The sequence below is a fragment of the uncultured Sphingomonas sp. genome, from assembly GCF_937871615.1.
Classification (GTDB): domain Bacteria; phylum Pseudomonadota; class Alphaproteobacteria; order Sphingomonadales; family Sphingomonadaceae; genus Sphingomonas.
Genome location: NZ_CALMPA010000041.1, coordinates 1 through 57,671, shown reverse-complemented (window position 1 = coordinate 57,671; position 57,671 = coordinate 1). Strand labels below are relative to the sequence as shown.

Annotated in this window: 49 protein-coding genes and 2 pseudogenes (1 of these 51 running past the window's edge); 32 read left to right on the top strand and 19 right to left on the bottom strand. The window is 62.7% G+C overall.

Annotation, left to right across the window (positions count from 1 at the left end; translation table 11 throughout):
* The 16 genes from Q0316_RS11325 to Q0316_RS11250 all read left to right on the top strand — a co-directional run.
* Positions 1-348: the 3' end of a TrbI/VirB10 family protein gene (locus tag Q0316_RS11325; RefSeq protein ID WP_298672403.1), read on the top strand. 993 nt of this gene lie to the left of the window's left edge; 348 of the gene's 1,341 nt are visible here — the last part of the coding sequence; its start codon lies off the left edge, out of view; the stop codon is at positions 346-348.
* Positions 335-1,213 carry a DsbC family protein gene (locus Q0316_RS11320; protein ID WP_298672401.1) on the top strand — a complete coding sequence of 293 codons (879 nt, stop codon included), beginning with the start codon at positions 335-337 and terminating at the stop codon, positions 1,211-1,213. Before Q0316_RS11325 ends, Q0316_RS11320 begins: the two co-directional genes overlap by 14 nt.
* 44 nt (positions 1,214-1,257) lie before the next feature.
* Complete coding sequence (locus Q0316_RS11315; protein WP_298672399.1) at positions 1,258-2,175, top strand: TraV family lipoprotein; 918 nt, start codon at positions 1,258-1,260, stop codon at positions 2,173-2,175.
* Between the two features lies 1 nt (position 2,176).
* Positions 2,177-4,768 (top strand): type IV secretion system protein TraC, encoded by a 2,592-nt coding sequence (traC, locus tag Q0316_RS11310; protein WP_298672396.1) that lies wholly within the window; start codon positions 2,177-2,179, stop codon positions 4,766-4,768.
* A 5-nt stretch (positions 4,769-4,773) separates the two neighbouring features.
* Positions 4,774-5,133: a hypothetical protein gene (locus Q0316_RS11305; protein WP_298672419.1), complete on the top strand. Its 360-nt coding sequence runs from the start codon at positions 4,774-4,776 to the stop codon at positions 5,131-5,133.
* Positions 5,126-5,803: a type-F conjugative transfer system protein TrbI gene (locus Q0316_RS11300; RefSeq protein WP_298672393.1), complete on the top strand. Its 678-nt coding sequence runs from the start codon at positions 5,126-5,128 to the stop codon at positions 5,801-5,803. Before Q0316_RS11305 ends, Q0316_RS11300 begins: the two co-directional genes overlap by 8 nt.
* A complete protein-coding gene (locus Q0316_RS11295; protein WP_298672390.1) occupies positions 5,784-6,320 on the top strand; it encodes a S26 family signal peptidase in 537 nt (178 codons plus the stop codon). The genes Q0316_RS11300 and Q0316_RS11295 overlap by 20 nt, the downstream gene beginning before the upstream one ends.
* Positions 6,317-6,973 carry a type-F conjugative transfer system protein TraW gene (traW, locus tag Q0316_RS11290; protein WP_298672388.1) on the top strand — a complete coding sequence of 219 codons (657 nt, stop codon included), beginning with the start codon at positions 6,317-6,319 and terminating at the stop codon, positions 6,971-6,973. Before Q0316_RS11295 ends, traW begins: the two co-directional genes overlap by 4 nt.
* Positions 6,973-7,242 carry a hypothetical protein gene (locus tag Q0316_RS11285; RefSeq protein ID WP_298672385.1) on the top strand — a complete coding sequence of 90 codons (270 nt, stop codon included), beginning with the start codon at positions 6,973-6,975 and terminating at the stop codon, positions 7,240-7,242. Before traW ends, Q0316_RS11285 begins: the two co-directional genes overlap by 1 nt.
* Positions 7,242-8,261 carry a conjugal transfer pilus assembly protein TraU gene (gene traU, locus Q0316_RS11280; protein ID WP_298672416.1) on the top strand — a complete coding sequence of 340 codons (1,020 nt, stop codon included), beginning with the start codon at positions 7,242-7,244 and terminating at the stop codon, positions 8,259-8,261. Before Q0316_RS11285 ends, traU begins: the two co-directional genes overlap by 1 nt.
* A gap of 11 nt (positions 8,262-8,272) precedes the next feature.
* The gene (gene trbC / locus Q0316_RS11275) at positions 8,273-9,019 is read left to right on the top strand and encodes a type-F conjugative transfer system pilin assembly protein TrbC (protein WP_298672384.1); all 747 of its coding nucleotides are present in this window, start codon (positions 8,273-8,275) and stop codon (positions 9,017-9,019) included.
* Positions 9,016-10,881: a conjugal transfer protein TraN gene (locus tag Q0316_RS11270; protein ID WP_298672381.1), complete on the top strand. Its 1,866-nt coding sequence runs from the start codon at positions 9,016-9,018 to the stop codon at positions 10,879-10,881. Before trbC ends, Q0316_RS11270 begins: the two co-directional genes overlap by 4 nt.
* 65 nt (positions 10,882-10,946) lie before the next feature.
* The gene (locus tag Q0316_RS11265) at positions 10,947-11,177 is read left to right on the top strand and encodes a hypothetical protein (RefSeq protein ID WP_298672379.1); all 231 of its coding nucleotides are present in this window, start codon (positions 10,947-10,949) and stop codon (positions 11,175-11,177) included.
* A 1-nt stretch (position 11,178) separates the two neighbouring features.
* The gene (locus Q0316_RS11260; RefSeq protein WP_298672413.1) at positions 11,179-11,997 is read left to right on the top strand and encodes a conjugal transfer protein TraF; all 819 of its coding nucleotides are present in this window, start codon (positions 11,179-11,181) and stop codon (positions 11,995-11,997) included.
* Positions 11,997-13,451, top strand: a complete 1,455-nt coding sequence (locus tag Q0316_RS11255; RefSeq protein WP_298672376.1) for a conjugal transfer protein TraH — start codon at positions 11,997-11,999, stop codon at positions 13,449-13,451. Before Q0316_RS11260 ends, Q0316_RS11255 begins: the two co-directional genes overlap by 1 nt.
* Positions 13,452-13,468: 17 nt before the next feature.
* Positions 13,469-16,294, top strand: a complete 2,826-nt coding sequence (locus Q0316_RS11250) for a conjugal transfer protein TraG N-terminal domain-containing protein (protein ID WP_298672373.1) — start codon at positions 13,469-13,471, stop codon at positions 16,292-16,294.
* A gap of 8 nt (positions 16,295-16,302) precedes the next feature.
* Here the strand turns inward: Q0316_RS11250 and Q0316_RS11245 are convergent, their stop codons facing one another.
* Positions 16,303-16,503, bottom strand: coding sequence for a hypothetical protein (locus Q0316_RS11245; protein WP_298672371.1), 201 nt, complete (start codon positions 16,501-16,503; stop codon positions 16,303-16,305).
* 172 nt (positions 16,504-16,675) lie between these two features.
* Between Q0316_RS11245 and Q0316_RS11240 the strand changes: the two genes are divergently transcribed.
* Positions 16,676-16,894: a hypothetical protein gene (locus Q0316_RS11240; protein ID WP_298672368.1), complete on the top strand. Its 219-nt coding sequence runs from the start codon at positions 16,676-16,678 to the stop codon at positions 16,892-16,894.
* Here the strand turns inward: Q0316_RS11240 and Q0316_RS11235 are convergent.
* The gene (locus Q0316_RS11235; RefSeq protein ID WP_298672366.1) at positions 16,880-17,413 is read right to left on the bottom strand and encodes a hypothetical protein; all 534 of its coding nucleotides are present in this window, start codon (positions 17,411-17,413) and stop codon (positions 16,880-16,882) included. The two genes, Q0316_RS11240 and Q0316_RS11235, sit on opposite strands and share 15 nt — an antisense overlap.
* Positions 17,414-17,587: 174 nt before the next feature.
* Here Q0316_RS11235 and Q0316_RS11230 point away from each other — a divergent pair, with 174 nt between their 5' ends.
* The 5 genes from Q0316_RS11230 to Q0316_RS11210 all read left to right on the top strand — a co-directional run bounded on the left by Q0316_RS11230 (position 17,588) and on the right by Q0316_RS11210 (position 26,599).
* The gene (locus tag Q0316_RS11230) at positions 17,588-18,319 is read left to right on the top strand and encodes a damage-inducible mutagenesis protein (protein ID WP_298672363.1); all 732 of its coding nucleotides are present in this window, start codon (positions 17,588-17,590) and stop codon (positions 18,317-18,319) included.
* Complete coding sequence (locus Q0316_RS11225) at positions 18,240-19,796, top strand: DUF6504 family protein (protein ID WP_298672360.1); 1,557 nt, start codon at positions 18,240-18,242, stop codon at positions 19,794-19,796. The genes Q0316_RS11230 and Q0316_RS11225 overlap by 80 nt, the downstream gene beginning before the upstream one ends.
* Positions 19,793-23,062, top strand: coding sequence for an error-prone DNA polymerase (locus Q0316_RS11220; RefSeq protein ID WP_298672357.1), 3,270 nt, complete (start codon positions 19,793-19,795; stop codon positions 23,060-23,062). Before Q0316_RS11225 ends, Q0316_RS11220 begins: the two co-directional genes overlap by 4 nt.
* A 376-nt stretch (positions 23,063-23,438) precedes the next feature.
* Positions 23,439-25,484, top strand: coding sequence for a hypothetical protein (locus tag Q0316_RS11215; protein ID WP_298672354.1), 2,046 nt, complete (start codon positions 23,439-23,441; stop codon positions 25,482-25,484).
* A 17-nt stretch (positions 25,485-25,501) separates the two neighbouring features.
* Complete coding sequence (locus Q0316_RS11210; RefSeq protein ID WP_298672351.1) at positions 25,502-26,599, top strand: DUF4238 domain-containing protein; 1,098 nt, start codon at positions 25,502-25,504, stop codon at positions 26,597-26,599.
* A gap of 78 nt (positions 26,600-26,677) precedes the next feature.
* Here Q0316_RS11210 and Q0316_RS11205 read toward each other — a convergent pair whose 3' ends face one another.
* The 4 genes from Q0316_RS11205 to Q0316_RS11190 form a co-directional block, all read right to left on the bottom strand.
* Positions 26,678-26,839, bottom strand: a complete 162-nt coding sequence (locus Q0316_RS11205) for a hypothetical protein (RefSeq protein WP_298672349.1) — start codon at positions 26,837-26,839, stop codon at positions 26,678-26,680.
* Between the two features lie 72 nt (positions 26,840-26,911).
* Positions 26,912-27,175: a GNAT family N-acetyltransferase gene (locus Q0316_RS11200; protein ID WP_298672346.1), complete on the bottom strand. Its 264-nt coding sequence runs from the start codon at positions 27,173-27,175 to the stop codon at positions 26,912-26,914.
* 79 nt (positions 27,176-27,254) lie between these two features.
* Positions 27,255-28,658: a HEPN domain-containing protein gene (locus Q0316_RS11195; protein WP_298672343.1), complete on the bottom strand. Its 1,404-nt coding sequence runs from the start codon at positions 28,656-28,658 to the stop codon at positions 27,255-27,257.
* On the bottom strand, positions 28,655-29,191 hold the full coding sequence (locus tag Q0316_RS11190) for a hypothetical protein (RefSeq protein ID WP_298672340.1): 537 nt from the start codon (positions 29,189-29,191) through the stop codon (positions 28,655-28,657). Before Q0316_RS11190 ends, Q0316_RS11195 begins: the two co-directional genes overlap by 4 nt.
* Before the next feature lie 128 nt (positions 29,192-29,319).
* Between Q0316_RS11190 and Q0316_RS11185 the strand changes: the two genes are divergently transcribed.
* Together Q0316_RS11185 and Q0316_RS11180 are read left to right on the top strand one after the other, a co-directional pair.
* On the top strand, positions 29,320-30,234 hold the full coding sequence (locus tag Q0316_RS11185) for a hypothetical protein (RefSeq protein ID WP_298672337.1): 915 nt from the start codon (positions 29,320-29,322) through the stop codon (positions 30,232-30,234).
* 52 nt (positions 30,235-30,286) lie between these two features.
* Positions 30,287-31,063, top strand: a complete 777-nt coding sequence (locus Q0316_RS11180) for a hypothetical protein (RefSeq protein ID WP_298672335.1) — start codon at positions 30,287-30,289, stop codon at positions 31,061-31,063.
* 4 nt (positions 31,064-31,067) lie between these two features.
* Here Q0316_RS11180 and Q0316_RS11175 read toward each other — a convergent pair whose 3' ends face one another.
* Positions 31,068-31,685: an SOS response-associated peptidase gene (locus Q0316_RS11175; protein WP_298672332.1), complete on the bottom strand. Its 618-nt coding sequence runs from the start codon at positions 31,683-31,685 to the stop codon at positions 31,068-31,070.
* Positions 31,686-31,829: 144 nt separating this feature from the next.
* Here Q0316_RS11175 and Q0316_RS11170 point away from each other — a divergent pair, with 144 nt between their 5' ends.
* A complete protein-coding gene (locus Q0316_RS11170; RefSeq protein ID WP_298672329.1) occupies positions 31,830-32,264 on the top strand; it encodes an SOS response-associated peptidase family protein in 435 nt (144 codons plus the stop codon).
* Here Q0316_RS11170 and Q0316_RS11165 read toward each other — a convergent pair.
* The 9 genes from Q0316_RS11165 to Q0316_RS11125 form a co-directional block, all read right to left on the bottom strand.
* Positions 32,261-33,883 carry a hypothetical protein gene (locus Q0316_RS11165; RefSeq protein ID WP_298672327.1) on the bottom strand — a complete coding sequence of 541 codons (1,623 nt, stop codon included), beginning with the start codon at positions 33,881-33,883 and terminating at the stop codon, positions 32,261-32,263. The genes Q0316_RS11170 and Q0316_RS11165 overlap by 4 nt on opposite strands.
* Positions 33,884-33,896: 13 nt before the next feature.
* A complete protein-coding gene (locus Q0316_RS11160; protein WP_298672325.1) occupies positions 33,897-35,555 on the bottom strand; it encodes a hypothetical protein in 1,659 nt (552 codons plus the stop codon).
* Between the two features lie 177 nt (positions 35,556-35,732).
* On the bottom strand, positions 35,733-36,371 hold the full coding sequence (locus Q0316_RS11155) for a hypothetical protein (protein WP_298672324.1): 639 nt from the start codon (positions 36,369-36,371) through the stop codon (positions 35,733-35,735).
* A 45-nt stretch (positions 36,372-36,416) separates the two neighbouring features.
* Positions 36,417-36,617 (bottom strand): hypothetical protein, encoded by a 201-nt coding sequence (locus tag Q0316_RS11150; protein ID WP_298672322.1) that lies wholly within the window; start codon positions 36,615-36,617, stop codon positions 36,417-36,419.
* A gap of 46 nt (positions 36,618-36,663) precedes the next feature.
* Positions 36,664-39,723, bottom strand: a complete 3,060-nt coding sequence (gene mobF / locus Q0316_RS11145) for a MobF family relaxase (protein ID WP_298672319.1) — start codon at positions 39,721-39,723, stop codon at positions 36,664-36,666.
* A gap of 3 nt (positions 39,724-39,726) precedes the next feature.
* A complete protein-coding gene (locus tag Q0316_RS11140) occupies positions 39,727-42,021 on the bottom strand; it encodes a type IV secretion system DNA-binding domain-containing protein (RefSeq protein ID WP_298672316.1) in 2,295 nt (764 codons plus the stop codon).
* Complete coding sequence (locus Q0316_RS11135) at positions 42,011-42,301, bottom strand: hypothetical protein (protein ID WP_298672313.1); 291 nt, start codon at positions 42,299-42,301, stop codon at positions 42,011-42,013. The genes Q0316_RS11140 and Q0316_RS11135 overlap by 11 nt, the downstream gene beginning before the upstream one ends.
* Before the next feature lie 219 nt (positions 42,302-42,520).
* A complete protein-coding gene (locus Q0316_RS11130; RefSeq protein WP_298672310.1) occupies positions 42,521-42,742 on the bottom strand; it encodes a hypothetical protein in 222 nt (73 codons plus the stop codon).
* Between the two features lie 135 nt (positions 42,743-42,877).
* Positions 42,878-43,246, bottom strand: a complete 369-nt coding sequence (locus Q0316_RS11125; protein WP_298672307.1) for a single-stranded DNA-binding protein — start codon at positions 43,244-43,246, stop codon at positions 42,878-42,880.
* 329 nt (positions 43,247-43,575) lie between these two features.
* Between Q0316_RS11125 and hsdR the strand changes: the two genes are divergently transcribed.
* Positions 43,576-45,939: an EcoAI/FtnUII family type I restriction enzme subunit R gene (gene hsdR, locus Q0316_RS11120; RefSeq protein ID WP_367179691.1), complete on the top strand. Its 2,364-nt coding sequence runs from the start codon at positions 43,576-43,578 to the stop codon at positions 45,937-45,939.
* 18 nt (positions 45,940-45,957) lie between these two features.
* Positions 45,958-47,520 (top strand): class I SAM-dependent DNA methyltransferase, encoded by a 1,563-nt coding sequence (locus Q0316_RS11115; RefSeq protein WP_298672304.1) that lies wholly within the window; start codon positions 45,958-45,960, stop codon positions 47,518-47,520.
* 860 nt (positions 47,521-48,380) lie between these two features.
* Here the strand turns inward: Q0316_RS11115 and Q0316_RS11105 are convergent.
* Positions 48,381-51,347, bottom strand: coding sequence for a Tn3 family transposase (locus tag Q0316_RS11105; protein ID WP_298672301.1), 2,967 nt, complete (start codon positions 51,345-51,347; stop codon positions 48,381-48,383).
* A gap of 15 nt (positions 51,348-51,362) precedes the next feature.
* On the bottom strand, positions 51,363-51,968 hold the full coding sequence (locus tag Q0316_RS11100; RefSeq protein WP_298672300.1) for a recombinase family protein: 606 nt from the start codon (positions 51,966-51,968) through the stop codon (positions 51,363-51,365).
* A 409-nt stretch (positions 51,969-52,377) separates the two neighbouring features.
* Between Q0316_RS11100 and Q0316_RS11095 the strand changes: the two genes are divergently transcribed.
* The 4 genes and pseudogenes from Q0316_RS11095 to Q0316_RS11080 all read left to right on the top strand — a co-directional run.
* On the top strand, positions 52,378-53,610 hold the full coding sequence (locus Q0316_RS11095; protein WP_298672410.1) for a DUF3363 domain-containing protein: 1,233 nt from the start codon (positions 52,378-52,380) through the stop codon (positions 53,608-53,610).
* A 218-nt stretch (positions 53,611-53,828) separates the two neighbouring features.
* Positions 53,829-55,043 carry a chloramphenicol/florfenicol efflux MFS transporter FloR gene (gene floR / locus Q0316_RS11090; protein WP_298672298.1) on the top strand — a complete coding sequence of 405 codons (1,215 nt, stop codon included), beginning with the start codon at positions 53,829-53,831 and terminating at the stop codon, positions 55,041-55,043.
* 28 nt (positions 55,044-55,071) lie between these two features.
* Positions 55,072-55,370 (top strand): annotated as a pseudogene (locus Q0316_RS11085) (LysR family transcriptional regulator); the annotation flags it as partial.
* Between the two features lie 139 nt (positions 55,371-55,509).
* Positions 55,510-55,614: pseudogene (locus Q0316_RS11080) on the top strand (DUF3363 domain-containing protein); the annotation flags it as partial.
* Here the strand turns inward: Q0316_RS11080 and tetR are convergent.
* Positions 55,611-56,237 carry a tetracycline resistance transcriptional repressor TetR gene (gene tetR / locus Q0316_RS11075; RefSeq protein WP_125836496.1) on the bottom strand — a complete coding sequence of 209 codons (627 nt, stop codon included), beginning with the start codon at positions 56,235-56,237 and terminating at the stop codon, positions 55,611-55,613. The pseudogene Q0316_RS11080 and the gene tetR sit on opposite strands and share 4 nt — an antisense overlap.
* A 104-nt stretch (positions 56,238-56,341) precedes the next feature.
* Between tetR and tet(G) the strand changes: the two genes are divergently transcribed.
* Complete coding sequence (gene tet(G), locus Q0316_RS11070) at positions 56,342-57,517, top strand: tetracycline efflux MFS transporter Tet(G) (RefSeq protein ID WP_298672294.1); 1,176 nt, start codon at positions 56,342-56,344, stop codon at positions 57,515-57,517.
* The last annotated feature ends 154 nt before the right edge of the window (positions 57,518-57,671 follow it).

Below are 57,671 nucleotides of genomic sequence, written 5' to 3'. Positions count from 1 at the left end.
GCGTTCGGCGGCAAGACCGGCGTGCGCGGCCGTGTGGTCAGCCGCGAAGGATCACTCGCCATGCAGGCCTTCCTGGCCGGGCTGGTGAGCGGTGGCGGCAATGCCCTCAACACGGCGTTCAATCAGCCGCTCGCAAGCATCAGCACCGACGGGGAGGGGGGCACCAACCGTACCCCTAACTTCGGCAGCGTCGGCTTGCGTGCGCTCGGTGGCGGCGCCGCGGAATCGGGCAAGGACGTCTCGAAATATCTGATCGAGCGGGCCGAGCAGTACCAACCCGTGATCGAGATGCCGACCGGCATCGACGTCGAAATCGTCTTTCTGGAGGGTGTCTATGTCCGCAATTGATCGTTTGCGAAAGCTGCGTGCGTTCGCTCGTCCCGCGCCGATCGTGGCGGCCGCCGCCGCGCTCAGCGTCGCGGGCATTGCCCTTGCGGCCGACGTCGCCGGCAAGGACGAAACCAAGGTCAGCCTCCTCCTCAAGACACGGCTTCCCAAAACGCCGCTGACCAAGCTCGACTGCGAGAAGATCGAGGGATTGTGCGAGGTCACATCCGGGGCGAACCTCTTCTACGTCAATCGCGGCGCCCGATATCTGATCATCGGCCGGGTCTACGATATGGAGACCCGCCAGGATCTGACAGCGGCGCGGCTGCTCGAAATCAATCCGGACATGCTGGTGGGCGGCGCTGCCAAGGCGAACGCGGCGGCGACCGATGACGGCGACCAGGCTGATGTCACCGCGCCCGCGCGCGGTGTCGGCAAGACGAGCGTGCCAGTACGCCCGGCCGCGCTCAACCTGTCGGGCCTTCCCACCGAGGGCGCCATAGTCTGGGGCAATCGGGCCGCGAAGCAGAGCGTCACCATCTTCACGGACTTCCGCTGCGGCTACTGCAGGGCGCTCACGAACGTGCTGCGGGGCATGGATGTGAAGGTCGTCGAGCGGCCGATCTCGGTGCTCGGAAGCCGGGACATCGCCGACCGAGTCTATTGCTCGAAGAACCAGGAGCAGGCGCTCCATGCCGCCTATGCCGGCGAGCCCTTCAAGGCACCCGCGTCCTGTGACACCAAGGGCCTAGACGCGAATGAGCGATTTGCCCGCGAACACGGCCTCAATGCAACGCCGATTATCGTGCGCGGGGATGGCGCTGTTCTCGAAGGCTATCGGCCGAAGGAGTTTCTCGAGGCCTGGCTGCGGGGGGCCCAATCATGAAGGGGGCATTCCGTAGCACCCTGGCGTTGCGGGGCTCGTGCGCGATGGCAGCGCTGGCGGCGCTCTCCGGCTGCGCGACCTTCGGCAGCAACGTGAAGGGAAGTTTCTCCTGCACGGCGCCGGACGGCATCTGCGCGCCGTCCTCCTCGATCGACGATCGCGCACTGGCGATGATCGCCGGTGAGGGCGCAATCAGTGAGCCGTCGCCCGCACGCGACAGCAGGGTCCGCGGCACGGCGCCCAGGTCGTCCCGCGTTGCTTCGATGGGACAGGGGGCATCGACGTCGCAGATCGATGCCCGGCGGACACAAGAGCGCGTCCTGCGCATCGTATTCCAGCCCTACATCGATGAGCGCGGTCGTCTTCATGAAGTGACGGCGGTTCACGCCGTCGTCCAAAGCGGCGAATGGCAGCAGCAGCTCCTTGCCAACGCCAGCGCAATTCCTGATCGCAATGCGATGGCGCTGGTCGCGACACCTAGCTCGCTGGCCGATGCCGTCGATCGCGCCGAATTGGCCGACCGTGCGGCCGGCGGCGTTGATCCCAATCTTCCTGATCCAGCGGTTGTGGCGGCGGCTCGTGCCCGCTCAACCGACCCGGTCAAGGCAATCCAGGACGATGTTGCGGCCCGCCTAGCCCCCAGGACGGGTCTCAATCCGGCGCAACCGGCTGCCGAAGCCTCCAAACGACGTGCGGAAACCCGCAGCGTTGACGGAGCGGCGCCGGTGGCGCCGGCCACAGAGGCGAAGTCTGCGGCGCCGATCGGTTTGCCGAGCACCGCCGTGGGCGCCGACGCGGCCGCGCGCGTGAAGGCGTCCCCGGAATATAGGTCGCGCGCGGCCCAGGCGGAAAGCGACGCGAAGGCGGCGGCACTCACGGGCACGGTTCCAGCACAGGACGGCAAAGCGCAATCCACGGTGCGCGCGGCGAGTTTTCCGGCCGCAATTCCGGAGGAAAACTGACATGGCGCGCGGTTTCCTCGACGAGATGCTGTCTGGCATCTTTGGCGACAGCAAGCGGCCGGACGCCCAACGGCCGGATTTCGCCATTCCGATGCTGGCGCACTGGCTTCCCTATCGCAGCTACGATCCGAAGACGGGGATCTTCTACAACAGCGCTTCGCGCGGGTTCGTCATTGAGGCCGCGCCGCTGGTGGGTGCTGACGAGCGCACGGGCGAAATTCTGGCGCAGTTCCTTTCCGAGGGCATTCCGGCGCCGGGTTGCCTTCAGATCCATCAATGGATGTCGCCGCGCATCGGTGAGCAGCTCTCGAAATGGTATCTGCCGCGCTACTCGGCGAGGGGCGTCTATGAGCGGATGGCCAAGCACCGGGTGGATTTCCTGACCGACGGCGTCTGGGAATCCCTGTCGGCAGATGCGCCCTTCTGCCTGCGCCATCACCGCGTTGCCATCTCCTATTCCACCCCGGATTCCTCCTCGATCACGATCGAGCAGATCGTCTCATTGATGGATGGCCTGATCTCCGCGCTCCAGTCGGTCAACGTGTCCGCGCGCAAAATGGATCCCGTCGCCCTGATCGGTTGGATCGACGACATCACGTCGCCGACGACCGCCGCTGGTGACGATGCGGTCAGCTACAATCCGCTCGATCCGATCGCTGACCAGGCGATCCGCCGCGACATCGAACTGCACATCGAGCCCGATCGGATGTTGCTGCGAACCGAGCGTTTCCGTCCGACCGGCAAAACACTCAAAGGGGCCCCGGAGATCGGGGAGATTTACCCCGACGTGTTCGACGTGCGTTCCTTTTCGGTGCGCAATCTCCCCACGCGCTGGGCACCGTGGGACGTCACGCGGCTGATCGGCGACATCTTCACGGACAAGCTGCGCATGCCGTGCCCGGTGTCGACCAATCTGTGCATCGAGTTTCCCGATCCGCAGGCGTCGACCAACAAGGCCAGCTACAAGTTCATGCGCACCACCAGCCTGGCCGATTCTAAGTCGTCCCGGTTCCTGCCGCAGCTGCGCGAACAGTCGCAGGAATGGCGGCACGTCAATGAAGAGATCCGGCAGGGCCGCAAGCTCGTGCGGGTGTTCTTCAGCGTCACGTCCTTTTCGCCGAAGGGCCAGGGCGACAGCAATGAGCGCGTGCTGAAGTCGGTCTATCGTGCTGCGGGCTGGGATCTTCTCGATGACCGCTACCTGCAGGTCATGGGCCTCCTGTGCGCGATGCCCATGACGATGGCCAATGGCCTGTCGAAGGACCTCGAGCGCATGAAGCGGATGCGCACCCTGCTCACGACGACGGCCGCGAACCTCGCGCCGCTGCAGGGCGAGTATCTCGGCGGGAGCATACCGCATCTCCTGCTGATCGGCCGCCGGGGGCAGCCATTCTTTTGGAGTCCGTTCGAGAATGCCGCCGGCAATCACAATGTAGCGGTCTTCGGCAAATCGGGCTCGGGCAAGTCGGTCGCATTGCAGGAGCTGTGCGGTTCGCTCTGCGGGGCCGGGGCCCGCGTGGTCGTGATCGATGACGGTCGCTCGTTCGAACATTCGGCCAAGCTCCAGGGCGGCGCTTTTGTCGAATTCACGATGAGCTCGGGCTTCTGCCTCAACCCGTTCTCGATGATCGACGAGGCCCAGGCCGCCGAGGATGAGGACTATCTCCTCGACTGCATGGCGATGCTCAAGGCCATCATCAACCAGATGTCGCGGCACATAAACCTGCTCGACGATACCGAGCGCGGGCTGATCGATGGCGCCGTCAACCAGGTCTGGGAGGCTCACGGCAGCCGTGGTTCGATCGATCTCGTCATCGAGGCGCTCGAGGCGACCGGAAATGGGCTGGCCGCGAACCTTGCGATCGCCATGCGACCCTTCTCGTCCGGCGGCACCTACGGCCGCTTCTTCCAGGGCGAGGTTTCGTTCGAGTTGTCCGCCCAGCTCACGGTCTTCGAGCTCTCCGACCTGTCGGCCCGAGAGGAACTGCGCAGCGTCGTCCTGACGGCAATCATGTTCATGTCGCAGCAAATGATGCGCAAGCTCGACCGCTCGATCCCCAAGGCGCTCCTGCTCGACGAGGCGTGGCAGATGCTGCGCGGCGGGGCGATGGCGGACTTCATCGAGACCTACGCGCGCACCTGCCGGAAATACGGTGCGTCGCTGGTTACGGCGACCCAGTCGCTGAACGATTATTACAAGTCGGCGGGCTCGGTCGCAGCGCTGGAGAATTCGGACTGGTTCGTGATCCTCCAGCAAAAGCCGGAGACCATCGCGGATTTCAAGAAGCACGATCGCTTCGAGATGGATGACTATACCGATGCGCTGCTGCGGTCCCTGAAGCGTAACGGCTTCGAATATTCGGATATCATGATCAAAGGGCCCGACACGCTGGCGGTCGGCCGCCTGGTGCTCGATCCCTATTCGGCGGCGCTGTTCTCCTCGAGCCCGAAGACCTTCGCGGCGATCGACGCATTGATCGCTGAAGGTCTCAGCATGGACGAAGCGATCGAGCGCATCGCCTTTCCCAACAATCCCGAAAAGTGGGTCAGCAACCTCGTCCCATCGGATGAGGTCGCGATCGCTGCGGAGTGACAGATATGGCGACGCATTCAACCCAACGGACCAATCGCCGCCGCGCCAGGCTCACGCGGCGCGAATGGCAGAACGTGCTGTACTTCGCGCTCCACGGTCTTGGCTTTGTCGCGTCGACCCTGCTCATCACCTGGGGCCTGTTCTTTCTTTTCTTCCTCGCGATCGGCGGCTTCTCGTTCGATGGTTTGGTCCATCAGCTGAACAATTTCACGACCCGTTACATCGCCGCCGATCCGGCGCGGGCCGGTGCCTTCCTCAACATGTTCGCCATCGCGCACATGATCCTTTCCACCGCCGTCGTAGCTCTTCGCGCCAACCGCATCCTGCCTCCGCGCGCAGAGGAGGGAGCCCCCCGTCATGGCTGAACAACCCCAACTCGACCTTCCCATTCCCCCTTCCGCGCCAGAGACCCGAGCGGCGAAGCGCAGGGTAGGGTTTGGCGGCCTCACGCGCACCCAGATGCTGTTCCTGCTGCTGCTGATCGCGGCGGTTGTCTGGGGCATGTGGGTGACCCGATCGCTGACCCAGTCGAAACAGGACAATATCGTTTCGGCGCGGCTGTCGGCTCTGGTCGGCGATTATGTCGAGGCCCAGCGCTTTTCTGGCTCGCCGCCGGAACGCGTGCGAGCCGAGATGCAGGCGTTCATGGCGTCGCTCGAAAAGGAATTGCAGCGCCGGAGCCAAGGCGGCCAGATCGTCCTCGTCGGCGAGGCCGTCCTTACCAAGAACGTGCCGGACATTACCGACAGTCTGAAGAAGGCCGTATTCGCCTCTGGCGTGCCAGAACCCAAGCGCCTTTCCGTCGAGGAATTGCAGCGACTGCAGGAGCTTTCGGCCGCGCAGTCCGCGTTGGCCGCCTCGCGTTCCGCGCCGCAGCCAGTGCAGGGCGCCACCATCGATCCCATGGCTGGCGTGGCCGGCGGTTACGGACCCGCAGCGGCAGGACAGGCGGGGACTGTGCAGCCGGCGCCGGCGCAAATGCCTGGAGCGTCCGTTTCCACCTTCGGAGGCCCTGATGGCAACGGTGGCCAATAAGGTCGCGGCCCAGCCCTGGCGGCCGCGCAAGCGTCTCTGGGGGACGTTGGCGCTGGCCGTCATTGGGACCCTGGGGTTCAGCGCGATAAGCGCATGGCAAGATTGCCACATCATCCTGATCAACACGACGGACTCGCTGCCGAATTGGGCGTTTTTCATCGAGCGCCACAAGCTCCCGACGCGCGGGAGCTATGTTTTCTTCGATCCACCTGCGGGTGCTCTGCTGCGTCGCCATTTCGGGACGAAACCGCGGATGTTCGGAAAGATCGTCTATGGCATGCCTGGCGACATCATCAGCCATGTCGGCCGCACGGTCGCGGTGAATGGCCGCGCGGTCGCGGAGATGAAGCCGCTTACACGCCTCGGCGAGCCGTTGACCCCGGGCCTCACCGGCCGGGTGCCGGACGGCTGCTATTTTGCGGCAACGCCCCACAAGGACGGCTTCGATAGTCGCTACGCCGAAATCGGCTTCGTCTGCGCGCGCCAGATCATTGGGACAGGGGAGCCAATCCTATGAGGATGCTTGTCACGGGCTGCGTTTGCGCAGTCACGGCGCTTGGTTCCGCGCTCGTCTTGGGTCCGATGCGTTCGGAGGCGAAGGACTACGGCCAGGCGGCCCAAACATTCCCGGTGATTGAGCCGGATCTCCTTTCGACGATTGAGAGCCGTCTGCGCCGAGCCGAGGCCAGCGGCGAGCTCGCGCGCACGAATGAGATGTTCGCCAAGCGTGTAGAGGCGAAGGTTCGTCGCCCTGATCCGGTTGCGGGAATCACGCCGGCACGGGCTGCTCGCACATGGGATTTCGATCCGTCGGTCACGATGGAGCGCGATATCCGCGATCAGAAAGGGAACCTGATCGCCGCCGCCGGCCAGCGCATCAATCCGCTCGACTTTGTCGCGATCCGGCAGGACCTCGTCTTCATCGACGGCGACGATCCTGAGCAAATGGCCTGGGCGATAGCGCGCTATACCGATCTCAAGGCCAAGATCATCCTCGTCAGAGGCTCGCCTGTCGAACAGATGACCGCGAAAAAGCGGCGCTTCTACTTCGATCAGGCCGGAAAGCTTACGTCTCGGTTCGGTATCGAACACACGCCGGCGGTTGTGTCTCAGGCGGGCAAGGTGATGCGCGTCTCCGAGGTCGTCCTGAAGACCGGAGGGCCGGGCTGATGCCGCTTTGGCTGGACATGCTCCGCACCCCGATGGCGGCGCCAGAAAACCGTGCGCTCCGGCGCCTTCGCCTGATCTGGCAGGCGCTTTGCCTGTCGCTCGGTGCCAGCATTTTGAGCCTGCATCCCTTGCAACGCCAGTTCGGCCGAACGGCCGCCGCTGCGATCGCGGTGCTGCTGGTAGCGGTCGTCGCGACGACGGCGCTCTACCTGGTGCGCAAGCAGCGCGCGGACACGGCGTTTCTCGATGCAATCGGAGAGGAGCTATGATGCGTTCCGCTCGATCGGCCCTGCGCCTTCTTCTCGTCGCGATCGCCGCTTTCGTTCTCGCGCCAAGCGCACAGGCGGCAGGACCGACGTGTCACGGCAAATTCGTGAACCCCATCACCGATGTATGTTGGTCCTGCCTGTTCCCATTGTCGGTGGGCGGTCTCAAGATTTGGCCAAGCGGTCGCCCGGATACCGCGAATCCCGCGTCGCCGATTTGCCTGTGCGGGAGCCCCATTCCTCGCATCGGCATCTCCGTCGGCTTTTGGGAGCCGGCCCGCCTCGCGGACGTGACGATGAAGCCTTGGTGCTTTCCCAACCTCGGCGGCATCCGCATCGCACCGGGGTTCGATATTGGCCAGGGCTATTTGACGGGCCCGTCGATGGTTGGGGGACGATCCCAGAGCACGGCCAAATGGCACGTCCACTGGTACGTTTATCCGGTGCTCTACTGGATGGAGATCCTCACCGATTTCGTCTGCTTCGAGCAGGCGAGCTTCGACATCGCCTACATGACCGAGATCGATCCACTCTGGCAGGATGACTCGCTGACGGCGTTGATCAATCCTGAGGCGATCGTTTTCGCGAACCCTATCGCACAGGTGGCCTGCGCAGGCGATTGCATTGCAGGCACCGTCCACCTTCCGCTCGATCCGCTGTTCTGGTGCGCGGGCTGTCAGGGCAGCATGTATCCGCTGAACGGAAACGTGCCGTCCTCGATCGGCCATGTCCAATCCTCGCGGCTCGCGCTGTCGCGCTTCGCCTACAAGATGCACCGCGAGGCTCTTGCCTGGGGAACGATGGGGTCGGCGGGTCTTTGCAAGAAGTATCTCATGCCGATCATGCGGAAGCAGCAATACCGCTTCCAGATGGTCAATCCGATCCCGACCGTCAGCGGTCGCTTCGCCTGCTCCGCGATCGGGGCATCCACCATGCCGCCTGATGCTGGCCGTGCCTATCCCGCCGGGGGCGAGGACATGGGCTACCTGATCTGGCGCAAGCGCAACTGCTGCGTGCTCTAGGAGGGCTCTCGATGCGCGTTTATCTTTGGGCTTCCGCTGCACTCCTCGGGATCGCCGGCATATCTGCTGTGCTCGCGCAAAGCGTCGACGGGATCGACGTGCAGGCGATCAAGAAGCGTTCGGCAGAGCTCCAGGCCGATGCTGAGGCCTTCGTCAATCAGGTGAAGGATAGGGGCGACGCATTCCGAGAGGATGCCGCCAAGGCTGGCGATGCGGGCATGGCCAATATGCAGCGGGTCGCGAAGAGTGATTTGCCCAAAGGGCCGGCGGGTCCTGTCGATTTCGATGAGATCGTTGCAGGCGCCGCATCGAATGCCACGACGGGTAAGGGCGATGCGCCACAGTTCATCGTCTTCGCCAGCCTCTCGATGCCGCCGCGGTCGCTCAAGACCTTGATTGGCGACACCGCCAAAGCCGGCGGCGTCGTGGTTTTCCGGGGCTTTCCGAACAATTCGATGAAGGAGTTTGCCACTGCCCTCGGCAAGATCGTCGATCGGCAGGACGACTTTGCCAATGTCGGCATCGATCCGCGCCTCTTTCGCGCATTCAATGTCCAGGCCGTGCCGACCTACGTCGCGGTTTCTTCCGACTTCGATCTCTGCGCAGGATTCTCCTGCCAGACCAAGGTTCCTCCCTATGACCGCATGGTCGGCAACGTGTCGGTCCAGTACGCGCTCGAACAGTTCGCAAAAGAGCATGGGCCGGGTGCGCGTGTCGCCGCGGTCGGCCTTTCCAACATGCGCAAGGCCAATCCGTGAGGTCGATCCTCGCCTTTGCTGCGGTGCTTGCTGCACTGGCGGGCGTACCGCCAGCGCTCGGCCAGACGACCATCGAGGAGGCGCGGCAGCAGGGTAAGGCATTTGGGACGGAGAAGCGCAGCGATACGACGCTGGTGCCCTCCAGCGAGGCGCAGGCGGCGGCTGTGCCAGGCTATTCCGGCACCAATCTCCCCGAAGGGTCCTATTTTGACGATCCTGAACGATTGGAATCAGCCGCCCAATCCTCGAAATCCTCCAACGAACAATATCGCATCACCACAGATGCCGATCGTAGCCGTGCGACCTTCAGCAATTCGGAGGTCCTCGCGACCACGACGCGGGCCACGTCGATCGAGAATGATCCGTCGGCATATCTCGCCGGCGAGCAATATACTGGCAGCGGCGGTTCCTGCGTGCCATTGCCCCCCGCGACCGGCGGCGCTGGCTATTACGAAGCGAGCTGCAATGCAGGCAGCAAGGTCACGCCTGAAGCCCGCACCTGTGCCGTCACTCTCGATGTGCGCGCCGAGAAGCGGACGATCTACACCTATTATACCGGCAGATTGAGCTTTCTTCCGACAGACGGGGGACCTTATCCGGCCCGCGCCGCCTTCGACGACGAGATCGCGTCCGGTGTCTGCTGGGAAAGTCGGCCGATCGACTATTGCGGAAACATGGGCGCCTACGGCTACACGGCGGCGCCGAACTGCAGCAGCCTTGGGCATACCGCCGTGGAGGTCAAATGTACGGCGGAAGCGCAGGGCATCACGCCCGGCGAATATCACCCAGGCTATGTGATCTCGACGGGAAATTACTGGCTCACGAAGCAGGAGGAGTCCGCGGTGCCGGTGATCACCCGGAACGAGGGTCTCTGCGCGGCGAATGCTGCCGATGCCAATTGCACGCTCGAAAGCGAGGTCTGCACGTCGAGCGACCCGGTCACGAGGATCATCGATGGCGTGTCCGTGACTCAACCCTGCTGGGCCTGGCAGCGCACCTATCAATGCAATCGCGTCTCGGCGGCCAATGATTGCGGTGAGCTCGAGGCGAACGGAAGCTGCACCTATCTTCGCACCGAATGCCTCGACGACGATGGCAGCGGCGGGCCGTGCAAGGTCGAGAACCGCGTCTATCAATGCCCGACACCATCGGGTGGAACCACCGACGCGCCGCAATACATCTGCGGCAACGACATATATTGTATCAACGGCGACTGCGAACCGATCGTCCGCGAAGCGTCGACCGAGTTCAAGGATGCGCTCGTCGCACTCCATTCGATCGATCAGGCCGGCAAGGAGTTCGACGAGAACAATTTCACGGTCTTCAAGGGCAATCGTGAGAGCTGCCACAAGCCCGTCTTCGGCCTCATCAACTGCTGCGCGGGCAAGACGTCGGGCCTTCTGACGGTCGGCGCAGGCGCTGCGGCCCTGGCTGGCGGTCCTGCCGCTATTGCGGCGCTCGCCACGCCCTTCCTCACCCTTTTCGCCTGTTCGCAGGATGAGATGAAGCTCGACATCAAGGACCGCATGGGCCTGTGCCATAATCTCGGGACCTACTGTTCGTCGAAGATCCTGGGCATCTGCACCACGAAGCGGACCGCCTATTGCTGCTTCGAAAGCAAGCTCAGCCGCGTGCTTCAGGAGCAGGGCCGGCCCCAGTTGGGCAAGGGATGGGGTTCGCCCAAAAACGAGCAGTGCGCCGGATTTACTGTCGAGGAATTTGCCCGGCTCGATCTGTCGGTCATGAATTTCACGGAGGTCTACGCGGACTTCATGGACGCGGCCAAGTTGCCCGACGAAGTCCAGACCATGACGGACATCCAGTCCAAAATTCAATCCTACTACGATCTCCATGGCAAGTGACGGGGTCCTGATGGCCCCCGCCTTGCGGGAAGGCGCTGTAGGCTCCGGAAACAGGGAGACGAACCATGCCGCTGCCGCTTCTTGAGTTGCCCGTCATCGCGACCGCGCTCCTGCTGCATCCTTCAGAGACACCACCGTCGCGGCCGATGCAATGCGCTTCCCGGCATCCAGCCACGATCGCGGATTGCTGCGTCCACTTCCGCGATGGTGAGGTGAACGTCGATCGGGCCAGCAGGGTGCCGCAACAGCTCCCTGCACAGGAGAGTGAGGGGAGGGCGAACCATGCGGCGCTGTGACATGTGCGCAATTCTGGCGGCGCTGGCGCTGGCGGCGACGATCGGCACGCCACCTGTCGCTGCTCAGGATGTCCCGTCAGCCCGGAATGAGGCGATCGACCAGGACAGGCCGGATGATTTCTACTGCGGCGAGCGAAGGTTGGGGCAGTGGTTCTATTGCGCAAAGCCGAAGCCGGCGGACAATGCCAAACCTGCCACGCCGATCGAGGAAGAGCGCGCCTCAGATCGTATCGCCGCGATCACCAGGCAGCTCGATGAGTTGAAGGCTAAGGCGATCCTCGAACCGACCGAAGCCAACGTCATCAACTACATCCGCTTCCAACGCGAGCAGCTCGATCGCGCATCGACCTTCTCCGATACCTGGCAGCGTGCGCTGTGGCAGAACCCGGATCTCGACTACACGCTGCAACGCCCGGTCTCGACGGTGGGCAAACGTCTCTGGCTGGACAATCGCAAGGCTGATCGGGACACCGTCCTGACAAGCCTCGGCCAGCGTTATGGGTTGTTTTATTTCTACGCCCAAAGCTGCGGCGCCTGCGAGGTGTTCGCGCCCATCCTGCGGTCGGTGACCGACAGTCACCGGATGACGGTGATGGCCGTGTCCATGGACGGCGGCCCGAGCAAGGACTTTCCGAACTATGTCGTCGACTCCGGGCAGCGCGCGCGGATGGGCGTGCCCGGCAACGAGACGCCGGCGCTGGTTCTGTTCGACACACAGACCAAGCGGACCATTCCGGTTGGCTATGGCGTGCTCAGTGCCGACGAAATCATGGACCGCATTTTCATGCTGACCAACACGAAGGTCGGGAGCGATTACTGATGGCACAGGCAAGGAATGGCGCGCTGCGCCGGAAGCTCGGCACCGCCATGGCGCTAGTTGCAGCCTCCCATTTTGCGTTCGTTGGCGTCGCGCGCGCCGATGTTGCGTCCCAGATGAACGGCTTCTTCAACGACGCCGGCGGCGCGGCAAACGTCACCGGGCCGACCGCGTTCGAGGGCCAGTCGGCCGGCTATTATTCGCTCGGGAACGTCTGGACGCGCTTCCCGCAGAAGAGCGTTTCGCCGTTCAACCTGCAGCTTCCCAGCGCCCGGGCCGGTTGCGGCGGTATCGATCTGTTCGCCGGCAGTTTCTCATTCATCAATGCCTCTGAAATCGTGGCGATGCTGAAGGCGACTGCCAACAACGCACTGGGCTTCGCCTTCAAGCTCGCGATCGACTCCGTGTCGCCGGAGATCGGCAAGGTGATGGATGAGTTCAGCCAGAAGGCTCAGCTGCTCAACCAGATGAACATCTCGAGCTGTGAGACAGCGCAGGCGCTGGTCGGCGGGATCTGGCCACAGATGGAAACGACTCGGTCGACCATTTGCGAAGCGGTGGGCAACAGCCAGGGGGTCTTTTCCGACTGGGCCGCGTCGCGGCAGGGCTGCAACAACGGCAACCGCCGTGACAGCACGATCGCGGGCAACACGGATGCCAACATGAAGGATCAGCTCGTCGGCGAGCCGCACAACTACACCTGGGAGGCACTGAAGAAGTCCGCGAAGTTCGGTGCGTTCGACCAGTCATTCTCGGAATATATCATGACCCTGGTCGGCACCGTGGTGACGACGCCATCGTCTGATCCGAGCGTTGGCGGGAAGGTGGTGATGTTCGGCCCCGCGGAGGAAGCCGTTGTCACCGCGCTTCTCGACGGGACGGCGGGAGCGCCCGCCGTGAAGATGCTGAAGTGCAACGACACCGATTGCTATGATGTCGGCGAGCAGACCTTGTCGGTGCCCGCATCCTCCGCGTTGCGGCCACGGATTGCCAGCATGATCCGCTCGATGAGCAGCAAGATCCGCACAGATACCGCGCTCGACGCTTCGGAAAAGCAGCTCCTCAATCTCGCGACCGTCCCGCTTTACAAGATCCTCTCGGTCCAGGCCTATGCGCACTATGCGCTGACCGATGGCGAGATCGAGACGCTGTCCGAGATCGTCGCGGTCGACCTGCTGGCTGCGATGCTGGACAACATGCTCGACCGGGTCGAGCAAGCGCAGACCCACTATCAGACCTTCGACCAGGCGACCGCGACCCAGTGGAAACAGCAGATCGCCGCCACGCGGCAAAAATTCTCGCAGCGTGACGTCAAGCTGTCGAACAAGCTGCAGGTGACGATGCAGATCATCGATCGCAGCATCATGCTCGAGTCCACGCTCCAGAATTCGATGACACCGGGCATGGCCTCCGCGCTCAATTTCTCGCGCGGGTTGAACGCACAAGGGCTGAACTAGGGAAGGGGGCCGGCGCCATGCTCGAGGTCTTCACGGTCGGGGGCGGGGAGTATCTCGTCAACACGTTCAATGCCGTCGCTGCCTGGTCCGGGGGAGGGGGATATCGCTCGCTCCTCCGCGTCGTGATGGTGATGGGCCTCATCTACTCGCTGCTCGTCGTCGCGTTCACGATGAACTTCCGCGTCTGGATGAACTGGTTTCTGCAGTCGACCGCCATCTATCTCTGCCTCATGGTTCCGACCATCGATGTGAAGGTCACCGACCGGATCAATCCGTCCTTGGCACCGGCGACTGTCGCGAACGTGCCGCTTGGGCTGGGCGTGCTCGCGAGCTTCACCACGCAGATCGGTGACTGGCTGACGCGGACGGCCGAGACCGTTTTCGTGATGCCGAGCGAGCTCAATTATTCGACCAATGGCATGGTCTATGGCGCGCGTCTGTTCGACGCGACCCGCAATTTCGTCATCCGCGACGCCGAGTTTTCGACCAACCTCGAAGAGCATTTCAAGAAATGCGTATTCGGCGACGTGATGCTCTACCGGAAGTCGCTGACAGTGCTGGCGCGATCGAAGGATCTCTGGGCAGAGATCGGGCCCGGCTCGGAAGCCCGGTCACAGGAATGGCTTGAACGACAGGGTGACGGCACGGTCACCAGCGCGATCGTCACCTGCCGTCAGGCCTACGACATGCTCAATGCCCGGTGGGCGCCGATGATCGAGGCGAATACGCCGTTTTGGGGTAAGGAGCTTTATCCCAAGCTCAGCAATGCGCTGGCGGCCGATAAGCTGAAGCACGATCTGCCGATCGCCAACGCTGCCTTCACCGGCTCGGGCAGCAACTACAGCGATTCCATGCGGCAGAACACGGCGATCAACGCGTTCATGCAAGCTCGCAACAGCATGGCGGGAGGATCGGGCGCCGCGACGATCGACACCTTCGCGCAGACGCGCGCCGACATCCAGGCGCGCAACACCTATAACTCGATCGCGCAGCAGGCGATGGCCTGGGTGCCGATCCTCAACATCGTGCTGACCGTAGTCTTTTTCGCGATGTTCCCGGTGATTTTCCCATTGTTCCTGATGCCGCAGACGGGTCTGGGGACCCTCAAGGGCTATGCGATGGGCTTCTTCTACCTTGCTGCATGGGGTCCACTCTACGTCATCCTTCACATGATCTGCATGACGAGAGCCGAGGCGGCTGCTGCCGGCGTCGCGCCCGGCGGGATCACTTTGGGCACCTATGCGGGCATCGGTGCCGTGAACGGGGAGACGGCGACGATCGCCGGCTTCATGTTGATGAGCATCCCGTTCCTGGCCGCCGGCCTTGCGCGGGGCGCTATGTCGATCGCGGGGCAGGCGACTTCGATGCTCGCGCCCGCGCAGAACGCGGCAGAAGCCGCCGCGCTGGAGCAAACCACGGGGAATTATTCCTATGGCAATGTGAGCTGGGCAAATGCGACGTCGAACATGCGCCAGAGCGACCAGTGGTCCGTGGCGCCGAGTTTCATGGGAGGCGCGACAAGCGTGGGCTGGCGCCAGGACAATGGCGCCGTCGTGTCGGGTTTCGGCAATGGGCAGGATGTCATCGACATGTCGGGTGCAATTTCGCGCCTTGGCTTCACACCAACGATGAACAGCGGCACCGTTGCCGAATGGCGCGAAATGTCCAGCGCTGCCCATCGCCAGGCGGAGGCCTGGGAGAATGCGGCGCAGGACATTTTGACCAGCACGCATACGAACCGCAGCGCCTTCGGCGTCTCGTCCGAACGGTCGAGGGGCTTTGAGTCCGGGAGCGGCTCGTCGGCCAATACCAATGTCGAAAAGTTCGACCGTGTCACCGGATCGAGTTCTCAGGGCCTAGAGGAGCGGTCCTCCACCGGCCTGAGTGAACGAATTTCCCAGGGCCATGATCGTTCGGCCGGAACGCTCGACCAGGTAACCGGCGGGATCAATGGTGGGATTGGCGGCGGTGCTGGTGGTGGTAGCGGTCGCAAGGCTGGCGGTGGGCGTCCAACCTCCGGCGGCCTCTTGCCCAATGTCGGTGGTTCATTGGGGGTCAGCAAGACCGGCAGCCAGCAAGATACGTTGCGCTATGGTGCGGATCAAACGCGGTCGTCGGATAGCTCCAGTTCGTCGTCGAGCGGGGTGCGCGATGAGCATTCGAACGGCACCGGCGCGAGCACGTCCGATGGGACCTACGTCCGCTCTGGCTCCTTCAGCCGATCCTCCATGACATCGTCATCGTCGGCGAGCACCGAGGATGCGCTGGCGCGGGCAAAGTCTTATACCGAGGCGGCGCGGCGCATGGAGGAATTGTCGCAATCTCTGGCGCGCGACGCGAGCTTTGCCGAATCCCATGGCATGCAGCTCAGCGAGAATATGAGCCAGGACCTCGCGCAGTGGTACAGGCTGCAACAGGCGCTCCATCCGAACCTCGATGCGCCCGAACTTTGGGCTACCGACCTGACGTCGCAGCAGCGCACTGTGCGCGATCAGCTGATCCAGCAATGGGCGCAGGAAAAGCGCGACAGTTTGTGGTCGGAGATCAGCGGCGACGTCAAGGATCCGTCGCTGGTCGACGTCAATCGCATCAATCTCGACGCCGGCGGCGTGCGCGGATCCTACCGTCCCCATGGCGTGAGTGGGATCGGGAAGGGCGGTGGCTCGGGTGATCCCGGTGCCGCCGCCCGGATCATCTCCGACGGTCAAACCAGGCTCGAGGGCGACCGGGGAGCAGCGCAGGCGGCGCGCACCAATCGCGGAGGAGCAAACGCTGACCTCCAGTCAGAAGTAGGCCGAGAACTCGACCGCGGCTTCTTCACCGATCCGGATTTGCGGAAATAGGGTTGGGATCAGAGCGTCAGATAAAAATAGGCGCCGGTCACCACGAGCAGCACGAGAGATATCAATCCACCAATCACGCGGCCACGCGAGGGCTCGCCAAGTTCGTCATCGCTGTTATCGAAAAGCTCATGCGCCATCGGCTCGGCAGGGCGCAAGATCGGGCCCGCCGGGTTATTCTGGGTCAGTAAGTAGGTCGTTGTGTCTAACATTGATGGCTTCCATGCGGCCGCAATATTATCATCTGGTGTCGTCTTTTACAAATGGGAATGGCCCGACTCGGGGCTGTGCCGGAATTTGAAATCTGTAGAGCGATAATGTTGATTATGTTAAATATCAATATCTTATAGGAATATCAGTCCCGATACACCGCGGAGACCATTCATGGAAGTCCGATTGAGCGCGACGCCTAAAGGCAACGGATTTCAGGCAACGATAGCACTGCCCGACGGGGTATCGATCAGCTCGGCCGAATCCTATCCAACCGAAGCCGAAGCGATCACCGCGGCGGCCGTGAAGTTGTTGGAGATGCCCGATCGCCTGATGCGCGCGACCGCAGTAGAAGCCGATCTTGCGATCAGCGGCAGCTCATCGCCGGCGTAGCGCCGCCAAGGTGTCCGGCATGATCGTGTAGACTGCCTCGCGCTGGGCGCCGCGATTTTGATGATCCACCCGATAGCCCTGATAGTGGCGTCGCAGGAGGCCGCCCCGACATAGATCCGACACTGCGCGGCTGACATTGCAGCGGCCCGATTGGCGAACCCGCTCACGGACCCTTTCTTCAATGACACGGTCAGCCTGTGTCGGATCGGCCGGTAGTTCGTCAGCCTGCTCAAGGGCCGACCGCACGGTTTCGATCGTCGAACGGCGCCAGGGCGTACGCTGCGCGATCGGAGCCAGTGCATCGCACAGCCAGTCGCGGACAGGCACGGCGTCGCCGTTCACCATCACGCTCGGTCCAGCCCTGCCCTTTTCGTCAGCGACTTCCTCCAGGAGCTGGAGGAGCATGTAGGAGAATTTTGGCCGCGGCGAAGCTGCGGCGATCGCCGCCAAAAGCCCCGGCGTGTCCATCCCTCGCGCGGGTTCGGCGGATGCTTCGAATAGGTCTGCCTGATGGAACATAGCATGAATCTACTATGCACTTTGGTGGATGTGAATCCCACAAAGGACCGAAGGCGCTTTTTTTCTGGCGGATTCCACAGGCTTCGGAAGCGGTGCATTTGAGCTGCTTGACTCATCGCCGGGAACAGGAACAAATAAGGAACGAATCAACGAGTCCCGAGTCTCCTGAATGCTATGCGTCAATCAACCGTCCTTGAAGATTTGCGAGCGCGCATCGCGCGTATCGAGGGCGTAGGCGTTCAGCGCGAAGCGATCCCGTTCGGCATCGACGAACTGGATCAGCGATTGCCGGGCGGAGGCATTGCTGCAGGCGCTCTCCATGAAATGATGGGCAGTCCCGATCTCGCAGACGAGGCGAGTGCGACGGTCTTTCTGGCGGGAATCCTGGCGCGAATGGAAGGTCCCGTCTTCTGGTGCCTGCGCTGGCGCGACCTGTTTGCCCCTGCCCTTCATCTCGCCGGTCTTCATCCAGATCGGGTCATCTATGTCGAGGCCGGCAGCGATACCAATGTCCTGCTCGCGATGGAGGAGTGCCTGCGTCACCCTGGCATCGCCGGTGTGGTTGGCGAAGTCGGGAAATATTCGACTACTGCATCGAAGCGCCTGCAATTGGCGGCGGAAAGCTCGGGTGTAGCGGCCTTCGTGTTTCGTCGCGCGGCGAAGGCCGAACAGGTCGCCGAAGGGACGGCAGCGATGACACGCTGGCGGATCACCGCTTCACCAAGCGAAGATCTCGGTCTGCCGAGCCTGGGTCGCCCTCGCTGGCATGTGAATTTGGAACGTGTGCGCGGTGGTAATCCGCACGCCTGGATTGTGGAGGCGTGCGATGCGACGGGTCGTATCGCTCTTCCTGCCGCACTGGTCGACCGACCGGCTGCGGCGGAAGATCGCAAAATTGTCGCCTGAGTGCCGTGACGGCCTGGTCCTTGATCTTCCGCTGGTGACCGCGGTGCCCGATCACGGCAGGAAAGTCATTGCTGCCGTCGATGCCGAGGCAAAGGCGCTCGGTATCCGCGTCGGCATGACCGTGACGAAGGCCCGAGCGTTTGCCCCTGAGTTGCAGGTCGTCGATGCCGACCCAGAGGGCGACCTGCAGGGACTTCGCGATCTCGCGCTATGGGCGGGCCGCCGATACTCACCCTTCGTATCACCGGATGCGCCCGACGGAATCTGGCTCGACATCACCGGCTGCGCGGGTCTCTTTGGCACCGAGAAGGCGCTGCTCAAGGATCTCCATCGCCGTGTTGCCGCGTCGGGGCTAGCTCTGCAGATCGCTGTGGCCGACACCGCAGGCTGCGCCCATGCCGTTGCGCGGCATGTACCCGCCGGCCGGCCAGTCACGATCGAGCCGGGCGGACACCGCACTGCCATTTCCATCCTGCCGATATCAGCGTTGCGATTGCCAGGACGCGAGGTCGAAGGTTTGCGCAAGCTCGGATTTGAGCGGATCGAACAGCTCATCGGTGCGCCGCGCGGCCCTCTCGCCAAACGGTTCGGCCGCGAATTGCATCGGCGGCTGGATCAGGTGCTCGGCTTCGTGCCCGAGCCGATCGAGCCGATCTACCCTGAACATCTGCCGCGGGCCCGTCGAGGTTTCATGGAGCCGATCGCGACACCTGAAGCCTTCGCCCAGGTGATCGGCGATCTCGTTGCCGATGTGGTGGGGCAGCTCACCTGTATCGGCAAGGGCGCTCGCCGATTGGATTGCTATTTCCACCGTGTGGACGGCCACAATCAGGCGATCCGCATCGGGACCGCAACCGCATCCCGCGACGCAGGCCATCTCGCGAAATTGCTGCGCGCTAAGATCGAGACGGTCGAGCCAGGGCTTGGCATTGAGGCAATGACCCTCGTGACGCCGCTGGCTGACGCGCTCGCGGCCCAACAGGACGAAGGGTTGGAAAGCCCGCATCGCGGGCCGAACCTCGCCTCTCTGGTCGATGCGCTCGCCAACCGTTTTGGTCCACGGAGCCTGCATCGCGCGGCGCCGCACGCGAGCAGTATGCCTGAGCGCTCGATCATCGCGACGCCCGCCCTTGCGAAAGATAGCGGCGCCCAGTGGGACGATGACCTCCCTCGCCCCGCCCGCATGTTGGATCGACCCGAGCCAATCGACGTGGTTGCCCTGCTGCCAGACGATGCCCCTCGCCTCTTCGTGTGGCGTCGAAAGCGCTATCGGGTGACCCGAGGCGATGGTCCGGAACGCTTGCACGGCGAATGGTGGCGCGAGAGCGGCAATGAGGCCGACAAAGCGCTGATCGTCCGGGATTATTATCAGGTCGAGACCGAGACAGGCGGTCGATACTGGCTGTTCCGGCTCGGTGACGGCGTAAATCCGGCTACGGGCACCATGCGCTGGTTCATCCACGGTGCGTTCGCATGAGCGAGGTCGACGCCAACTATGTCGAGCTGCAGGTTACGACGCACTTCAGCTTCCTGAGGGGCGCATCATCCCCTGAGGAGCTATTCGCCGCGGCCGCATTGCTCGGATTGCCTGCTCTCGGCGTCGTTGATCGAGGATCGGTCGCCGGCATCGTCCGGGCCTGGGATGCCGAACGAACCACCGGCGTTCGTGCCATCATCGGATGCAGGATCGATCTGAGCGACGGCACGGCCCTACTGCTCTACCCGACGGACCGCGCAGCCTATGGCCGAATGTGCCGACTACTCAGCATAGGCAAGGAACGCGGCGGCAAGGGAGCCTGTCATCTCGACTGGTCGGATGTCGAACGATGGAATGACGGGCTGATCGCGATCCTGAGCCCTGACCGGGCAGACGTCGGCACCGAGGCCGCCCTTGCGCGAACGAAACGGATTTTCGCCGACCGTGCCTATCTGGCTCTGACGATCCGGCGGCGACCGAAAGATGCGATCCGGCTGCGTGATCTCGCGAACCTGGCGGCTGCAGCTCGCGTTCCCACGGTCGCGACCAATGACGTGCTCTACCACGCGCCGGAGCGCCGCATGTTGCAGGACGTCGTCACCTGCATCCGGGAGAAATGCACGATCGACGAATTGGGCGCTCGGCGCGAGCGGTTCGCCGATCGGCATCTCAAGACCGGTCAGGAAATGGAGCGGCTGTTCCGTCGCTATCTCAAGGATGCGTCGCCTGTTTCTCGCACGCTCGAGATCGCGGCGCGGTGCCGATTCAGCCTCGATGAGCTCCGCTACCAATATCCGGATGAGATCAATGTGCCCGGCCGGACGCCGCAGGAAGAGCTGGAGCGGCTGACCTGGGCGAAAGCCCCCGACCGCTATCCCGACGGGGTCGACGGCAAGGTGCGCTCGCAACTGATCCACGAGTTGAAGCTCATCGCTGACCTTGAGTATGCGCCCTATTTCCTGACCGTCCATTCCATCGTGACCGAGGCGCGGCGGCGCGAGATTATCTGTCAGGGGCGCGGCTCGGCCGCAAACAGTGCCGTTTGCTACGTGCTGGGCATCACCTCTATCGATCCGGTGCGCTCGGAATTGCTGTTCGAGCGTTTCGTGTCGGCCGAGCGGCGCGAGCCGCCCGATATCGACGTCGATTTCGAGCATGAGCGCCGAGAGGAAGTGATCCAGTGGATTTATGAGACCTATGGCCGCACGCACTCGGCGCTAACGGCGGTCGTGACCCGCTATCGCGCGCGGGGCGCGGTCCGCGAAGTCGGCAAAGCATTGGGCCTGAGCGAGGACATGACGGCGGGTCTGGCCGGGTCCGTCTGGGGATGGAGCCAGGATGGCGTCGAGGAAAAACACGCGGAAGAGCTCAATCTGGACCTCGCCGACCGGCGCCTGGTGCTGACCCTGGAATTGGCCCGTCAGCTCATCAATACGCCGCGCCATTTGTCGCAGCATCCTGGCGGATTCGTGCTGACACGCGATCGGCTCGACGAACTGGTGCCCATCGAGCCGGCTGCGATGGAAGATCGACAGGTGATCGAATGGGACAAAGACGATATCGATCTCCTGGGCTTCATGAAGGTCGATGTCCTGGCGCTGGGCATGTTGTCGTGCATGCGGCGGGCGTTCGAGTTCATGGAGAATGACAAGGGCCTGAAGCTCGATCTCGCGACCATCCCCGCCGAGGATCCGGCGACCTACGCGATGATCCGCAAGGCCGATACCTTGGGTGTCTTCCAGATCGAGAGCCGCGCACAGATGGCGTCCATTCCGTTAATGGCGCCGCGCACCTTCTATGATCTGGTCATTCAGGTGGCGATCGTGCGCCCCGGGCCGATCCAAGGCGATATGGTCCACCCTTATCGTCGCCGGCGCAACGGCGAGGAGGCCGTCACCTATCCGACCGAGGAACTGCGGCGCGTACTCGAGAAGACCTTGGGGGTGCCGCTGTTTCAGGAGCAGGCGATGCGCGTGGCGATCGAATGCGCTGGCTTCACACCGAGCGAAGCGGATCTGCTTCGGCGGGCGATGGCGACGTTCAAGCTGACAGGCGGCGTCTCACATTTTCGGGACAAGCTGATCGATGGCATGGTCGCGCGCGGATACGATCAGGAATTCGCGGAGCGCACCTTCAAACAGATCGAGGGCTTCGGCTCCTATGGTTTCCCGGAAAGCCACGCCGCGAGCTTTGCGCTGATCGCCTACGCCAGCAGTTGGGTGAAATGCCATCATCCAGATGTGTTTTGCGCCGCGCTGCTAAATGCCCAGCCCATGGGCTTTTATGCCCCGGCCCAAATCGTCCGCGACGCGCGTCAGCATGGCGTCGAGATCCGCCCGATCGACGTCAATCACAGCCGCTGGGATTGCACCCTTGAGCCAACGGGCGGCCGCTATCTCGCCGTTCGGCTGGGCCTTCGCATGGTGAATGAGCTCGCCAACCGCGATGCCGCGGCGATCGTCACGGCGCGCGCCGATCAACACTATGAGAGCGTCGAGGAAATCCAGCGGCGTGCCGGCGTGGGGCGCGGCGCTCTGGATCGGATCGGCGAAGCCGATGGGTTCGGCTCATTGGGGAACAATCGGCGTGAGGGACTGTGGAGCGTTAAGGGGCTCGGCAATGCAGCATTGCCCTTGTTCGCTGCGGCGGACGAACGTGAAGGCAAGCTACGCCAGGAAGCGATTGAGCCGACGGTCATCCTTGCGCCGATGGGCGCCGGCGCGGAAGTGGTCGAGGATTATCGGGCCTCTGGCCTGTCGCTGCGGGCTCATCCGCTGGCGTTCCTGCGCGACGAATTGCGCAATCGCAAGATGATCACCTGCGATGAGCTGCAGTCCATGAAAGACGGCCGCTGGATCAATCTTGCGGGGATCGTGCTGGTCAGACAGAAGCCGGGCTCCGCCAAGGGCGTCATGTTCATCACGCTGGAGGACGAAACGAACGTCGCCAACCTGGTGGTATGGACCAACGTGTTCGAGAAGCATCGGCGCGCCGTCCTGGGTGCGTCGATGATGGGCGTGCGAGGCCAGGTTCAGCGCGAGGGCGAGGTGATCCATGTGGTCGCCCAGCGGCTCGATGATTTGTCGCCGCTCCTCGCCAGCGTTGGCACACGCACGGATGTCGCCGATATCTACCGGGTTAGTCGCGCTGACGTGGCCAAACATCCGCTGCGGTGCGATCCTCGCGATCTGGTATCGTGGGATCGCAGATCGCTGACGCCACCGCCTGATCCCGGCATAAGGGTCCGTTCGCGTGATTTCCGCTGATCATGTCGAACCTCACCGGATCGCAACTCCAGGGAAAACGAGAGAAGTTCGGCGCGGTGGGAGCGTGTCCTTCGGCTAGCCGGTCGGCGCATAGGTATTCGGGCGAGAGACATCATTCCGGCTCATGGCAGGGAGCCTGGACCATCCCTATATCGCCACCGGGGGCCAGCTTACGGCCAACGCGTCACAGTGCTTCTGCCCACGCAATGACGTGCGAGCGGGTGAACGAGGCGCGCCAGCAACAGCCGGAGCAGGAAAGTAGCGTCTCATGGTATCTTCGTCCGCCGCGACAGTTGAAGCCCTCATCGCGACATTGCTTGCGACGCGGAATCAGGCCGACATGATTGCCAAACTGGGCCAAACGCCGCGGCCTGCGATGTCCAAGGCGATCGGCGCCGAGATCCGGTCCGCAATCGAGACGCTCGGCGATCATATCGAAGCAAAACGCCGCCGCGAGGCGGCCGCGACGCTCCTCGCGCTGTTGTACATCGATGCCGCATATGTGGTGCCCCGCCTGCGCCGGGCAGGTGTGCTGCGTGCCTCCCGTTACGGCTACGCCGGCAATCTGATCGGCACCCTCGCCAAGACCGCACTCCAGATACGACCGTTGTTGAACGCTCCAGAACGCGCACGCTATTTCGAGTCCGTGATTGCGCTCAGCAAATTGGCCTCCAACGCGCGCACGCTTTACGACGAAATCGTCAAGATCCTCGGGAGCCGGCGCGATTGCGTTCTCAAGACCCTGCTCGTGATTCTCAATAACCAGTTCTACCAGGGCTGGGTCGCCGACCCTTCGCAGCCGTCCTGGTCGCCTCGCCGCTACACCACGGAAGAATATGTGGATGGCGTCTCGCTGATCTTCTCGATCTACGCCTCGCTGTTCCCGGTCACCGACGAATGCTGCAATCACGTCGATATCGCTGCCATCACGACGGACGCGGTGGTCTATGAACGACTGCTCCTCGCGGCCGTGCGCCTCACAAAATTCAAGGACGCGGAAATCCAGATTGATGGGTTGCCCTACCAGGCGACCATCGAAGGCGAGACCGTCGCAATCTCATCGATCGACCCGGACATAGAGCGCTCCGTCCGCTTGGGTTACATTCAGAGCGACAATCAAGCGATCATCCGGATCCACCGTTTCCGGAACTCAAACCCGCCGATGTCCATGAGTGACTTTCTCGACATGGGCTTTGAACGTGACGCTTTTCCCGGCTTGCTCGAACTCGCGGAAAAGCCGGTCAGACGCTATCGAATGATGCTGCCGACGGCGCCGGAAATCTTCTCGATCTTCGCTGGGGACCAGATGTTTCGCGAGGAGGTGGAGAGCCTCCTCCTCCTCGATGTCAACAACTTTGGGAACGTCAGCGATCTGATCGCCGATGTGAATGAGCATGTCACCACCACCGACATCTTCAAATTTCAGAGGTACTTCACCTTCCTGAGCGGTGTGTACCAAAGGGCCCTGGCGCGGATTGAGGACGAGGCCGAGCGCACATTCCTCACCTTCACGTCGACCGTCTTTGTGATGTCTCACGACAATCTCTTCATGCAGATGATGTTGATTTTTAGGAGCGAAACAAAGGTGCGCTCCCTGATCGATCTGATGAAAATGACCATCAGCACCGGTCACATCGATCTGCAATATCGACCGTTGATCGACCTCGGCGGATATTACGTCATTGCCCCTCAGGTGCTGGCCGCCTCGAATCTCGTCCGCAACACCATCGTGGCCAACGGCCTGCGACCGATCGCACTCGGCCCCGAAGACCAGATGGTGAACGCAGTGATCGACGCGCTCAAATCCGCGGGGTTCAAGGTTGAAGCTGGCGTGGAACTGCGTGCTGGCGGGCTCGATTTTGAACTCGACATCGTCGCCTGGCGCGATGGCCATCTGTTTTTCTTCGAATGCAAGAACGCCTACCACCCGTGCTCACCCCACGAGATGCGCAACAGCTATGATCACATTAAGGTCGGGCGCGACCAGCTGGACAAGCGGCGGCGGGTCTTTTCGGAGACGACCCACAAGAGCCAATTGTTGAAGAAGCTTGGCTGGGCGGTCGATCCGTCTGCCGAAGTCCACACCGGAATCGTCACCGCAAATCGTATCTTTCATGGTGCGGCCCTGAACGGCCATCCGGTTCGCCAGGCGCATGAACTCATCAATGTCCTGACCATGGGCAAGCTGAGCGGTGAGGAGCGCAGTCTGTCGATCTGGGCCGGAAGCGAATTCCATGCGCTCGATCTTGTGACCTATCTCGAGGGCGATTCCATCGCCGCCAAGCAACTCGCGGCGCTCGACCCCACAGACTGGCAAGTCGCGATGGGATACAGGCGACTTACGCTCGCAACCTATGTCCTTGATCCTCTGAAACTTCAGGAGATCATGGAAGCAAGCTACCCGGCCGATGAACACGCATGACGCGGACAAGCCGATAGATGGCCGACAACAAGAATCAGCACTTCGTCCCTCGGGTCCACCTTCGGCCGTTCACGGTCAACGGAGAGGGCTTGGCGATCAACCTGTTCAATCTTGATCGCATGAAGGCCATTCCCAACGCGCCCGTCAGGAATCAATGCTCAGGCGACTATTTCTATGGGCAAAACAATCTTCTCGAGAACGCGATCAATTTCATCGAGGACCCATATGGGCCGATCGTCCGCCACCTGTCCGATGGCGGCGCGGTCGGTTCAGCGGTCAAGGTCGTCCTCAAGCGGTTCATCTATCTCCAATACCTCCGGACGGAAGCCGCCTCGCTGAAAGCCAGTGAAATGGCGCTGGCGCTGCAAGATGTTCCTGGATCCGACCTTCCCGTGCCAACGGTGAAGGAGGCATCGAAGGAGGCCGTCCAGGCCGCGATGCTGAACTACAAGGACACGATGCGGATCATCGACGATCTCACGCTTTGCATCGCGCGAAACCGGACAGGCCTCCCCTTTATCACCTCCGACGATCCGGCCATCCTGACCAACCGCCTGCATATCCAGCGGCCACGCAAGGGCCGACCGAGTTTTGGGGTGAAAACGGCGGGGGCCATCTTTTTCCTGCCGCTCTCACCATCTCTCTTTGCAATCCTGTACGACGGGGCTGTCTATACCTCTGGCCACCGGGCGCATTGGATCGACATCGATCGGCATCAGGATATCGAGGCGCTCAACGCCCATCAGGTTCTTGGCTGCTGGGCCAACGTGTATTTCCGGGAATGGGATGACCGCGATACAATCGCGTCGCAAGTAGAGGCCGCAAAACCCGGACGGCCTGCCACCCGGCAAACGGTGACTCAGGCCGTCCTCGAAAAGAGCGACGATCGGGGTGAACATTACGCCGTCAGGAAGCCCACCGATATCGGAAGCGGGGAGAAGGTGCTTGTCCATGTAGCGACGAACCACCCAGCCCCTCCGACCTGGCCCTCATTTCTGCGCTTCCGATCGAACGCGCACGCCTACTCGAATAACACCGGCGCTGGCTTGACCCGCCGCTGGTGCCTTGAACAGGGCTTCGTGCAGGGAAGCGGCTATCGAAAGATCTCGGTCTAGCGTGAGGGCGCCGACGCGCGATTTTTGCTGAAGCACCAAGCCTCTCAACGCGATGCAAGCGACAGCGCGTAGGGTTCTCTATTCGCCGCCAAATGCGGGATGATATGTGACGATACCGCTGCGGCGTTGCTCATCGAACGAAAGCCGCTGAAAATACTCTGGCGGGACACCTGCCAAACGCAGGTCAGGATCGACGGCAAAGCCGAAGCGGCGGTAGTAAGCGGGATCGCCGAGAACCACGCATCCTTTCGAGCCTTGCCGCTTCAGTTTGGCGAGTCCCGCCTCGATCAGCGCACTCCCGACGCCCTCTCGTTAGCATTTCGGGTCAACCGACACGGGGCCAAGCCCAAACCACCCGTCGAGAACGCCGTCGATCATGACTGGGGAGAAAGCGACATGGCCTACGATATTCCCACCGTCGGCCGCGACAAGCGAGATCGTCAGCGCACCTGCTTTTCGCAGCCCATCAACGATTGCCGCTTCGTTGCCGTCACTGTGCTCCGCCTCGAGGAAAGCGGAAGTGGTTACGGCGCGGATAAATTCCTCGTCCTCAAGTTTCTCGGGTCGTATCTGCATCGGTCTCATCATAGCAAAGCGTCGAAGGCCCTCAATCGTAGGGCGACGGCCTGTCGATAGGTTCAGCCTGACGGAGATGTCAGGCAACGTCGCCCAACAAGTCGCCCATGGCGTTGTTCGAGGTCGGTGTCCAAGCCGTAAGCCGTTCGGCGATCGCACAGAAGCAGCGCGCGAAGGCGACCTGGCCACGATGAATGTCAATCGCGTGGTCGGGCTCACCCGTATGAACGATTGCGCTGCGGGCATAATAGATCGCCAGAACGCTGGCCTGGTAGCTCGCCACGCCTGGCACCCCTTTCATGCAAATCCCAATCCGACGCCGCAGGCGCTCTGCAATCGCGGGAGCATATTGGTCCGTGAGCAGCGTCTCGAACGCCACCGCCAACGCGACGATCGCCTCCGCCTCGTTCGCGCGGGCACTGAACGATTGCCGGAACCAGTCCAGGGCGGTGAGCAGACGGCGGTACAGGCGGTTCTCCGGTTTCGAATGGGTCGCGATACTGACGTGACGGAAGTAGCCTCGCTCCACCGTGTTCAACGCCTGCGTCACCTTCGTCGCGAGCCGCCGCATGCGGGACGTCGCCAATGCGCTGGTCGAGAGCGTCGCGGCGACGTCGGAGAGCTTGGCCAGCTCGAGCTGGGAGACGTTCATGGGTACGCGGCGCGTGGACATCGGGCGGCCAGGGATTGCCTCACCGATCATATAATGGGCGATGTCGAGCGTCTCGAAATTGTTGACGAAAGACGAGTTGCGGTGCCGGTCGAGCGGCCCGACCGCCTCCTGCGACAGGCAATGCAGCATCAGCACGTTCGCCGCTGCCACCCTGATCTTGAGTGAATAAACGAACTGGTTCTCGTACATATCGCCAGTGAACGACGTGAGGCGGACCAGCATGAGCGGGTTCTTTCCGAACCACTTTGCCGAGTAGGCGAAGTGCCGGAAATCCGACTTGTCGATGCGCTGCTTCACGCCGAGACCCCTTGCCATCCGCTCAATGCTGGCGACGGCCGCATCGAACGAATTGCTTTGGGTGCTCACGGCGAAGCCCGCGTTCCTGAAAATCGCCTCGGAGCGGAGCTTGCTGTCCTTCGCGAAGATCCGCGGCATCTCCATCCCGAAACCTGTCAGCGGATAGAGGACGAAGCCCGGCCTGTCGGCGCCGGCGGTCGCGAGCCCGGCGATGACCCGCGCGGGCACATCCCCGCCCCCATCCTTGGCGGTGTGCAGGATATAGTCGTCGAGCAGCGAGCGTCCGACGTAGAACTCGTTCGACCAGAGCGTTCGCGCGATCGCCGCCCGAAGCTGCAGGATATGATGCTCGATCGCCTGGCGGTCCTTGGCAGACAGCTTGGTCTCGTCCGTGACGAGATCATCGATGCTGTCGAACTGGGTCAGCAGATTGTGCTTGGCCTTCAGGAAATCGTCGGACTGTTTGAGCTTCTTGCCGAGCGTGACGGTCAGACCGCCGAGCGTCGAGGTCATTCGGCCTCCTCGCTCTTGCGGGACGCCTGCCATTCCTGCGCCGCAGCCTCGATATCGAAATTCTCGATCGACAGGCCGACGATTGTGTTGATGAAGCTCTTCGCCTCGGCGATCACGGCTTCCGCCTCTTCGGGATTGCTGAAGGCTCCTTGGTGTACCACCGCGTTGCGCACTGTGTTGATCTTCTCAGCCGATGCCTTGAGCGCCTTGCCGATCTGGCTCTCGTCCGGGGTCGCAAAATAGACCGGCACGAACAGACGGGTTACCTTGAGCGGTAGGCCGTTCGCCCAGCGCAAGAACATGTCGATGATGGTGTCATCGAATTCGGTCTTGCGGGCCCATTCCGTCCGAATGGCATAGTTGGCCGCGATCTCCGCTGCCGTCGCGCAACGGACGATCGCCGCAGATGGCTCTTCTCGAAGGTGTAGGCCGGATAATTTGGTCCATTGTGACTGCAATTTTTCGAGATCTGTGCGCTCGTTGTAGGGCTTTGACGATTTCTTGCGATGCGCGTTGCTGTCTGCCTTAGTCATTTGCCCCCCTGATTTGCTGCCCTCCGTCTGATCGGGGCAAGCTCTTCAATATCTTTTCTACGATGAAGGTATAGCTTGCGATGCGGGGCGGGCTGATCGGAATTGCCCTGCAGGCAACGGGGGATTCCATGACCGCAGTTACGGCGGCGAATGTCTTTTACATCAAGCTGGGCCGGGGCGGCGATTGGGAGGCCGAGAGCATCCGCGATGGCGTTCTGCGCTTCGGCTATCGCGAAGTGCCGCACGACCTTTGCGTGGCGGGCGACTGGTCGGGCGTCTGGGAAGCGATGAAGGAGCGTCGCGGGGACGCCGGCGCTGCCACCCGCGATGTGAAGCAAATCCGGGCATTCTACGAGAGCGACGAGGATACCATTTTCATCACCTTCGTCGGCGGCCTGCTCTATTGGTGTCGGCCGGTAGGCGAGATCGAGATCCTGTCGGACAACAGCCACCGCCGCGCGACCTTAGATGGCTGGCACAGCACGTCGATCGGCGGCAGCTTGCTGACGGCCGACCGGCTGTCCGGACGATTGCTCAAGGTCCAGATGTTTCGCGGGACGATCTGCGACGTTCGCGCGGCAGACTATCTGCTGCGCCGACTGGGCGATGAACTATCCCTGGAAGTTGCAGCCGCGGAAGAGGCAGAACGCGCCCTCACCGCGGCGATCATCCCCTTGATGCGGCTGCTGACCTGGCAGGATTTCGAACTGCTGGTGGATCTGGTCTTCTCGAGCAGCGGATGGCGCCGGCTCAGTCAGGTCGGTCGGACCCAGAAGACGATCGACCTCGAACTCATGCTTCCAAGCACCGCCGAACGCGCCTTCGTGCAGGTGAAATCTCAGGCCACGCGGGCATCCCTCGACGACTATGTCGGCCGGCTGGCCGAGGCGGAGGCCTATGATCGCATGTTCTTCGTATGGCACACCGGCAACATTCCCGAGAATGAAGGCCCTGAAGGAGTGATTCTGCTCGGGCCTCAGCGCCTCGCGCGGATGGTCCTCGACGCAGGGCTGTCGTCCTGGCTCCGGGAGAAGGTCTCGTGAGCACTATTATCCCCGGACCGGCGCGATCGCGGCCGGCGCGAAAGGACTGACCGTGGACTACGAACCCTATCCCGACGAGGTGGATGATGAGCCCCGGTATCGTCCGCTGGCGGAAATCGGACAGGCCGAACTCTACGAAGCGCTGATGACCCTGGCGGGGTTCGGCGAGAATCCATTTTTGAGGATGCAGGCGAGCCAGCTGTGCCTGGTCGACAACATGCTCAATCACATCGAGCAGGAGATCCTTGAGCATCAGCTCGACGACGAACCGCCGCGCGGCCGGATGGCGCAGCTGTCGGCACTGACACCCATGTGGATCTATGCGGCCTACGAACTGCTCCGCACCTGGCGCCAACGGTGCGAGGAGGTCATCAAGCTCGCGGAGAATGGCGGGATCAATCTCAAGGCCACCAACCTCGAACGCGATCTCGGCTACCGGCATTACGATAGGGAGCTGCGGGCCCAACAGCTTCGCGATGCCCAGGAGCGACCCGAACTCGTCGATCAGATGCGGATCGATTTGCGCCGGACGGAAATGGGCTTCACCAGGCTGGAATTCCTGCGCGTCGCGCTCGCCAAGCATGAGGTAAGCAAGAAGGGGAACAAGAAGCCCATCGCCTTCGCGCCCGGGCTCGCCACCGTCGATCGCCATTGTGGATCGATGCAGTACGAGCTGAGCAACGGTGGCTCGATCATCGACTATGTTACGCGCCGCGATATGGCTGAGACGATCCGCTATATCCCCGAGATGGAGAATCCGAGCGACGAGGATCTTGCTGGCTTCAGGGTCTATATGAACCCGCCGGATGTTGAGCCGCCGGCGGCCTGAGACCTCAAAGCAGCGACGCTTGCGCCGCGGCCGGTGGATAGACCTGCAGCGGCAGGAGGCTGCCCTTCGGCAGGAGGCCAAGCACCTCCTCTGCTGGCACTGAGGGATCAAGCCAGTCGGCCCACCGGTCGCGCGGTAGCGGGATGATCTGACGGGAATGATAGGGCGCGACATCCTCGCCGGGTTCCATCGTCAGCATGGTGAATGCTTCGCCGATCTCCGGATGCGATCGCCAGATGCCGGCGATGCAGAACCAGGGATGGTCCTTCATCGTGAACAGCCATTTTGTCTTGCGCTTCTGGCCCGGCTCGAGCGGCGCCGTGAATTCGTAGAAACCGTCGGCCGGAATGAGGCAGCGGTGCGAAGTGAACTCGCGGCCCTCGGAGCGGAAATTATAGACCGGCCGCCCATTCTGGCCGGGCCAGCTCCATCGCCGATTGACGAGCTCGCCCGATCCCCTGCCCTCGCCACTGCGCACGATCGGCGCGATGTCGCTGATGTTGATGTCCGCGCGGGCCGCGACATTGGGCGTCCCTTCGGGCATTTTGATCTTGATCTTGAGGTCGTCGAAATCCTCAACGATCGAGGCGATATCGACCTCCAGGCGATAATCATTGCACATCGGTCATCCGTTCCACTGGTCCTTGCGATTCATCATCGTTCTATATATGTTCTTGCCATGGCGACGCCAACACCGTTCGACTCCGAGGCCCCCCTCGAGAAGCTCTTGCCCATCATCCGGCGAAATCCGGACGATATGTAAGAAATGGAAATGGTCGAGGCCCGGTGGGGCTCCAATCCACGCTTCAGCGGCGGCGCCTCCTTCCGCTTCGTGCGCGCGGAGGGCCAGACCTTCCCCAGCCAGCGCTGTCTGGTGCCCGCGTCGGAATTCCATATGACCGTAAGCGGCGGCAAGCAGTATCGAGTGCGGCTCGAGGACGGCAATTTCTTCTATCTCGCGGCGATCTGGGAGCCAGCGATGGCCGAGTGGCCCCTGTCCTTCCGCTTCATCACCGTCGCAGCCAACCCCGAAGTCAGCCACTACCAGGATCGACACGGTGCGATCATCCTGCGCCGGCAACGCATGCAATGGCTCGACCACCTGCTCCCAAAGATCGACCTTCTCGAAACACCGCCGGCCCGCACGTTCATCGTCGAGGAAATAAACGGCGGCCCGAGGCAGAAGAGGCTTGCCGTCTAGTCCGGGATCGGGATGTCCATGGCGGCCATCTGAGCGATCAGCTCTGCCCTGGTGATCGGAACATCGAAGCGCCATTCAAGGAGCCGCACACCGTGGCGAGCCAGCAGCGTGCGCTTTTTCTCGTCACGCAATTGGGTGAGCTTGAGCCCCTCTTCGCCGCCGAAGAGCGTCACGGGCGCGTAGTGCTGCTGCCCTTGATACTCGATGGCGAGGCCCAGTTCCGGCACATGGATATCGACCGATTGCATGCCGAGGAACGCCGGGCGCCATTGATGGACCGCGGAGGGCCATAGGGTGCGAACCAGATCGAGAAGCGCCACCTCGGACACCCAGCCCCGTCCGATCTCGGGAATCGACCGCGCGCGGCGGAATGCCTCTTCGGCAGCGACCATGGCGGTCGCAAAGAACGCCGATGCCCCGGTATCGGCGGCGCCGATGTTGATGGAGAAGATCCGGCCGCGCCGCGCACCATGGTTCGTGAACTGCGCCATATGGCGCCGATAGGCAGCCCAATCCGAAGCGGGCGGCATGGGCGGTATCATGGTCGACCCGAAATCCGGCCGAAGCCTGATCAGTTCCTCCAGGACAGGCGGCTCCAGCGCAAATTGCGCATCAAGATCGCCTAGAAAGGCCTCGAATTCCTCAAGCAGTCGCCCCGCAATGAGCGACGATTCCGCATGTTTGCGCGCCAGCACGCGGACATCCTGCGCGCGCAGCCGCGATCCTGTCAGGAACCTGAGATAGATAACTTCGTCGAACAGGGGCTCACGATCGCGACCGGGCACCGCATCGACCAGCGCGAGCGCCTCATCGAGGCGGTCAGCTTCCGTGAATTCAAGAACGCGCTGCCAATGCGGATCAGGGTCCCAAGGTCCGCCATCTAAATCGGGTAGGTCGGCTGGGAGGCCGGTCCCGTCAGCACCGCGCCATTGATCGCCAAGCAGGCGCGCCTGCAACCCGTAACCCCGGGCCCGCTGATTATCCTCCCACACACGGGCAATCGGCAGCGCTGGATCGAGGGGATTGGCCGTCCAGGATTGACCTTGGGCGATCCCTTCGGGTCGCATCACATAGCCGATGTCGAAACCTGCGGCGGCGTAATCAGCGATGGCGAGATCGCCGATGGCTTCGACGATGCGCTCGAACAGGCGGACCTGATCTTGACGAACCCCGACCGAAAGAAGGACGCGGCCGCGCGCCGAGGTCTGCCTCGAAATGCCGGGGGCATGGGCCGAAAGCTCAACGGCGCGCTGCCGTCGGATCCCCGGCCCTTCGAGGAAGTGAATGCGGTGGGTGATGTCGTCGGGGAAGTCAGGATAGGTCAACGGCACTGGCGTCATCGCCTTGGGCGACCGCTTCTTGGGCGGCCCCTCCGGACCATATTCTGTCAGCAGCTCACCGCAGAGCACCGATAGCCGAGTGAAATGAACGGCCGCTGCCGTGCCTGCCGCGCGTTTGCCGGCGAGCGTCGCATAGAGCTTCTGCCATTTTGCCAGATCCTTTCGATAGAATTCGCGGGACATCCGGCTGCGCAACGTATCCTCGTGGAGCTTTGCTGCCTCACGGAACGCCTGAAGACCGGCATCTCCCTCTTCCGGTGACGGGGGCTTGAGCTCCACCGCGCGGGCCCGGTCAGCCGAACGAGGGCGAGCCATCGGCCCAGCCCGACGCCTGCCAGAGGATATTGAACTGCTCCTGCAGCAGCGGCTGCATCGGCACGGCAAGATCGGTCACCTGACGCTCAGGCAGGAACAGCTCGGGCTTGCGGATCTTGCGGCCGCCACCGCGGGCGCGCGTTAGCTCGACGTCCTCCATCCCTCGAAATGCGATGGAAACGAGGCCGGAACCGGCAAGTCCTACGTCGGCGAGCACGGCGGCAAGGCGCTCGAGGTGGGCTGCGATCGATGCCTCCAGCGCGCGGCCATCCACCAGGATTTCGGGATCGTCGTCGATCCGGGCGCCGATCATTGCCTCGAATTCGATCAGACCGGGGCGAACCAGGCGCGTGCGCCACCGGGTCTCCGGGTTGTTTTCGGTCTGGATGAGCGGCAGGCCATAGCTCCACCACTGGCGCTCATCCGAATCCGACTGAACCCGGACCTGGCTGTCAGGCGGAAAGCGGAGCGCCGCTGCAAGGACGGTCTTTGGATCGAGAGCCGGCCGATCCATCGCAGCCAGCGGCACAATGCGCAGCGTCATGCTGGGCATGGCGACGATCTCGGGAAGCCCTCCTCGCATCCGGTCCGCCGCCAGCTCCGAAATCGCGGTCCGCGCGGCCTCCCAGCGGGGATCCACCGGCGCCGCCGCTGGCGCCGGCGGCGCGACACGGATTCGGGAACGCCCAACCTTCTCGAATGCGTCGATCGCGCCGATCAGCGTTCCGGCGCGCGCATTGAGCTCCCTGATCGCGTCCAGAGTGCTCTGCTGCATGCCGTGCCGCACGTCATAGTCGGTCTTCGGCCAGGCCATGTTGCGGTTCCGGTCCATCACATGGATGCGTTCATAGACCAGCTCCATGAGAGAGGTGTTCGCCGCGCGGACCGCCATGGCGGCCTCCTGTAGCGCGGGGTCCTCGAAATCGAAGGCAGCGCCCGCCCAGGTCGCAGCCATGTCATCGAGCGGATCGAGCGCCTTGCACGGGTAGGGCGTTCCGAAATTATGGTCTCGCAGGAACTGGCGCAGCAGCTCCGGGATTTGCTGGCGATAGCGCTGCAACAGCTCGACGTCGTGGGGATGAGGCTCGGCCGGCGGCGCAGCCGCCATAAGAACCTCATCGTCGAGGATCAGGCGGAGGGCACTCTCCAGATCCTTCTGAAGCCCCGCCCGTGCCGCCTGACGCTCCTCGTCGGTCGCATCGGCCGGGCAGTGGAAGAGGATCGGGCGTTTGAAATGAGTGAGGTCGAACGGAAGGGGATGCTCGTCGGGATGGCCCATCGCCGTGTTCATGACGCCGATCATCCTGCCCCACCCGCGCGATTTCAGCGCCCAGCCATGCTCTAGCAGGACATTGGGGTTGGGCGAGAGCTGGCCCTTGGCGCGCGTGGCAACATGCGTGAGGTCGGACAGGAAGGCGACCGCCCGGTCGATCTTTCCGAAGATGGTGTCCGCTAGCGGCGGCATTCCCGGCACATCCACTGTGTCGCGATCGGCGCGAAGCTCACGATCGGCAGGATCGACGTCGGCGTCCGCATTGACGGTGCGTATGGCGCGATCCAGCGCCCACTGGACCAAGCCGCGACCGATCCGGTTCTCAGTGTCGCTTTGCCAGGAATAGAAGATATGGTGCGGCATTCAGGTGGCGATTCTCGTCGTTATGACGGACGCCCTCGCTAACATGCCTGCCTGACTCAGGCATCAACGACGCACAGTCCCGCGCCCAATGATTGTCATCAATGACACTCTACCGGGCGCTTCTAGGTAAAGTGTCATTGATGGCATCTTAGGAGCAGGTAGGCCGGGCTGCCCCGATCAAAGCGGCGCGGGTCGCGAGCCCATCATCCGCGTCTCCAGATTGCCCCCCGGCCGACGATGCAGGTCGATGATGTGGCCCATCGTCGGTGTGAATTCTATCAGCTTGGCGACCGTCTCATAGGATGTGTTTGGCCCGAAATAGCGCTTCGCGCCGTGCCACTTCCGACCTTCGATCAGTCGGACCCGGTATGTCGTAGCGGCCACCGGCACGGTCACCCGTTCATTGGCGGCAACGTAGATCGACAGCGCATGGGCGTTCGTATCCGGGTCCATCAATTGCACCACTGCATTGGAATCGGCGGCCGCGATCGTTAGATAGCTGCGCGAAGCCAAACCTACCACATTGCCAGCGACGGTTACCGACCCGCTCTCCGGAAACGGCTGCGCCGGCTCAAGATCGGGAATCCAGCCATGACGCTGCGCATCCCCATAGAATGGGATCAGGATCAGCAGCAGGCCGAGCACCGGCAGGGCGAAACGGAAAGCGAGCGCCGCTGCAAACGGTTGTCGGCGATATCGCTGGTGGTGCGGATCAAGCCAGGCCGCCTCGATCCGCCCCCGACCCTCGTTCCATCTCGTGCGGTTGGCGCGCTGCCTGTAGCGCGCTCGCATATAGTCGCGATCATCGATGCCCATTGGACAACCGCCTACTGCCGAATGTCCGGGTCAAAGACGCCCCGATCAAAACCAACCGTCCTTGCGGCCTTCGCCCGTGTCGCGAAGGTTTCGGCCGTCGACGGCGGAACGACGGATCTCCAGCTCAACCTCATCACCCTTGCGCCGGGTGCGGAAGTCCGCGTTGCTGAGGCCGTTGCGCCGGGCATAGTCCTCGGCGGCCTTCTCGCTGCCGAACTTGCCGCCTTCATCAAAATCCCATGCCATCGTCAGTCTCCTTGCATTCAGCCGGCACCGCGCCGGCCGTTCGTCATCAAAGGTCAAGGCCCAGGCTGCGCTCGGGAAGCGGCGGCAGCAGGTCGGCCTTTTCGGGCTTGAGGTCCGGGGGTGCCTTGAGGCCGTCGCCCTTGATCGGAGCTGCGGGCTCGAGCGGCCCATCCGGAATGGGGGGAAGATCGGCGAGGATGTCCGGCTGATCCGCGAGGTTGATCCCGTCGATCGGACCGGGATCGAATTTCACCGGCTTGGCGCCGCCCTTCCTGCCGTCGATATCGAGACGGCCGACCGTCTCCAGGGCCGAGGTCTTGTTGCCGGCATTGTGGTCGAGCTGGCGTTCGAGCTTTTCCTTATCGTCGACGATCATGGTGAGTTCGTCGCGCACGCGCGTCACGCCGACATTGAACAGGCGCTGGTTCGACAGATTGCGCTCATGGCTGTCCATGACCGTGATCGCCTTGTCGGTGGTGATGCCCTGCGCCATGTGCATGTTGAGCGCGTAGGCGAGGTCCAGGCGTGAGAGCATCGGATCACCGGGCGCCAATGTCAGGGTCTGATTACCCGCCGTTTCGACGGTGATGCCCGAGGCGTCGGCCGAGATAATGCGGGCAAGCGCGGCATTGTGCAGGTCGCGGGGCTTGTCGTTCGCGGTCCAGCGGATGCGGTCGCCCTCGCGGATATGCAGATCCTTCTTCTCCGTGAGTTCGAGGCGGTCCCGCTTCTCCGTCGGCGAGAGGCGCTGCGGATCGAAACGGATCTTGCGGCGCCCATCGACCAGTTCGACCTTGCCCGAGGGCAGCACCCTGGAGACGTCATAGCGTCCTTGCGCGAGCCCGACGTCCTGCGCGCCGCCGCGGCCGACATCGAGGGTGAGGCCGGGCCGATAGCTGGCCGCGTAGCGCAACTCCTCACGGGTCAGGTTCACCCGGTCGTAGACGATGAGGTGGATGCCCTCGCCCCGCACAGTGCCTTCGGCGGCAAGGCCGTCCTGAATGCGCTGGTTGATGATGGCGCGGGACTCCCGGCCGGAGGCAAACACCTGGGTCGCCCCGCGGTCGTCCGCCCCCAGCGCGAGCCACTTGTCGGCGGCCTCTTCGGGCGGGTTCGCGCTTTCGTGGACGTTATCGCCCAGCACCTTCATCGCCTCGCCCGCCTTGCCGACATTGGCGAGTGCGGCGACGGTGCGCAGGGTGTCGGTTCGCTGGCGGATATTCTCGTCCATCCGGGCCATGGTGCCGCCGGCGGCCTGGATCATCGCGAAGGACTTGCCGGCGTCGATCGAGGAGAGCTGCTGGCGATCGCCGACCAGCACGAGCTTGTCGATGCCGAGCGCCTCGACGATGCTGTGGAGCTTCAGCATGTCGGCGCTGGAGACCATCGAGGTCTCGTCCACCACCAGCATCGCGCCACCGAGCCGATCGCGCGCCTCCTCGTAGCGCGGCGTATCGCGCTCGGTCAGGTAGCGCTCATTGGCCAGCACGAACGAGGCGATCGTCTGGCTCTTGATCCCGGCCCCTTCGGCGAGGTCGGCGACCATCTTGTTCTGGAAGGCGAGCCCCAGAACATCCTTGCCTTCGGCATCCGCGATCCGGGCGACCGCCTGCAACATGGTCGACTTGCCGGCGCCGGCGACGCCCTGGACCGTCACGGTCCGATCTTCAGAGGAGAGGATCAGGGTCGCGGCAGCAAGCTGGCCGGCATTGAGCGGGCGATCGGCGGCCTCCTGCAGGCGGGCGGGCGCATCCTGCGCGGGAAGTATCGGCGTCGCCCTGCCCACGCCCGCATCGACCGCCTTGAGGATCGCCTCCTCAGTGCGAAGCGCCTCCTGAGTGGTCACCATCTCGACGCCCTTGTCCCCGGCACGGGCGACGCCGGGGATCAGCTGACGGTTATCGTAGAGCTGCTCGATCCGATGCTCGACCGTCTCGATGGTGACGCCCTTCAGACCAAGATCCAGCGCGGTCTTGGAGAGCTTGTTGACGTCGAATGCCGCCTCGCGCTCGGCGAGGATGCGGACGGCCGAGGCCACCGCCAATTGCGTCCGGGCGACGGCCGGCGATTTGGTGGCACGGGCAAGGCCGCTGTCGATCAGCGGATCGGGCGAGCGCAGAAAGCCGCCGATGAGATCCCGCGCACCAGCGATCGCGTCGGTGACCGCCCGGAAGCCCCGCTCCAGCTTGTTGTCGGCTGCGCCCTGCCCTGCCCGGGCCAGCGCCGAGGCGAGCAGTCCCTTGCCGTCGAACCCGAGCTCCGCCGCCTTGTCGATCCAGCCTTTCTGGAGCCCGTCGCGGTCCTCGACATTGAGCTTGGGATCGCGGGTGGTGGTGGTCACGCCGTCGCGCCCCTTGGCCGAGACGATGCCGAGTTCGGCCGCCTTCTCGAGGATCGCCTCGCGCCGCTGGCTGAAGGCATCGATGATCGCCTTGGGCACACCCATGATCTCGAATGTGCCGTGCTTGCCCTTGAGCTCGACCTGGTAGCCGAGCTTCTCCAATCCGGCGCGCAGGTAGGCGTGGTAAATTGCCCCGATGACCGCGTTGTTCGACCAGATCTTGTCGGCGTGGAGGGCCTGCCATTTGCCGTCGGGCATCTGGGTCAGATTGCCGATGACAGAGTGGACATGGGCCTGCGGATCGAGCGCCCGGCTGGTGTCGTGCTGGAACAGCGCATAGACGAGCTTGCCGGTCGGCACCGGCACCTTGCGGCCCTCAACGTCCTTGCGCCCTTCGGCGAGATTCTTCTCGACCCACGCCATGGTTTTCTGGACCGCGGCCATGTTGGCGGCGAGCACCCGCTTGTCGCCGGCGACATAAGCCATGACCGATACGGACTTCGGCGCCGAGAAGGTGAGATCGACACCGTTGCGCCGGTTTTCGACCTGGGCGACGCCCTCCCCGCTCGGCAGGACGCCGCCCAGAATCTGCTCGAAACTTTCGCGACTGACTTCGCCATCGAGTGCGAGGGCGTCGGCCCCTGCCCCGCCCCAGGCGCTGACCTCGGACGAGCCATCCGCCGTGTAGTAATTGTCCTTGAAATCGTCCTTCGCGAAATAGTTCGCGGCGCCTGATGCGGAGCGGACGGCGGCGACCGAGAGCATGGATCAGATCCCCATGTCGAGATCGTCCTGGTCACGGCCCGCGGCGAAGCCCTGACGCAGTTCGATGATGGTCTGATCCTCGACCTGCGGCGCCTGCGGTGACGGTCCGCGCCGGTCGTCGGCGGGCCGCTGGCCGGCCTCCTGCTGGGCGTCCCGGCCGCGCGCGCCGTCCTCCTTTCCACCGCCTGACCCCTTCGCCTGAGGGGGCACCGGCCGGTCTTCGCTACGCGGGGCGATACGACCGGTTTCGGCGACCTGGCCCTCGCTCGGCGACTGCAGAATCCGCGCCGCCATTTCCTTGGCGAGATTGGTCGGCTCGACCACTTCATCCACGATCTGGACGGCGCCGTCCCTGCCGCCGGCCTCACTGCCCTCCTCCTCGAAAATCTCCTCCCCGCGCCTGGACCGAACCGGCTGCATCACGGGGCGCTTCAGGAAGCCCGGCGCGACGATCGGGTAGTCCTTCCATTCGAGCAGGATGCGCGCGGCCGGGAAGCCGTCGGGGAATTTCACGAAGCCGTGCATCGAGGGCAGGTTGGTGATGTCGTCGGGGATCACGAGAGGCTCGACCTGCTTGCGCGGGGTCAGGGTCGAGGCGTCGCGGTTGTTGTTATAGCCGTAGCTATAGGCCTCATCCATCTGCCGCACTTCGCGGTTGCCGATATATTGCGAGCATTCCTCGGCGGTCTTGAACTCGCTGGTTGCGAGGATGAGCTTCGAGCGGGCGAGCGAGGCGAGATTTCGCGCGCCCTCCTCGCCATAGACCTCGACCAGCTTCTGGAAGCTGTGGAGCCCCAGGATCATCGCGCCGCCGAAGTTGCGCGCGGTCTGAAGGCCCTTCTCGATCGCCGGCAGGCGGTGCAGCGCGCCGACCTCGTCGAACATGAACCAGGTCCGCAAGCTGCGCGTGCGCGGCAGGGTCATGAGGCTGGTGATGGCGATGTTCATCCAGAGCGTCAGCAGCGGCCGGTTCATCTCCAGGTCGTCGTAATCGGAGGTGACGAACAGGATCGAACCGGGTGCGCGCTCGGTGGTCATCCAGTGCCGGATCGAGAACGGCTCGCCTTCGTCGGGCAGGAAGCGCAGGACCTGCGCGTTGGTGTTGAAGACCGCCCGGATCGATTCCGCCATGCGGGCCGCTTCAGGTGCGGTCAGCGGGTCGGCAATGGTGTTCGCGAGGAAGCGATGCACCCGCTTCAAATCGGCGGTCATCAGGTTCTCGGCGAGCGCGAGATTGGTGGTCTGTCCCCGCTCCTGAAGCCGGACGCACATCTCGATGAACAAGGTGCGGGCCGCGAGCGCCCAGAAGGGTTCGGACGAGCCGCCATCGGAGGGAATGAGCGCCGCGGCGGCCGACGTGAAATGGCTGTAGGTCGAGCAGTCGTTGAAGATCGACCAGGCGGGGCAGCGCTGATCCATCGGGTTCAGGATCGTGTCGCGCATGGGATCGTAGAAGGCTTCGACATAGGCGCCGGTGAGATCGAAGATCACGGCGCTGTCCTGGCGCTGGCGCATCTGGCTGACCAGGCTCCTGAGCTCGGTGGTCTTGCCCGCGCCGGTGGTGCCGATCAGCATGGAATGGGACTGCTCGAGGCGGTGCGGATAGGGGATGCCGGCGAGCGTATAGGGATGGTGGATGCCGCCCGCCTTCCGTGTCACGAACGGCAGTCTGAGCACGGCGGCGGGCGAGCGGCCGGGGAAGAACTGGCGCGCGTCCTCCTCGAATTTCTCAGCGTTGTGCTGCGCGATTTCGGAGACCAGCACGGCGCGATCGACCAGCATGGCGCCGCGCTCGTGGCGTTCCTGAAGGATCGAACGCCCGCGCCTGCGCGAGATGTCGACGAACCAGATGGTAAGCGGCGCGACCACGAAAACCGAGACGAGGATCGAGCCGATCAGCGCCCGGATCGTGGTCTCCCAGGCCTGCTGCACGGCCGGGATATAGGGCACCACGGGCATGACCGTTTTGTAGATCTCGCCATTGGGCAGGGTGACGTTGACGCGCTTGTTGGGATTGAGGTCGACCCAGTTCCAGAGCGCCGAATAGACCTTCATGCAGACGAGCTGGAAACCATGCTCGTCGAGGCGGATCGAGAGGATGATGAACCAGGCCGCGAGGAAGGCGAAGAACCAGACCATGATGGGCAGCCGCGCGCCCGAAAACCACATCAGCATCTCGTGGGTGAGAAGCTGCGAGCCGCGGGTGAAATTGCCCGAGTTTCGCTGCACGCGGCCGCGCGCGGAGTGGTGGGTCAGCGGGATGTTTTTCCCGTTCGAGCGGATGTCCTCACGCGCCATGATATTGCACCAGGCGCTTGTCGGTTTCGGCAACGAGGCGGTCGCGCAGCTCGGGATATTGCTCGCGCAGAATGACGTCGAGCACGAGCTGCTGGAACTCGCTGATCCGGGCCAGACGGCGCTGGCTCGCGGTCAGCACGTCGGAGGATGAAAGGAAGACATTGAGGGCCGATCGGATGACGTCGGCGACGCTCAATTTCTGTTCGGTGGCGATCACGCTGAGGCGGTCCCATTGGGCGCGCTCCAGGCGGACGTTGTAATGCCGGTAACTGGTAGCCAAGACCAACCTCCTAGCAGGGAGGCTGGTGGGGACTGAAGAATGGCTCTATTTATAGCCGAGCGGCCCGGTTCCGGCAAGTTGATCGTCATGGACCGGCGGGTCGTAGTCTCACAGACTACGCACGAATGGCTGATTTCCGCCGTTCTTGCCCGCTCACATTGTCGTACTACAACGTAGTCTCCTTTCCTTCCGCGCTAACCCGTTGTGAAACAACGGAACTCATGCACCTTCAGGTGCGTAGGGTGTGCTGTCAAGTTCCGATATTCCCAGCGCCTGGCCCAGTGCGTTTGCGCCTTCTAATTTCGGACCAAAAGTCGGGATTTCCTGTGGGTTTGGGCGAGAAAGCGACAATCGAGCGTTTAACGCTAGGCTTTCATTTAGGCCGCCCTTGTTCTCGAAAAATTCCGGATTGGGGACCAAATAGCCATCATCTGTATCCATTCACACAAAAGCGCCAGCGGTCCTGGCCGCTGTCCGCACCAGCGCTTTGTTTGGGACGCCGCAAACAGCCGAGAAGCCCCGACGGCAGCAACCATCGGGGCTATTTCAGGTGACGCACGTTTGGCAAAGGCGGTGCTACTTCGAGCGCCGTTTCTTCGGTTCAGTCGTGGTCGCTTCCTTCGCCTTGGCGAGGAAGTCGACTTGCTCGGCAATGATCTCGCAGCCGTAACGGTCGATACCGTTTTGGTCGGTCCACTTGGTGTAGTGGATGCGGCCTGTCACCATGATCATCGCTCCCTTGCGGACATGCTCGGCGACGCATTTCCCGATGCCGTTGAAGCAGGTGATCCGGTGCCATTCGGTCTCGGTCTGGCGGTTGCCTTCGCTGTCCTTGAAGCTGTTGGTTGTGGCGAGCGAGACGTTGGTGATCGAAGCCCCCGATTGCGTGGTGCGGACTTCGGGATTGCTGCCAACGAAGCCGACGAGAGTGACGATGTTCTTCATGAGATTTGACCTTTCGAAGCTGTTCAATCCGTCCAAGGGACCATCCCTTTGACTGAGCCCCGATGAGGCCGGGCACGGACAGGTCTGCACCGAACGCAGAGAGGGAAACGCCGCTCGAAGGAGTGGTGCGGGCAGCCGACCGCAGGGCGGCAACACGGTCCGCATGAGCGCGCGTTGCTGGGCCTATCCGGGTTCGGCCAGGGGCGTGATCAGTTCATGAAAGGGGATGATTTCTTGGATGGTCGCGGTTTCGAAATAGGACGTCCAACCATCGGAAACTCTGCCGCTAGTTGCCAATCCCATGTTGTTCAGCGAATGTGGCCGACAAGATGAATACCGAAGCTGACACCTGCCGAAAGTATATTGTTCCGAAGCTGCAATCCGCAGGCTGGGACGATGCACCTTGCGCAATTCAAGAGCAGCGGACATTCACGGACGGTCGGGTTCTTTTCGTAGGCGGAGTGGCTCGTCGGGGCACACGAAAGCGTGCGGATTATATCCTGCGCTATCGGCCCGATTATCCGATCGCGGTCATTGAGGCGAAGGCGGCATATCGTTCTGCGCAGGACGGGGTTCAGCAAGCGAAGGACTATGCCGAGATCCTCGGCCTGCGGTTTGCCTATGCCAGCAATGGACGCGAGATTATCGAGATTGACCTGGTGCTGGGAACCGAGGTTCAGCGGGCTGATTTCCCGGCTCCATCTGAACTCTGGTCCCGGATCGAGAACCAGTTGCAAATTTCTGGGGATGGCTCTGCAAAGCTGCTGTCTGCAGGCTTTCCCGATCCGGAAAGGCCGCTGCGATACTACCAGGAGATCGCCGTCAATCGGGCAATGGAAGCAATCCTTGGCGGGCAACGTCGGGCATTGCTCAATCTCTGTACCGGGGCGGGAAAAACCGCAGTGGCATTCCAGCTCTGCTGGCGGCTGTGGTCGTCCGGTTGGAACAAGCGGGGCGACCACCGCAAGCCGAAAGTCCTGTTTCTTGCCGACCGAAACATTTTGGTCGATGACCCCAAGGACAAAACCTTCGCTCCGTTCGGCGATGCGCGTTGGAAGCTTGGCGCAAACGCGATCAGCCATGGCCGCGACATCTACTTCTCGACCTACCAGGCCATCGCCCGCGACGAGAACCGGCCCGGTCTCTACAAGGAATTCGCACCGGACTTCTTCGACCTCATCATCATCGATGAGTGCCACCGGGGAAGCGCGCGTTCGGACAGCTCTTGGCGCGAAATCCTTGAATGGTTTGAACCAGCCTATCAGCTGGGAATGACGGCCACGCCCTTGCGGGAAGAGAGCCGCGACACATACGCCTATTTCCAGAAGCCGCTTTACACCTACTCGCTGGCACAGGGGATCGAGGATGGCTTCCTTGCGCCCTACCGCGTGCATCGCATCGTCACCGATCTCGATGCTGTTGGCTGGCGCCCTTCGGCGGGCGAGCTGGACCGTTATGGGCGCGAGATTCCTGACGAGGAATACCAGACGAGGGACTTCGAGCGGATAGTCGCGCTCCGATCCCGGACTGAGGCCATAGCGCGCCACCTTACGGACTTCCTCAAGAACACCGACCGCTTCGCCAAGACCATCGTCTTCTGCGTGGATCAGGATCACGCCAGCGAAATGCGGAAGGCGCTGATCAATCTGAATTCGGACATGGTGGCGAAGTATCCCGACTACGTTACCCGCGTCACCTCGGACGAGGGCGACATTGGCAAGGGCAAGCTCAGCACGTTTCAGGATCTGGAATCCGAAACGCCGGTCATTCTTACCACCTCGCAGCTGCTGACCACTGGCGTTGATGCCCCGACCTGCAAGAACGTGGCGCTGGCGCGGGTAGTTGGTTCGATGGCGGAGTTCAAGCAGATCATCGGGCGCGGAACGCGGCTGCGCGAGGACTACGGGAAGCTCTGGTTCAGCATCCTCGACTACACCGGCACGGCGACCGAAAAGTTCGCAGACCCGTCCTTTGACGGTGAACCGGCAGACGATATTACGACAGAGATCGATGCCGCGGGCGAAGTCGTTTCAACGGACGAGGAACAGGCAGTCGAGCCGACAGAACCGACCGGTGAAGGCAGTCCTACAACGCTTCCGCCGGACGAACCCGACACCCTTCCGCGCAAGTTGTATGTCGATGGCGGCGAAGTCGAGGTTGTTGCGCATCTCGTTTATGATCTGGATTCCGATGGGAAGCGCCTGACCTGCCGCAAGCTCACCGACTGGACCGGGGAGAAGGTGCGGACGCTGTTCCCAACACCTGCCGCCTTCCGCGCCGAATGGGCCATTCAGGACAAGCGCAGCGCGATCATCGATGCCTTGGCCGAACGCGGGATCGATCTGGCGGCGCTTCAGGTGGATGCAGGCAGGCCCGAAGATGATCCGTTCGATCTGCTGTGCCATCTGGCATGGAATGCGCCACTCACCACGCGGTCGGAGCGCGCACAGCGGCTGCGCGCCAAGGCGCCCGATCTTTTCCAGCGGTATGGAGAGCCGGCCCGGGCCGTGATCGATGCCCTGCTTGAAAAGTATGCCGCGACCGGGCCTGACCAGTTGTCATTGCCCCAGGCGCTCAAGGTCCAGCCCATCTCGGACTTCGGCAACCCCAGCGAGATCGCGCGCTTGTTCGGCGGCCCCCAGGCCATGCGCGAGGCAGTGGCGGAACTGACCGAAGCACTCTATGCGGCCTGATAATCGATAAGGACAACCATGGCCCGCGCCCCGAAAAAGACCGCTCCCCAGACCACCGCCCAGCGCCTCGATTCCATCGTCAAGTCCGCGCGCAAGATCATGCGCAAGGACAAGGGACTGAATGGCGATCTTGATCGCTTGCCGGTGCTCACCTGGATCATGTTCCTCAAGTTCCTCGACGACCTTGAGCGGATGCACGCCGACGAGGCGGAACTGGCGGGCAGCAAATTCGACCACGCAATCGAGCCGCCCTACCGCTGGCGAGACTGGGCGGCGGACAAGGACGGCATCACCGGGCCGGACCTGCTCACCTTCATCACCGCCGAAAAGACGACATTGCCGGACGGCAGCGAGGGGCCAGGCCTGTTTGCCTACCTGCGATCCTTGCGCGGCACCAACGGCGGGCGCGACCGGCGGGACGTTATCTCGACCGTGTTCCGCGGCGTTACCAACCGCATGGAAAGCGGCTACCTGCTGCGTGACGTGATCAACCTGATCAACGGCATTCATTTCGACAGTTCCGAGGAAATGCACACGCTCGGGCGGCTGTACGAGACGTTGCTGCGCGAGATGCGCGACGCGGCTGGCGATAGCGGCGAGTTCTACACGCCGCGCGCCGTGGTGCGCTTCATGGTCGAACGGATCGATCCCCGGATCGGGGAAACCGTGCTCGATCCGGCCTGCGGCACCGGCGGGTTCCTTACCGAGGCTTTCGCTCACATGGCCTTGCAGGCCGATACCGTGGAGAAGCGGGAGCAGCTCCAGTCCGGCACCCTGATGGGCGTCGAGCCGAAATCGCTGCCCTTCCTGCTGGTGCAGATGAACCTGCTGCTGCATGGACTGGAAGCGCCCGAGATCGATCCGGGCAATGCCTTGCGTTTCCGCCTGTCCGAAATCGGCGAGCGCGAGCGGGTCAATGTGATCCTGACCAATCCGCCCTTCGGCGGCGAGGAAGAGGCGGGCATCTTGTCCAACTTCCCCGACGATCGCCGCACGGCGGAAACGGCGCTGCTGTTCCTGCAACTCATCATGCGGCGGCTGAAGCGCAAGGGCCAGGGCCGCGCCGCCGTGGTCGTGCCGCACGGCACGCTGTTTGGCACCGGTGTTGCCGCCCGGATCAAGGCGGACCTGCTGGAGAAGTTCAACCTCCACACCATTGTGCGCCTGCCCGAAGGCGTCTTCGCGCCTTATACCGACATTGCGGCGAACATCCTGTTCTTCGACACCACCGGCCCGACCGGGCAAATTGCCTATTGGGAGCAGCCCGCGCCCCAAGGTCGCCGGAAATATTCCAAGACCGCGCCACTTCAGTCCGCCGATCTGGCTGATCTGAGCGCTTGGTGGGACGCACGCGGGGACGATCCGCGCGCGTGGCTAGTCGATGGACAGGGGCTGATCGAACGCGATGCTGGCGGGCAGGTCGTTGCAGTTAACCTCGACATCAAGAATCCCAACGCCAAAGGGGCCGAAGATCACCGGATACCTTCAGAAATCGTCGAAGCTGCCTTTGCCAAGGAAGGTGAAGTTCTGCAGCTGCTGGGCGAGCTGCGCGCGCTCGTTTCGCAACAGGCGTTTGCATGAGCCGTTGGCCATCCGTCCCTTTGGGTGAGGTGCTCGAACCGAGCTCTGACCGGGTCCAACTGGACCCGGATCAGACCTATGCGCAGGTTACCGCCCGATTGTGGGGTAAAGGGCTTGCGCTTCGCGGGTTGGTCAAGGGTTCCGAAATTGCAGCCGCACAACAGAACCGCGTCTCAACCAATCAGTTCGTCATTTCCAAGATCGACGCCCGCCATGGTGCCTTCGGGATTGTGCCCGCCGAACTAGATGGCGCAGTCGTCTCGAATGACTTCCCTGCCTTCGATGTCGATCCTGAAAGGGCTCTCCCTGAGTATGTCGCTTGGGTGGCTCGGACCGCATGGTTCATAGCGATCTGCAAGAGTGCGAGCGAAGGTAGCACCAACCGGGTCCGGCTCAAGGAAAGCCGATTTCTCGCGCAAGCCATCCCATTGCCGTCAACTGCCGAACAGCAAGCTATCGTCGCGCGGTTGAACCGAGCCGCTGCGTCGATTGCCGAACGCGGGCATGCTGCCGAGCTGGTGGCAGCCGAAATCGACGCAACCCTGCGCGCGGCCTTTGCGCGGATCGTTGCGGATGCGCCGCGCGTGGCGATGGGGGAAATTGCACCGCTGGTTCGTCGCCCGGTCGTGATCGACCCGGATGCTTCCTATCCGGAATTGGGCGTCCGCTCATTCGGCAAGGGCCTTTTCACCAAGCCTGACCTCGTAGGGTCAGAACTCACTTGGCAATCGCTCTTTCGGATTGAAGCAGGCGATCTGGTTTTCAGCAATATCAAGGCTTGGGAAGGCGCATTCGCCGTCGCCGAGCGCGAACATGATGGCAAACATGGGGCTCCGCGGGAATTTCTTCAGCCGTGTACGCTAAGGGAAGACGAAGTTGCGAGGATTGAAGCGGTTGGCGCGGATCGGGCGATAGCGTTCGAGGGGTTGGTCAATCTCGTTCCAGAGATAGTCGCCGGTGAGCGCGATGTGGCTCCACGGCAGCGGCGCGATCTGGGCAAGTAGCGGGGCGGGGATCGAGACGCCCTGTTCCTCGACGTAGCGAACGGCGCGGCTGAGATAGACGGTGTTCCACAGGATGATCGCGTTGACGACGAGGTTAAGGCCCGAGGCACGATAGGCCATCGTGTCAGCGACGCGATTGCGCAGTTCGCCGAGTTGATGAAGGAACACGGCACGGGCCAGCGCATGGCGGCTTTCGCCCTTGTTGAGGATGGCGTGCGATCGCCGGCGCAGTCTGGGATCGAGCAGCCAGTCGCAGATGAAGATCGTCCGCTCGATCCGACCGATCTCGCGCAGCGCGATGGCGAGGCTGTTCTGGCGCGGCGTCGCGGCGATCTTCTTGAGAATCACCGACGGGGGCACGAGCCCGGCGCCGATCGACGCGCCGAGGCGGAGCACCTCGTCCCAATGGGGCTCAATCCGGGCCATGTTGACCGAACCGCCGATCAGCGCGTCGAGCGGATCGTAGGCGCTGTCGTCTGCGATTACGAACAGGCGCCGCCCGCCCAGGTTACGGATGCGCGGGATCAGCCGATAGCCGAACAGGTGGAACATGGCGAAGATCGTCTCGGTCGCCCCAGCGGTATCGGTCGCATGCTCGCGGATCTCGATCGCGCTTTCGTTGTGGACGAGCCCGTCGAGCACATAGGGCGCCTCGCTTTCGGAGGCGGATATCAGCCGGGAGAAGAAGGAAGCGAACCGGTTCGACAGGAATCCGTACAGCGAGGCGCCGGGTCGTTTGCCGTATTTGGCATTATAGTCGAGACTGGCTTCACCGCGCCCCCCGGCCGGAAAGAACTGCCCGTCGGACGACGAGACGTGCCCATCGCCCCAGATTACCGCGAACGGATGCGCCTGTTGCGCATCGACCAGGACGGCGGTCGCGGTCGCATAGGTTTCGGGGCGGAGATGCCGGTCGACCATCAGCATCATCTGGTGGATAGTGACGCCGCGCGAGCTTTCGGCCATGCGCTCGGCACCGGCGTTGGTGGCATCGGCCAGGATGGCGGCCATCAGCGCAGCCTCGTCACCGGCGGTATCGCCGGTACGGTAATGGGTGAATCTGTCGAGAAACCCGGTCCAGCGATGCACTTCGGCCAGCAGGCCGGTGATCCTGACGCGCGGGACCAGGGCGTACAACCGCCGGCTGAGTGCGACGATCCGATCGCGATCCTCCTCGCCGATCGGACTGATCGACAGCCCCTTGCCGGTCAGCGTGGCGTCGGGGATCGTGCCGTTTGCAGCCGCTACGGCAAGAGCCTTCAAACGGGCGTCCAGCGTCACGGTCCGTTCGCTCCGCCACGCCTCGAAGCTGTCCGGGACGGCAAGCCCGAGCCGCCCTTCGTCGCGCATGGCGACGAATGTCGCACGGTTCAGGAGGTAGTCCTCGAAGCTCCGCCACGCCCGGCTGCCCTCGACCCAGATGTCGCCGGCACGCAGCCGGTCGCGCAGATGCACGAGCAGCGCGACTTCCCACGCGCGGGCATCGAGATCGTCACCCGAGCGGACGCGACGACGCCATTTGCGCGTGAGAAAGGAGAGCGGCACCGTCCGGGGCAACCGACCACCCTCATACATCCCCCGGAGCAGCTGGATCGATGCCAGGATCTGATCGGTCGGTCGGAAGGAGCGGAAGTCGAAGGCGGCGAATATCAGTCTGGCGAGGGCGCGCAGCGACCGGTGCCGATCGATCAGGTCGTCGAACTCGTCGTGCCGGTCGGGGGCGACGATCCGGGAGGCGACCGTGATGCTCGCTTCCAGTGCGTCCCATCCCAGCGCCTCGCCGATCGCCGTCGCCATATCGATGCCGTTCGTGCGCGCCGCCAGCAGCGCCTGTCCGAGCCGGACATGGTCGACCGCGATGCCGTTCAGGATCTGCGCCTCCTGCAACAGGCGCTCCCTGCGGCTCAGTTCCGCCCTGCGCCCGGCGCCGCCCAGCAGTTTGCGAAACAGATCAATGGCCAGATCGGTGAGCGACGCCTGACGCTCGATCACGAAGGCGCACAGCGTGGCATGGCGGCGTTCGGTCGAGAAGCGGTGCATCTCGCGGGCGTGGAGGATGCGTGCTTCCCGGGCGATCACACCGTAACGGTTGGCGTGGATCCTCTTACGGCGCTCGTCGGAGATACCGGCGCGATGCAGTACTTCGAGGCGATCAATCACCGCCTTCAGGCTTTTGAGCTTCGCTCCTTCCGGTGCATCGGCGATCCAGCCCAGCAGCGTGCGGTCGCCGCTGCGTTCGGCGATCAGCCCGTCCAGTCGGGCAAGTGTTTCCGGATCAAGACCTTCGATCAGATTCCGATAGGCCTGTCGCCGTGCCATCGCCCTGCCCGCCAGGGCCAGTCGTTCGACCACCCGCGGAACCGGAACGACGATCCGCGCCGACTTCAGATCGTCGATCACGGCCAGCACGATCGCCTCGCCCCGCTCGGTGCCGACGGCCCCGGCCGCGCCGGCGCGGATACAGCGCCGGTAGTCGCTTTCCCGAATGGTCCGCAAGCCGAGATGCGCCATAATGTCGGCGACATGCTCGCGCCGGGTTTCGTCGCGGCGGGCATAAAGGTCGAATACGACCGGATCGATCCCGATCTGCTCCGCGACGGTCTCGACGACGGCAACAGGAACGATCTCGCCGGCCCGCAGCGGGCGTCCGAGATCGCGCACCAGCGCAAGCTGGACCGCGAAACCGAGCCGGTTGTGCGCTCGACGGCGACGTCGGGCGAATGCGATATCCTCTGCCGTGAGGGAATAGCGGGCAAGAGCCTCGTCGTGGGTGTCGGGCGGCTCGAACAGGATGGAGCAGGCACCGGCATCAAGAAACGCCATCGTGATGCGCCGATGCTATGCGGCGTTGACCGGCTTGCCGGCCGCGCCAGCGCCAACCCACCCGGTCCGTTTCAGCATATCAATCAAAGTCGATCGCGGCACCTGGAAGCTGCGGCACACCGAAGCTTTGCTGGCCCCGCCCTCGAGGGCGGCCAGGATCTGCTCGACCTTTTCCGCACCGATCGTGGGCGGCCTGCCGCCCTTGCGCCCCCGCCTGCGTGCCGCAGCAAGCCCGGCGTTGACCCGTTCCGTGATCAGCGCCCGCTCATATTCGGCGAGCGTTCCAAAGAGGTTGAACAGAAAATTGCCGTGAACGCTTGCCGTGTCGATCGCCTCGGTCAGCGAGCGGAGGGCGACGCCACGCTGTTTCAGGTCCTCGATGATGCGGACCAGATGCGACAGCGATCGTCCGAGACGGTCGAGCTTCCAGACGATCAGCGTGTCGCCGACACGCAGATCGGCCATGCATGCTTTGAGTCCCGGCCGGTCATCGCGCGCGCCCGAGGCCTTGTCCTGATGAAGATGCCGGTCATCGACGCCAGCAGCGATCAGTGCATCGCGTTGCAGATCGACCGATTGGCGCTCATCGCTGCTCGACACGCGCATGTAACCGACCAGCATATGCGACAAACCCCGAAAATGACGTTGTCGTGCATCGTAGCGATCCGACAGGGTTTGTCGCGCAGAATATCGGACAAATTTGCAGCCAAGCGCGTCACCGCTCCGCCGGCCACGGCAAACACATGTTTCCCGTTATGGCTGCCCAGCTCAAAAATCGTTAGGCACGAAACTCGATTGGGTTGCCGTCAATCACTACAACACCGGCCATCCCCATGTGCATATCGTCGTCAACGGCCGTGACGATACCGGCGGGGATCTAGTCATCAACGGCGACTACCTTTCCGCTGGCCTTCGCGAGCGTGCCAGCGAGCTTGCCAGTCTGGAACTCGGCCCCGTCACCGAGATCGAGCAGACCCGCAAGCTGTCGGCCGAGATCGACCAAGACCGTTTCACCCGTATCGACCGCGCCATGGTCGAGGAAGCCGATGCCCGTTTCCTCGACCTGCGCCATGAACCGGCAGCGCCGAGGCGGCAGTTCGAGCGGACGCTGCGCCTGCGAAGGCTCGGCAAGCTGGAGAAGATGGGGCTGGCGACCGAGCACGCGCCCGCCGTTTGGGAATTGAGCAAGGATATGGAGCCGGCGTTGCGCGAATTGGGCGAGCGCGGCGACATTATCCGCACCATGCAGAAGGCGCTCGGCCCGCAGGGCGGCGAACGCGATCCCATGAGCTTCCAAATCCATGACGGAGCGCCCGAGACACCCATCGTCGGGCGCGTCGTGGACAAGCACCTGTCCGACGAGCTGGGGGAGAACCTGACCGTTGTGGTGGACGGGATCGACGGGCGGACGCACCACATCGCCGGCATCGCGCCCGAGCGGCTGGAGGATGCCCGCATCGGCAGCGTCATCCAGATCGGCCCGGCCGAGGCGGCAGCACGGCCGTCCGACCGCACCATTACGGCCATCGCCGAGGACGACATCTATCGCCCGAGCCGCCATCTGGAGCAGGCGAAGTTCGAGGGCCGCGTTCCGGGGGACGATTACGAGGGCTATGTCGATGCCCATGTCCGGCGACTGGAGGCGCTACGCCGGGCCGGGATCGTCGAGCGGATCGACACCGACCAATGGCGCATCCCCGATGATCTGGTCAGCCGCGCCACCGCCTATGACGCCGGCCGCGACAGGCAGGCCAGCGTGCGCGTGCTTTCCCCGGTCGATCTGCAAAGGCAGATCGGTTCGGATGGCGCGACCTGGTTGGACCGGCGGCTGATCCATGGCGAGACGGCCGACCTTGCTCCGGTCGGTTTCGGCCAGCAGGTGCGCGACGCCATGGACCAGCGGCGCGAGCATCACATCGAACAGGGCGACGCCACCCGAGCGCGGAACGGCCGCATCTTCTACCGCCGCAGCCTTCTCGCCACCCTGCGCGAGCGCGAGGTTGCCCGCGTCGGCGCAGAGATGGCCGAGAGCAAGGGACTGCCGTTCCGCGCCGCCACGGACGGCGAAAACGTCAGCGGCAAGTTCACCGGCACCGTGCAGCTATCAAGCGGCAAGTTCGCCGTGGTCGAGCAATCCCATGAATTTACGCTAGTCCCGTGGCGGCCGGTCATCGACCGCCAACTCGGCCGCGAGGTCATGGGCGTCGTGCAGGGCGGATCGGTGTCGTGGCAGTTGGGGCGGCAAAGGGGGTTGGGACTTTAGAGCACCTGAAACGGCGTTGCGACACCGGCGCTATTCGGATAGGAGATAGATATTCGTATTGCCAAGTGTGGAGCTATCTGCATGGGAAACGCTAAGTCAGCAGACAAGTAAGCCGCAACAACAAACACTGTTGTTGCGGCGTTCTGTAAGATCAATCCCAATCTGATTGTTGACGAGCAGGCGCCGCCCGGAATCCTTAATCGAGCGGTTGATTCGTCATGACTATCACACGCCCCGCGTGGGCCTATACGTTGCCGGCAGCCCTGCTGCTGATGGCTCCCTTCGACATCCTCGCGTCACTGGCGATGGATATTTATCTCCCCGTCGTCCCAGCGATGCCCGGCATCCTGAACACGACGCCATCCATGATCCAGCTCACGTTGAGCCTCTACATGGTTATGCTCGGCGTGGGGCAGGTGATCTTTGGTCCAATATCGGATCGCATCGGGCGACGGCCGATCTTGCTTGCGGGTGGGGCGCTTTTCATCGTCGCTTCTCTCGGAGCGGCATGGTCGTCAACGGCCGCAGCCTTCGTCGCTTTTCGCCTGCTACAAGCGGTCGGCGCGTCGGCGGCGTTGGTGGCGACGTTCGCGACGGTTCGCGACGTTTATGCCAGCCGCCCCGAGGGTGTCGTCATCTACGGTCTTTTCAGTTCGATGCTGGCCTTCGTGCCCGCCCTTGGCCCCATCGCCGGAGCACTGATCGGCGAGTTTTTCGGATGGCGGGCGATATTCGTCACGCTGGCTGCACTTGCGTTGCCTGCACTCTTGAACGCCGGTTTCAGATGGCACGAAACCCGCCCCTCGGATGAAGTAAACACACGCCGTTCCGTTTTGCCTATCTTCGTGAGTCCAACCTTTTGGGTTTACACGGTCGGCTTTAGCGCTGGCATGGGCACCTTCTTCGTCTTCTTCTCGACAGCCCCCCGAGTGCTCATAGGCCAAGCCGATTATTCCGAAATCGGGTTCAGTTTGGCTTTCGCCACTGTCGCACTGGTCATGATTGTGACAACCCGTTTCGCGAAGTCCTTTGTAGCCAGATGGGGCATTGCGGGATGCGCGGCGCGTGGGATGGCGTTGCTCGTTTGCGGGGCGATTCTGTTGGGAATCGGTGAACTTTTCGGCTCACCATCGTTCCTCAGCTTCATCCTGCCAATGTGGGTAATGGCAGTCGGTATTGTCTTCACGGTGTCCGTCACCGCCAATGGTGCTCTCGCACAGTTCGACGACATCGCAGGATCGGCAGTCGCCTTCTACTTCTGCGTCCAAAGCCTGATCGTCAGCATCGTCGGGACACTAGCGGTAACGCTGTTGAACGGAGATACGGCTTGGCCCGTGATCTGTTACGCCGCGACGATGGCGATGCTAGTTTCGACGGGTCTTGCGCTACTTCGATTCCGTGAGGTTCACGCCGAGGGGTCGCCGGTCGTCTGACCGGCGACTGGCAGGACGGTCGGCACCCATGCGGCGCACCCGTCATCGCAGCTTCATGAATGGCGGTATCCTGTCCGGCAGGATACCGCTCATTTCCCTTGTTCAGTTCATGGCCGTTGCCGAGCATCTGAATTTTCGGCGCGCGGCCAACGCGCTCGGCGTCAGTCAGTCGAGCGTCAGCGCGCGCGTGAAGGCGCTGGAGAAAATCTTGGTGTCCTGCTGTTCGAGCGCCATGCGCGAGGCGTCCGGCTAACGGATGCAGGCAGACATTTCATGGAGCTGGTCGCGGTGGGCGTCGATCAGCTCGATCACGCCGTCAAGACCGCCGGCATGACAGCGCAAGGCGAATGCGGCCGGCTACGCATCGTTGTCTATGCCCTGATTCCGGGCAGCTTCCTTGCAGAGCTGGTCGCCAGTATCGGAAGGACCATCCCAATCTCGACATCGAAATCACGGAGGGCACCGCTGGCGGCCGGTCATCGACCGCCAGCTCGGCCGCGAAGTCATGGGCGTCGTGCAGGGCGGATCGGAATCGTGGCAACTCGCGCGGCAGAGGGGGATAAGCCCCTAATCTGTTGTAGATGAACGTAGCCGCTCGAAACCGGTGATGAGGCTGTCAAGTCCGAAGTTGAACGCAGCATCTATGCCTTCTGTTTCCAACTCGTGAAACAGATCGTGCAGGAAGGACGATGCTGCCTGCCCGGACACATCTGATCTGTCCGACATTCTCTCATCGGCATCAGATGCCTGCTGTTCGAGAACGGAACCGACCACATAGTGACTGACCGCCCGGAGCGCCCAAACAGCGTGCTTCGGACCAAAGCCCGCCGCGCAGAGAAAGCGTATTTGTGTCTCGGCAGCGCCAAAATTCGGTTCTGTCGGTCGAGTGCCGGCATGGATGCGCGCCCCGTCGCGATAATAGAGCAACGCCGTTCTGAAACTCTGGGCGTTCTCTTTCAGGAATAGCCGCCAGTCTTCGTTCTCTTCGGGTAGCGAGCGGGTGTGGCGTTCCGTCAGCATTGCCTCGGCCAGTGCGTCAAGCAGCGCGCGCTTATTCTGGAAATGCCAGTAAAGCGCAGGCTGCTGAACCTTGAGGCGTTCAGCGAGCTTTCGCGTCGTCAGGTTGTCCATGCCAACCTCGTTCAGCAGCTCCAGCGCCGCTGCGATCACGGTGCCCTTGTCCAGTTTGGTCATTCACGTTCCTTCGCCAACGCTTGACAATTTATCACCGATAAGTTCTATGTCTATGTCCTTATCATTGATAAAGTCGCTCGCATTGAGCGGCGCTGGAGTTTCAGGTGCGCAGCTCTGCCATCATCGCCCTGCTGATCGTCAGTCTCGACGCCATGGGACTCGGCCTCATCATGCCGGTCCTTCCGACGCTTCTGCGCGAGCTTGTGCCGGCGGAGCAGGTCGCTGGTCACTATGGTGCTTTGCTGTCACTCTATGCGTTGATGCAGGTCATCTTCGCGCCCGTGCTTGGACAATTTTCAGATGCTTACGGTCGGCGTCCGGTGCTTCTGGCTTCTCTTGCGGGGGCCGCAGCCGATTACACAATTATGGCATCAGCGCCGGTCTTATGGGTGCTCTATATCGGCCGACTCGTCTCCGGCGTCACGGGCGCAACCGGAGCTGTAGCTGCCTCAACCATTGCGGATTCGACGGGGGAAGGTTCTCGCGCACGCTGGTTCGGCTACATGGGGGCCTGTTATGGGGCAGGCATGATTGCCGGGCCAGCACTTGGTGGTATGCTCGGTGGTATTTCTGCCCATGCTCCGTTTATCGCCGCTGCCCTTCTCAACGGCTTCGCGTTCCTGCTAGCCTGCATTTTCCTCAGGGAGACTCGTCGCGGCGATGGCGAGACCGGAAAGCCGGTTCGCATCAAACCATTCGTTCTGTTCCGGCTGGATGATGCATTGCGCGGGCTAGCGGCCCTTTTCGCAGTTTTCTTCATTATTCAACTGATCGGCCAAGTGCCTGCGGCCCTATGGGTCATCTATGGCGAGGACCGTTTTCAGTGGGACACCACGACTGTTGGTTTGTCGCTTGCGGCATTTGGAGCAACACATGCGATCTTCCAAGCGTTTGTTACCGGTCCGCTTTCAAGCCGGCTTGGAGAGCGGCGCACGCTACTCTTTGGCATGGCTGCGGATGCGACTGGCTTCATTCTTCTGGCTTTTGCCACGCAGGGATGGATGGTGTTCCCGATTTTGTTGCTGCTTGCCGCCGGAGGTGTTGGCATGCCGGCCTTGCAGGCAATGCTTTCAAATAATGTCAGCAGTAACAAGCAAGGAGCTTTACAGGGAACGCTTACAAGCCTCACCAATCTAAGCTCAATCGCGGGACCGCTTGGCTTCACGGCACTCTATTCTGCTACCATAGGAGCATGGAACGGTTGGGTTTGGATTGTCGGCGCGATCCTCTATTTAATATGTCTGCCAATACTACGCAGACCTTTCGCAACTTCATTGTGATTGAGTCATGGCGAATTGGTATGCGTAGACTTACGGGGAATGACGGATTAAATCCGTTGAGCCATCATCTCCTCTCGGGGCGAGTGCCGATGATGACCTTAGGGTCAAAACTCAATCAGCCTCTTGAATCGCAGCCGGTTTCCTGATTCACCTG

Coding starts and splice junctions, on each gene's coding strand:
- Q0316_RS11190 (WP_298672340.1), bottom strand. CDS start 29,191: ATGACTAAGGCAGACAGCAACGCGCATCGCAAGAAATCGTCAAAGCCC.
- traC (WP_298672396.1), top strand. CDS start 2,177: ATGGCGCGCGGTTTCCTCGACGAGATGCTGTCTGGCATCTTTGGCGAC.
- Q0316_RS11160 (WP_298672325.1), bottom strand. CDS start 35,555: ATGCCGCACCATATCTTCTATTCCTGGCAAAGCGACACTGAGAACCGG.
- Q0316_RS11150 (WP_298672322.1), bottom strand. CDS start 36,617: ATGGCATGGGATTTTGATGAAGGCGGCAAGTTCGGCAGCGAGAAGGCC.
- Q0316_RS11315 (WP_298672399.1), top strand. CDS start 1,258: ATGGCAGCGCTGGCGGCGCTCTCCGGCTGCGCGACCTTCGGCAGCAAC.
- floR (WP_298672298.1), top strand. CDS start 53,829: ATGACTATCACACGCCCCGCGTGGGCCTATACGTTGCCGGCAGCCCTG.
- mobF (WP_298672319.1), bottom strand. CDS start 39,723: ATGCTCTCGGTCGCCGCCGTCCGCTCCGCATCAGGCGCCGCGAACTAT.
- Q0316_RS11260 (WP_298672413.1), top strand. CDS start 11,179: ATGTGCGCAATTCTGGCGGCGCTGGCGCTGGCGGCGACGATCGGCACG.
- Q0316_RS11235 (WP_298672366.1), bottom strand. CDS start 17,413: ATGTTCCATCAGGCAGACCTATTCGAAGCATCCGCCGAACCCGCGCGA.
- Q0316_RS11230 (WP_298672363.1), top strand. CDS start 17,588: ATGCGTCAATCAACCGTCCTTGAAGATTTGCGAGCGCGCATCGCGCGT.
- Q0316_RS11220 (WP_298672357.1), top strand. CDS start 19,793: ATGAGCGAGGTCGACGCCAACTATGTCGAGCTGCAGGTTACGACGCAC.
- Q0316_RS11295 (WP_298672390.1), top strand. CDS start 5,784: ATGGCAACGGTGGCCAATAAGGTCGCGGCCCAGCCCTGGCGGCCGCGC.
- Q0316_RS11200 (WP_298672346.1), bottom strand. CDS start 27,175: ATGCAGATACGACCCGAGAAACTTGAGGACGAGGAATTTATCCGCGCC.
- Q0316_RS11245 (WP_298672371.1), bottom strand. CDS start 16,503: ATGTTAGACACAACGACCTACTTACTGACCCAGAATAACCCGGCGGGC.
- Q0316_RS11095 (WP_298672410.1), top strand. CDS start 52,378: ATGGTCGAGGAAGCCGATGCCCGTTTCCTCGACCTGCGCCATGAACCG.
- Q0316_RS11265 (WP_298672379.1), top strand. CDS start 10,947: ATGCCGCTGCCGCTTCTTGAGTTGCCCGTCATCGCGACCGCGCTCCTG.
- Q0316_RS11170 (WP_298672329.1), top strand. CDS start 31,830: ATGGAAATGGTCGAGGCCCGGTGGGGCTCCAATCCACGCTTCAGCGGC.
- Q0316_RS11285 (WP_298672385.1), top strand. CDS start 6,973: ATGCCGCTTTGGCTGGACATGCTCCGCACCCCGATGGCGGCGCCAGAA.
- Q0316_RS11255 (WP_298672376.1), top strand. CDS start 11,997: ATGGCACAGGCAAGGAATGGCGCGCTGCGCCGGAAGCTCGGCACCGCC.
- hsdR (WP_367179691.1), top strand. CDS start 43,576: ATGAATACCGAAGCTGACACCTGCCGAAAGTATATTGTTCCGAAGCTG.
- Q0316_RS11225 (WP_298672360.1), top strand. CDS start 18,240: ATGCGACGGGTCGTATCGCTCTTCCTGCCGCACTGGTCGACCGACCGG.
- traW (WP_298672388.1), top strand. CDS start 6,317: ATGAGGATGCTTGTCACGGGCTGCGTTTGCGCAGTCACGGCGCTTGGT.
- Q0316_RS11155 (WP_298672324.1), bottom strand. CDS start 36,371: ATGGGCATCGATGATCGCGACTATATGCGAGCGCGCTACAGGCAGCGC.
- Q0316_RS11140 (WP_298672316.1), bottom strand. CDS start 42,021: ATGGCGCGTGAGGACATCCGCTCGAACGGGAAAAACATCCCGCTGACC.
- tetR (WP_125836496.1), bottom strand. CDS start 56,237: ATGACCAAACTGGACAAGGGCACCGTGATCGCAGCGGCGCTGGAGCTG.
- Q0316_RS11195 (WP_298672343.1), bottom strand. CDS start 28,658: ATGACCTCGACGCTCGGCGGTCTGACCGTCACGCTCGGCAAGAAGCTC.
- Q0316_RS11210 (WP_298672351.1), top strand. CDS start 25,502: ATGGCCGACAACAAGAATCAGCACTTCGTCCCTCGGGTCCACCTTCGG.
- Q0316_RS11240 (WP_298672368.1), top strand. CDS start 16,676: ATGGAAGTCCGATTGAGCGCGACGCCTAAAGGCAACGGATTTCAGGCA.
- traU (WP_298672416.1), top strand. CDS start 7,242: ATGCGTTCCGCTCGATCGGCCCTGCGCCTTCTTCTCGTCGCGATCGCC.
- Q0316_RS11105 (WP_298672301.1), bottom strand. CDS start 51,347: ATGGCGTTTCTTGATGCCGGTGCCTGCTCCATCCTGTTCGAGCCGCCC.
- Q0316_RS11215 (WP_298672354.1), top strand. CDS start 23,439: ATGTCCAAGGCGATCGGCGCCGAGATCCGGTCCGCAATCGAGACGCTC.
- Q0316_RS11125 (WP_298672307.1), bottom strand. CDS start 43,246: ATGAAGAACATCGTCACTCTCGTCGGCTTCGTTGGCAGCAATCCCGAA.
- Q0316_RS11115 (WP_298672304.1), top strand. CDS start 45,958: ATGGCCCGCGCCCCGAAAAAGACCGCTCCCCAGACCACCGCCCAGCGC.
- Q0316_RS11300 (WP_298672393.1), top strand. CDS start 5,126: ATGGCTGAACAACCCCAACTCGACCTTCCCATTCCCCCTTCCGCGCCA.
- Q0316_RS11100 (WP_298672300.1), bottom strand. CDS start 51,968: ATGCTGGTCGGTTACATGCGCGTGTCGAGCAGCGATGAGCGCCAATCG.
- Q0316_RS11130 (WP_298672310.1), bottom strand. CDS start 42,742: ATGGATACAGATGATGGCTATTTGGTCCCCAATCCGGAATTTTTCGAG.
- Q0316_RS11175 (WP_298672332.1), bottom strand. CDS start 31,685: ATGTGCAATGATTATCGCCTGGAGGTCGATATCGCCTCGATCGTTGAG.
- trbC (WP_298672384.1), top strand. CDS start 8,273: ATGCGCGTTTATCTTTGGGCTTCCGCTGCACTCCTCGGGATCGCCGGC.
- Q0316_RS11305 (WP_298672419.1), top strand. CDS start 4,774: ATGGCGACGCATTCAACCCAACGGACCAATCGCCGCCGCGCCAGGCTC.
- Q0316_RS11250 (WP_298672373.1), top strand. CDS start 13,469: ATGCTCGAGGTCTTCACGGTCGGGGGCGGGGAGTATCTCGTCAACACG.
- Q0316_RS11320 (WP_298672401.1), top strand. CDS start 335: ATGTCCGCAATTGATCGTTTGCGAAAGCTGCGTGCGTTCGCTCGTCCC.
- Q0316_RS11185 (WP_298672337.1), top strand. CDS start 29,320: ATGACCGCAGTTACGGCGGCGAATGTCTTTTACATCAAGCTGGGCCGG.